Source organism: Corynebacterium striatum ATCC 6940 (genome assembly GCF_000159135.1).
Taxonomy (GTDB): Bacteria; Actinomycetota; Actinomycetes; order Mycobacteriales; family Mycobacteriaceae; genus Corynebacterium; species Corynebacterium striatum.
Genome location: NZ_GG667523.1, coordinates 74,002 through 129,415 on the forward strand (window position 1 = coordinate 74,002; position 55,414 = coordinate 129,415).

Annotated in this window: 53 protein-coding genes, 3 tRNA genes and 2 pseudogenes (1 of these 58 cut by a window edge); 27 read left to right on the top strand and 31 right to left on the bottom strand. The window is 60.7% G+C overall.

The genetic code is table 11. From position 1 onward, the window contains the following. Positions 1-170: 170 nt before the first annotated feature. The 5 genes from HMPREF0308_RS07825 to HMPREF0308_RS07845 all read right to left on the bottom strand — a co-directional run bounded on the left by HMPREF0308_RS07825 (position 171) and on the right by HMPREF0308_RS07845 (position 3,282). Positions 171-243, bottom strand: a tRNA-Arg gene (locus HMPREF0308_RS07825). Positions 244-404: 161 nt separating this feature from the next. Continuing rightward, positions 405-1,979, bottom strand: a complete 1,575-nt coding sequence (locus HMPREF0308_RS07830; RefSeq protein ID WP_005530406.1) for an SLC13 family permease — start codon at positions 1,977-1,979, stop codon at positions 405-407. Positions 1,980-2,174: 195 nt separating this feature from the next. Beyond that, complete coding sequence (locus HMPREF0308_RS14010; protein WP_034657262.1) at positions 2,175-2,504, bottom strand: DUF202 domain-containing protein; 330 nt, start codon at positions 2,502-2,504, stop codon at positions 2,175-2,177. After that, entirely contained in the window at positions 2,505-2,873 is a 369-nt protein-coding gene (locus HMPREF0308_RS14015; protein WP_005530410.1) for a YidH family protein, read from the bottom strand. Between the two features lie 16 nt (positions 2,874-2,889). After that, positions 2,890-3,282 carry an MmcQ/YjbR family DNA-binding protein gene (locus tag HMPREF0308_RS07845; protein WP_005530412.1) on the bottom strand — a complete coding sequence of 131 codons (393 nt, stop codon included), beginning with the start codon at positions 3,280-3,282 and terminating at the stop codon, positions 2,890-2,892. Positions 3,283-3,414: 132 nt separating this feature from the next. On the opposite strand from HMPREF0308_RS07845, the gene HMPREF0308_RS07850 reads away from it, so the two are divergent. From HMPREF0308_RS07850 to HMPREF0308_RS07870, 5 genes are read left to right on the top strand one after another with little or no spacing between them, the layout of a single operon-like run. Next, positions 3,415-4,026, top strand: a complete 612-nt coding sequence (locus HMPREF0308_RS07850) for a DUF4178 domain-containing protein (RefSeq protein WP_005530413.1) — start codon at positions 3,415-3,417, stop codon at positions 4,024-4,026. Positions 4,027-4,032: 6 nt separating this feature from the next. Next, positions 4,033-4,515 (top strand): DUF2617 family protein, encoded by a 483-nt coding sequence (locus tag HMPREF0308_RS07855; protein WP_005530415.1) that lies wholly within the window; start codon positions 4,033-4,035, stop codon positions 4,513-4,515. Next, a complete protein-coding gene (locus tag HMPREF0308_RS07860) occupies positions 4,503-4,901 on the top strand; it encodes a DUF4247 domain-containing protein (RefSeq protein ID WP_080548633.1) in 399 nt (132 codons plus the stop codon). Before HMPREF0308_RS07855 ends, HMPREF0308_RS07860 begins: the two co-directional genes overlap by 13 nt. A 14-nt stretch (positions 4,902-4,915) precedes the next feature. Continuing rightward, complete coding sequence (locus HMPREF0308_RS07865) at positions 4,916-5,314, top strand: DUF350 domain-containing protein (RefSeq protein ID WP_005530419.1); 399 nt, start codon at positions 4,916-4,918, stop codon at positions 5,312-5,314. After that, positions 5,302-6,861 (top strand): polyamine aminopropyltransferase, encoded by a 1,560-nt coding sequence (locus tag HMPREF0308_RS07870; RefSeq protein WP_005530421.1) that lies wholly within the window; start codon positions 5,302-5,304, stop codon positions 6,859-6,861. Before HMPREF0308_RS07865 ends, HMPREF0308_RS07870 begins: the two co-directional genes overlap by 13 nt. A 5-nt stretch (positions 6,862-6,866) precedes the next feature. Here HMPREF0308_RS07870 and HMPREF0308_RS07875 read toward each other — a convergent pair whose 3' ends face one another. Both HMPREF0308_RS07875 and HMPREF0308_RS07880 read right to left on the bottom strand, forming a co-directional pair. Next, positions 6,867-7,565, bottom strand: coding sequence for a potassium channel family protein (locus tag HMPREF0308_RS07875; protein WP_005530423.1), 699 nt, complete (start codon positions 7,563-7,565; stop codon positions 6,867-6,869). After that, positions 7,558-8,859: a TrkH family potassium uptake protein gene (locus HMPREF0308_RS07880; RefSeq protein ID WP_080548642.1), complete on the bottom strand. Its 1,302-nt coding sequence runs from the start codon at positions 8,857-8,859 to the stop codon at positions 7,558-7,560. Before HMPREF0308_RS07880 ends, HMPREF0308_RS07875 begins: the two co-directional genes overlap by 8 nt. A 175-nt stretch (positions 8,860-9,034) precedes the next feature. On the opposite strand from HMPREF0308_RS07880, the gene HMPREF0308_RS07885 reads away from it, so the two are divergent. After that, on the top strand, positions 9,035-10,441 hold the full coding sequence (locus HMPREF0308_RS07885) for an NAD-dependent succinate-semialdehyde dehydrogenase (protein ID WP_005530427.1): 1,407 nt from the start codon (positions 9,035-9,037) through the stop codon (positions 10,439-10,441). A 436-nt stretch (positions 10,442-10,877) separates the two neighbouring features. On the opposite strand, the gene HMPREF0308_RS07890 is transcribed toward HMPREF0308_RS07885, so the two are convergent. Both HMPREF0308_RS07890 and HMPREF0308_RS07895 read right to left on the bottom strand, forming a co-directional pair. Next, positions 10,878-10,969: transfer RNA gene (locus HMPREF0308_RS07890), tRNA-Ser, on the bottom strand. Positions 10,970-11,043: 74 nt separating this feature from the next. After that, a complete protein-coding gene (locus HMPREF0308_RS07895; protein WP_005530432.1) occupies positions 11,044-12,189 on the bottom strand; it encodes a PucR family transcriptional regulator in 1,146 nt (381 codons plus the stop codon). 100 nt (positions 12,190-12,289) lie between these two features. Here HMPREF0308_RS07895 and HMPREF0308_RS07900 point away from each other — a divergent pair, with 100 nt between their 5' ends. Next, complete coding sequence (locus HMPREF0308_RS07900) at positions 12,290-13,963, top strand: alpha-keto acid decarboxylase family protein (RefSeq protein ID WP_005530434.1); 1,674 nt, start codon at positions 12,290-12,292, stop codon at positions 13,961-13,963. A 10-nt stretch (positions 13,964-13,973) separates the two neighbouring features. Next, positions 13,974-15,020, top strand: coding sequence for a histidinol-phosphate transaminase (hisC, locus tag HMPREF0308_RS07905; RefSeq protein ID WP_005530435.1), 1,047 nt, complete (start codon positions 13,974-13,976; stop codon positions 15,018-15,020). A gap of 21 nt (positions 15,021-15,041) precedes the next feature. Here the strand turns inward: hisC and HMPREF0308_RS07910 are convergent, their stop codons facing one another. Then, complete coding sequence (locus tag HMPREF0308_RS07910; protein ID WP_034657333.1) at positions 15,042-15,299, bottom strand: MoaD/ThiS family protein; 258 nt, start codon at positions 15,297-15,299, stop codon at positions 15,042-15,044. A gap of 84 nt (positions 15,300-15,383) precedes the next feature. Here HMPREF0308_RS07910 and HMPREF0308_RS07915 point away from each other — a divergent pair, with 84 nt between their 5' ends. From HMPREF0308_RS07915 to HMPREF0308_RS07930, 4 genes are read left to right on the top strand one after another with little or no spacing between them, the layout of a single operon-like run. Continuing rightward, entirely contained in the window at positions 15,384-16,535 is a 1,152-nt protein-coding gene (locus HMPREF0308_RS07915; protein WP_005530439.1) for a molybdopterin molybdotransferase MoeA, read from the top strand. Further along, on the top strand, positions 16,535-17,005 hold the full coding sequence (locus HMPREF0308_RS07920) for a MogA/MoaB family molybdenum cofactor biosynthesis protein (RefSeq protein WP_005530441.1): 471 nt from the start codon (positions 16,535-16,537) through the stop codon (positions 17,003-17,005). Before HMPREF0308_RS07915 ends, HMPREF0308_RS07920 begins: the two co-directional genes overlap by 1 nt. After that, complete coding sequence (locus tag HMPREF0308_RS07925) at positions 16,995-17,441, top strand: molybdenum cofactor biosynthesis protein MoaE (RefSeq protein ID WP_005530444.1); 447 nt, start codon at positions 16,995-16,997, stop codon at positions 17,439-17,441. The genes HMPREF0308_RS07920 and HMPREF0308_RS07925 overlap by 11 nt, the downstream gene beginning before the upstream one ends. After that, positions 17,438-18,442 (top strand): ThiF family adenylyltransferase, encoded by a 1,005-nt coding sequence (locus tag HMPREF0308_RS07930; protein WP_005530446.1) that lies wholly within the window; start codon positions 17,438-17,440, stop codon positions 18,440-18,442. Before HMPREF0308_RS07925 ends, HMPREF0308_RS07930 begins: the two co-directional genes overlap by 4 nt. A gap of 190 nt (positions 18,443-18,632) precedes the next feature. On the opposite strand, the gene HMPREF0308_RS07935 is transcribed toward HMPREF0308_RS07930, so the two are convergent. Beyond that, positions 18,633-18,717: transfer RNA gene (locus tag HMPREF0308_RS07935), tRNA-Ser, on the bottom strand. A 105-nt stretch (positions 18,718-18,822) separates the two neighbouring features. Here HMPREF0308_RS07935 and HMPREF0308_RS07940 point away from each other — a divergent pair. After that, complete coding sequence (locus HMPREF0308_RS07940) at positions 18,823-19,779, top strand: NAD(P)H-quinone oxidoreductase (protein ID WP_005530448.1); 957 nt, start codon at positions 18,823-18,825, stop codon at positions 19,777-19,779. Between the two features lie 34 nt (positions 19,780-19,813). Here HMPREF0308_RS07940 and HMPREF0308_RS07945 read toward each other — a convergent pair whose 3' ends face one another. Continuing rightward, entirely contained in the window at positions 19,814-21,070 is a 1,257-nt protein-coding gene (locus HMPREF0308_RS07945) for an aminotransferase class V-fold PLP-dependent enzyme (RefSeq protein ID WP_005530450.1), read from the bottom strand. Between the two features lie 240 nt (positions 21,071-21,310). On the opposite strand from HMPREF0308_RS07945, the gene wzm reads away from it, so the two are divergent. Further along, positions 21,311-22,162 carry a galactan export ABC transporter permease subunit Wzm/RfbD gene (gene wzm / locus HMPREF0308_RS07950; RefSeq protein WP_046645839.1) on the top strand — a complete coding sequence of 284 codons (852 nt, stop codon included), beginning with the start codon at positions 21,311-21,313 and terminating at the stop codon, positions 22,160-22,162. Between the two features lie 28 nt (positions 22,163-22,190). After that, complete coding sequence (wzt, locus tag HMPREF0308_RS07955; protein WP_005530455.1) at positions 22,191-22,997, top strand: galactan export ABC transporter ATP-binding subunit Wzt/RfbE; 807 nt, start codon at positions 22,191-22,193, stop codon at positions 22,995-22,997. Here the strand turns inward: wzt and HMPREF0308_RS07960 are convergent. Further along, positions 22,994-23,671: a GNAT family N-acetyltransferase gene (locus HMPREF0308_RS07960; protein WP_005530457.1), complete on the bottom strand. Its 678-nt coding sequence runs from the start codon at positions 23,669-23,671 to the stop codon at positions 22,994-22,996. The genes wzt and HMPREF0308_RS07960 overlap by 4 nt on opposite strands. A 35-nt stretch (positions 23,672-23,706) precedes the next feature. Here HMPREF0308_RS07960 and glfT1 point away from each other — a divergent pair, with 35 nt between their 5' ends. Continuing rightward, positions 23,707-24,621: a galactofuranosyltransferase GlfT1 gene (gene glfT1 / locus HMPREF0308_RS07965; protein WP_005530458.1), complete on the top strand. Its 915-nt coding sequence runs from the start codon at positions 23,707-23,709 to the stop codon at positions 24,619-24,621. A 14-nt stretch (positions 24,622-24,635) separates the two neighbouring features. On the opposite strand, the gene HMPREF0308_RS07970 is transcribed toward glfT1, so the two are convergent. The 4 genes from HMPREF0308_RS07970 to HMPREF0308_RS07985 form a co-directional block, all read right to left on the bottom strand. Then, complete coding sequence (locus HMPREF0308_RS07970; protein ID WP_005530460.1) at positions 24,636-25,097, bottom strand: GtrA family protein; 462 nt, start codon at positions 25,095-25,097, stop codon at positions 24,636-24,638. Beyond that, complete coding sequence (locus HMPREF0308_RS07975; RefSeq protein WP_188311429.1) at positions 25,097-25,564, bottom strand: GtrA family protein; 468 nt, start codon at positions 25,562-25,564, stop codon at positions 25,097-25,099. Before HMPREF0308_RS07975 ends, HMPREF0308_RS07970 begins: the two co-directional genes overlap by 1 nt. 62 nt (positions 25,565-25,626) lie before the next feature. Continuing rightward, positions 25,627-26,550: a plasmid pRiA4b ORF-3 family protein gene (locus HMPREF0308_RS07980; protein WP_005530463.1), complete on the bottom strand. Its 924-nt coding sequence runs from the start codon at positions 26,548-26,550 to the stop codon at positions 25,627-25,629. 17 nt (positions 26,551-26,567) lie between these two features. Beyond that, positions 26,568-27,038: a hypothetical protein gene (locus tag HMPREF0308_RS07985; protein ID WP_050765429.1), complete on the bottom strand. Its 471-nt coding sequence runs from the start codon at positions 27,036-27,038 to the stop codon at positions 26,568-26,570. Positions 27,039-27,072: 34 nt separating this feature from the next. On the opposite strand from HMPREF0308_RS07985, the gene HMPREF0308_RS07990 reads away from it, so the two are divergent. From HMPREF0308_RS07990 to HMPREF0308_RS08010, 5 genes are all read left to right on the top strand, one after another. Continuing rightward, positions 27,073-27,351 (top strand): hypothetical protein, encoded by a 279-nt coding sequence (locus HMPREF0308_RS07990; protein WP_005530468.1) that lies wholly within the window; start codon positions 27,073-27,075, stop codon positions 27,349-27,351. Between the two features lie 224 nt (positions 27,352-27,575). Next, positions 27,576-28,991, top strand: a complete 1,416-nt coding sequence (dprE1, locus tag HMPREF0308_RS07995) for a decaprenylphosphoryl-beta-D-ribose oxidase (RefSeq protein ID WP_005530470.1) — start codon at positions 27,576-27,578, stop codon at positions 28,989-28,991. A 52-nt stretch (positions 28,992-29,043) separates the two neighbouring features. After that, the gene (gene dprE2, locus HMPREF0308_RS08000; RefSeq protein ID WP_005530472.1) at positions 29,044-29,802 is read left to right on the top strand and encodes a decaprenylphospho-beta-D-erythro-pentofuranosid-2-ulose 2-reductase; all 759 of its coding nucleotides are present in this window, start codon (positions 29,044-29,046) and stop codon (positions 29,800-29,802) included. A gap of 38 nt (positions 29,803-29,840) precedes the next feature. After that, the gene (locus HMPREF0308_RS08005; RefSeq protein WP_034657270.1) at positions 29,841-31,811 is read left to right on the top strand and encodes a galactan 5-O-arabinofuranosyltransferase; all 1,971 of its coding nucleotides are present in this window, start codon (positions 29,841-29,843) and stop codon (positions 31,809-31,811) included. A gap of 28 nt (positions 31,812-31,839) precedes the next feature. Next, complete coding sequence (locus HMPREF0308_RS08010) at positions 31,840-35,205, top strand: arabinosyltransferase domain-containing protein (RefSeq protein ID WP_005530476.1); 3,366 nt, start codon at positions 31,840-31,842, stop codon at positions 35,203-35,205. 132 nt (positions 35,206-35,337) lie between these two features. Here HMPREF0308_RS08010 and HMPREF0308_RS08015 read toward each other — a convergent pair whose 3' ends face one another. The 3 genes from HMPREF0308_RS08015 to HMPREF0308_RS08025 form a co-directional block, all read right to left on the bottom strand. After that, entirely contained in the window at positions 35,338-36,627 is a 1,290-nt protein-coding gene (locus HMPREF0308_RS08015; protein WP_034657272.1) for a PepSY-associated TM helix domain-containing protein, read from the bottom strand. Between the two features lie 249 nt (positions 36,628-36,876). Further along, positions 36,877-37,755 carry an alpha/beta hydrolase gene (locus tag HMPREF0308_RS08020; protein WP_005530480.1) on the bottom strand — a complete coding sequence of 293 codons (879 nt, stop codon included), beginning with the start codon at positions 37,753-37,755 and terminating at the stop codon, positions 36,877-36,879. Positions 37,756-37,819: 64 nt separating this feature from the next. After that, entirely contained in the window at positions 37,820-39,760 is a 1,941-nt protein-coding gene (locus HMPREF0308_RS08025; RefSeq protein WP_005530482.1) for a M13 family metallopeptidase, read from the bottom strand. 42 nt (positions 39,761-39,802) lie between these two features. Here HMPREF0308_RS08025 and HMPREF0308_RS13020 point away from each other — a divergent pair, with 42 nt between their 5' ends. Beyond that, positions 39,803-40,378, top strand: coding sequence for a hypothetical protein (locus tag HMPREF0308_RS13020; RefSeq protein WP_049062333.1), 576 nt, complete (start codon positions 39,803-39,805; stop codon positions 40,376-40,378). Continuing rightward, positions 40,375-41,304, top strand: coding sequence for a PrsW family intramembrane metalloprotease (locus tag HMPREF0308_RS08035; RefSeq protein ID WP_005530486.1), 930 nt, complete (start codon positions 40,375-40,377; stop codon positions 41,302-41,304). Before HMPREF0308_RS13020 ends, HMPREF0308_RS08035 begins: the two co-directional genes overlap by 4 nt. Here the strand turns inward: HMPREF0308_RS08035 and HMPREF0308_RS13295 are convergent. From HMPREF0308_RS13295 to betA, 8 genes and pseudogenes are all read right to left on the bottom strand, one after another. Then, complete coding sequence (locus HMPREF0308_RS13295) at positions 41,228-41,515, bottom strand: MGMT family protein (protein ID WP_005530489.1); 288 nt, start codon at positions 41,513-41,515, stop codon at positions 41,228-41,230. The genes HMPREF0308_RS08035 and HMPREF0308_RS13295 overlap by 77 nt on opposite strands. Further along, the gene (locus HMPREF0308_RS08040; protein ID WP_034657274.1) at positions 41,516-42,310 is read right to left on the bottom strand and encodes a VOC family protein; all 795 of its coding nucleotides are present in this window, start codon (positions 42,308-42,310) and stop codon (positions 41,516-41,518) included. Beyond that, entirely contained in the window at positions 42,310-42,597 is a 288-nt protein-coding gene (locus tag HMPREF0308_RS08045) for an RNA-binding S4 domain-containing protein (protein ID WP_005530492.1), read from the bottom strand. Before HMPREF0308_RS08045 ends, HMPREF0308_RS08040 begins: the two co-directional genes overlap by 1 nt. A gap of 10 nt (positions 42,598-42,607) precedes the next feature. After that, entirely contained in the window at positions 42,608-43,555 is a 948-nt protein-coding gene (locus tag HMPREF0308_RS08050; RefSeq protein ID WP_034657275.1) for a CE1 family esterase, read from the bottom strand. Further along, positions 43,555-43,884 (bottom strand): YbjQ family protein, encoded by a 330-nt coding sequence (locus HMPREF0308_RS08055; protein WP_005530494.1) that lies wholly within the window; start codon positions 43,882-43,884, stop codon positions 43,555-43,557. Before HMPREF0308_RS08055 ends, HMPREF0308_RS08050 begins: the two co-directional genes overlap by 1 nt. Before the next feature lie 10 nt (positions 43,885-43,894). Next, positions 43,895-44,248 (bottom strand): DUF2218 domain-containing protein, encoded by a 354-nt coding sequence (locus HMPREF0308_RS08060; protein ID WP_050765430.1) that lies wholly within the window; start codon positions 44,246-44,248, stop codon positions 43,895-43,897. A 25-nt stretch (positions 44,249-44,273) separates the two neighbouring features. Beyond that, a pseudogene (locus HMPREF0308_RS08065) lies at positions 44,274-44,915 on the bottom strand (LysE family translocator); the annotation flags it as partial. 53 nt (positions 44,916-44,968) lie between these two features. Further along, entirely contained in the window at positions 44,969-46,735 is a 1,767-nt protein-coding gene (gene betA, locus HMPREF0308_RS08070) for a choline dehydrogenase (protein WP_005530497.1), read from the bottom strand. Positions 46,736-47,116: 381 nt separating this feature from the next. On the opposite strand from betA, the gene betT reads away from it, so the two are divergent. Both betT and HMPREF0308_RS08080 read left to right on the top strand, forming a co-directional pair. Further along, positions 47,117-49,384: a choline BCCT transporter BetT gene (betT, locus tag HMPREF0308_RS08075; protein ID WP_005530498.1), complete on the top strand. Its 2,268-nt coding sequence runs from the start codon at positions 47,117-47,119 to the stop codon at positions 49,382-49,384. Positions 49,385-49,442: 58 nt separating this feature from the next. Then, positions 49,443-51,020: an aldehyde dehydrogenase family protein gene (locus HMPREF0308_RS08080; protein WP_034657276.1), complete on the top strand. Its 1,578-nt coding sequence runs from the start codon at positions 49,443-49,445 to the stop codon at positions 51,018-51,020. On the opposite strand, the pseudogene HMPREF0308_RS13300 reads toward HMPREF0308_RS08080, so the two are convergent. The 3 genes and pseudogenes from HMPREF0308_RS13300 to HMPREF0308_RS08095 all read right to left on the bottom strand — a co-directional run bounded on the left by HMPREF0308_RS13300 (position 51,021) and on the right by HMPREF0308_RS08095 (position 53,073). Next, positions 51,021-51,727: pseudogene (locus tag HMPREF0308_RS13300) on the bottom strand (SDR family oxidoreductase). Positions 51,728-51,803: 76 nt separating this feature from the next. After that, on the bottom strand, positions 51,804-52,349 hold the full coding sequence (locus tag HMPREF0308_RS08090; RefSeq protein WP_005530502.1) for an NADPH-dependent FMN reductase: 546 nt from the start codon (positions 52,347-52,349) through the stop codon (positions 51,804-51,806). A 40-nt stretch (positions 52,350-52,389) separates the two neighbouring features. After that, positions 52,390-53,073 carry an alpha-ketoglutarate-dependent dioxygenase AlkB family protein gene (locus tag HMPREF0308_RS08095; RefSeq protein WP_005530504.1) on the bottom strand — a complete coding sequence of 228 codons (684 nt, stop codon included), beginning with the start codon at positions 53,071-53,073 and terminating at the stop codon, positions 52,390-52,392. A gap of 50 nt (positions 53,074-53,123) precedes the next feature. Here HMPREF0308_RS08095 and HMPREF0308_RS08100 point away from each other — a divergent pair, with 50 nt between their 5' ends. Further along, positions 53,124-53,768, top strand: a complete 645-nt coding sequence (locus HMPREF0308_RS08100; RefSeq protein ID WP_005530506.1) for a sugar O-acetyltransferase — start codon at positions 53,124-53,126, stop codon at positions 53,766-53,768. Continuing rightward, a protein-coding gene (gene hrpB, locus HMPREF0308_RS08105; protein ID WP_005530507.1) for an ATP-dependent helicase HrpB crosses the window boundary here: on the top strand, positions 53,769-55,414 show its 5' portion. 631 nt of this gene lie beyond the right edge of the window; 1,646 of the gene's 2,277 nt are visible here — the first part of the coding sequence; it begins with the start codon at positions 53,769-53,771; its stop codon lies off the right edge, out of view.

Sequence of the window (55,414 nt, forward strand, 5' to 3'; positions counted from 1 at the left end):
GCCCTTCACTTGGCCTCCACGAGCGCTCTCGTTGGCAACTACGCAGATCCTAGGTGGCGTCCACGGGTGAAAGCCGAGGGCTAAGCAACCGGTAAGTGACCCTAGAAATATAGGCACACCGTGAAACGAAGAAACCCCTAGCCTGTTTAGCAAGCTAGGGTTAAATTTTGTGCGCCCGGAGGGATTCGAACCCCCAACCTTCTGATCCGTAGTCAGATGCTCTATCCGTTGAGCTACGGGCGCAGTCCGTTGACGTTGAGCGTCAAGCGCTCTCTGCAACGTTGATTAACTATAGTGCTGTTGCCCAGAAGCAGCAAATCGCCAGGCCACAATACGTTTTTACGCATTGTTAACCTGGCGTTCGGCACCGGATAGGTGCCTTGCCCGCACGCAGCAGACAGTGTTTACAGCACCAAGCCGAAGACCGGCACGGCCAGCAGGTAGACCGTCAGCGTAATGAGCACACAGCCAATGAGGTTGAGGCCGACGCCACCCTTGATCATGTCGCCAATCTTGACGTAGCCAGAGCCGTACGCAATCGCGTTCGGCGGGGTCGCAACCGGGAGCATGAACGCGCAGGTAGCCGCGAGAGCAACCGGGATGGTCAGCAACAGGATGTTGATTTCCCCGTTGGTAGTCAGGCCAATACCCACGGCCACACCGCCCATAATCGGCAAGAAGGTAGCCGCCGTTGCGGTGTTGGAGGTGATCTCCGTCAGGAAGAGGACGAGCAGGGCGACCGCCGCGATTAGCAGGATGGTCGGCAAGCCGCCCAGGCCCTTGGCCATCTCACCAATCCACAGGGAGAGACCGGAGTTGTTAAACATCGCCGACAAGGACAGGCCACCGCCGAAGAGAAGCAGCACGTCCCATGGCATCTCGTTGGCAGTCTTCCAATCCAGCAAGCGCACGCCGGACTTAGCGTCGGCAGGGATAGCGAATAGCAGCAGGCCAGCCGCGATGCCGACGATAGCGTCGTCGTAGTTGGAGTCCTCGCCCACTAGGAACGGGACGGCAACCCAAGAGATCGCAGCACTCAAGAAGATGATCCCGGTGAGAATCTGGGGCATGGTCCACGGACCGAGAGCCGCGATTTCCTTGTCGATGAGCTCCTTACCACCAGGAATACGGTCCATCTCCGGCTTGAAGATAGTGATCAGCATGAACCAGGCAACGAACAGGAAGATGATAGCCAGCGGCATACCGACAATCATCCACTTGCCGAAGCCCAGCACGATGTCATGAGATTCCTTCATGTAGCCAGCCAGCAGGGCGTTCGGCGGGGTACCAATGAGCGTGCCCAGCGAGCCGATGGAAGCCGAGTAAGCAATACCCAGCATCAGGGCCGTTGCGAACTTCTTCTGGTTCTTCATGCCACCAACCGTCTCAGCAGTCAGCGCCAGCACGGAGGTACCAATCGGCAGCATGACCACTGCGGTAGCAGTATTAGAGACCCACATGGACAAAAAGCCCGTGGCCAGCATGAAGCCCAAAATCAGGCGCTTGGGCGAGGTGCCCACAACCTTCACCACGGCCAGCGCCATACGGCGGTGCAGGTTCCAGCGCTGCAGAGCCAGCGCGATAAGGAAGCCGCCCATAAAAAGAAAGATGGTCGCCGATGCATAAGGCGCACCGACCTCTTTAATCGTGCCCACACCAGCCAGCGGGAAAATAACCAGTGGGAGCAGAGCGGTCGCTGCAAGCGGAATCGCCTCGGTCATCCACCACACACCCATCAGGATGGTCACGGCCGCAACCGCGCGAATTGCCCCGTATGTGTACTCCTCTTCTGGGTCAGCGCCGGAAGACTGCAGAACAGTCTCCACTGCATTGGATGGGAAGAGGAACCACACCAACGCAGCCAGGGCTACGCCAAGGAAAAGGCCAATCACCATGCGGCGCCATTCGCTCTGCTTTACGCCGTGGTCGTCTTCACCTTCTACATGTGCTGTCGATTCGTGTGTATGCGGTGTTGTCATGCAGTTCTCCCTGGATTGTCCTCGGCTTGGGGTGTGCAACGGGGCGTTTCGCAGCGGAAAATAAATACCCACGTTCGCGAAAACCATACAACTTGGACCAACGCAAAACTAGGAAATCGTTTCTATTTACCCCCACTGTTTATGAAAAATCGACTAGCCTACCCCCTCGGGCCCACTAGCCAACGTTGTAACAGTTCAGCTTTGCAAGGAAATGGTGCTACCCCCACCGAGTCCTACAATGGCCAAGAGCGCGAGCAAAGACACGGCCAAGGCAAGGCTAGCGAGAGCCGCGGCGCCGGGAAGTGGAGTGCGGGAGGCGAGGGCGGCGTCGTAAAGCGCGGCGCGTCGATGTACCCGCCAACCCAACCATGCGCACACCAGGCCACCGCCCACGTAGACCGCCAGTTCCGCGTTTGACCAGGGAATTTCACTGCGCAGCACCACCAACGCCACCAACGCGAAAGCCAACAGCGTGCGCTGCCAGGACAGGCGCGTGCGCTCGGGCTGCAATCCGACGTCGTACATCTAAGACATCAACTGACCTGCGAGGATGAGCGCGCCCACCATGATGACGAGCCCCACGAGCAGAGGCATCGCGGCATTCGGCGGCAGGGGCTTTTGTTCACGCATCGCGCTTTCCGACGCCGCCCAATGCGCCCACGCCACCGCCGGCAAGACAATGGCGACCACCAGCATGATCACGGAGATGATACGGGTCAGCGTGCCGTGAATCGGGAGATCGAAAGCCTGCAATGCAACGCCGCCTGCGATGAAAGCAAGCGAGGTACGAATCCATGCCAAGAACGTGCGCTCGTTGGCCATGCTAAAACGCGGATCGGGCTCTGTGCCTTTTTCATAGACAAAGCGTGGGAACCGGCCATTAGATTTATCCATTGCGTTTTATACTTCCTTAACGCACTGCCTCTTGCCACCCGGCAGGGCGCTGCGCCTTAGGCTGCTTTTGCACCACCGCGGCATAGGATTCCTGGACGAGCTCCCGAACTAACTTGGGGTTTATCGAATCCCCGGGATACACGGTGTACCAGTGCCGCTTATTCATGTGATATGCAGGGCCGATGTCGGCATAACCAGCCTGCAAAGCGGTGACATCCTCCGGCGGAGCTTTGAGAATGATGGCTTTCTTTCCACCGAAAGGCTTATTCGCAGGCATTGTGGTGGCCAGCATGAACCACTTTCCGCGCACCCGCCAGGCTCGCCAGCCTTCGACGAAGGGATAGGACTCGGCGTCAATGAGTTCTGCTGCAGCATCGCTCGCAATAGAAATAAGCTCTTTTTCGTTCATACGCCGACCTAAAATCCATCGAATTGAAAACGACAATTCCCCAGCTTAATGCGTAGGACTATCGGACGTCCAAGGTGTGAGCTAGGGTGGCTGCTACAGACCTAAGCTAAGCAAAGAATTAAAGGGCCAGTCATGAACAAGATTTTCTTTCTGCTCGCCGTGGTTTTGTTAATTGCGGCCATCTACATGTTCTTTAAATCGCGCCAAGCCAAGGCGGCTAGCGCGCAGGAGACGGGCGATACCTTCTCCAAGGATTACTTCGCCGAGGCCAAAGGCCAAAACGAGTTCAATCCAGAAAAACTTGGTCCGGGAGCAATCATCCGTTACGGCGCCACCGACTACGTCGTCCGCGGCACCCTGACCTTAAATGAAGGCCCTTATTACTGGTACGAGTACCTGCTCGACGGTGGAGATAACTCCTCCTGGTTGGGAGTCGAGGTCGATGAAGGCCAGCTCAATCTCACCTGGTGGACCTCCCGCAAGGGCGCAGGCGTCACACCAGGTCGCGGCACCGTGGAATTCGAGGGAGTTACATATAGTGAGGACGAGCGTGGACATGCGCGCTACACCTCTACCGGCACCACCGGCCTGCCAGAGTCCGGCGAGATGCGCTACGTAGATTATTCCGCGGGTGAAAAGCTGCTGGGCTTTGAGGGCTGGGCCAACAATGACAGCTGGGAGGTATCCACCGGCCGCACCATGCTGCCGGGTGAGTTCACCGTGTACCCAGCTCCGAAGGCATAGGCCGCAGTGGAGGTTCTAGATTGCCCCAGCGCTGACGTCAGTGCCGCTGACTTAGGGCTACGCTTAAACGGCCCGCGCCCGCAGGCGTTGAGCACGACCATGCTTCACGGTTCCGATGGCCTGCGGCTTGAGCTGGATATCATCGGCGCTTCGCATACTGCCAGCGTTTATCGCGGCGAGACGTTACTCTTCCGCGAGGAGATCTCCTGCCACTGTGAGGGTCCGCTGCCGCAGGCCTACGGTGAGGTGACGGGCTACGAGCTGAAGACGGACGTCGCCAAGCATGGGGCGGATAACTTCGCCGCAGAATTTCAGCGGGTGTCGAGCACGGATTGGCACTCTGCACAATTTCCCGGGCAGGGCGAGTACCACGTCACCGCCCTCAAGGGCACCGCACCCGAAGACTGCGCAGGCTTCGAGTGGGAAACGGTGCATATGTACCCTGCAGAAGAATTAATCGTGAAGACTACAAGTAGGTGGATTCCGTGAACTATGACAAAGGCTGGAAATGGTCACTGGTCTTCGCCGTACTTTTCGCAGTGATTGGCGGTCTGACGTCACCCGGCGTTACTGGCGCTCCCATCAGGTCAGGCGCCTGTCAGGCAAACAATGTTCAGGCAGAGGCCAACCGCCTTGCAGCAGAGCACAAGCCGAAGGCGCGCCAATTCGATCCCGCAACGGGCACGGAGTACCTGCGCTACCGCAAGCAGATTGTCAAGGTCGAGCCCACTGGCCCGCAGAACTGTTCCGTGCGCGTGGAAAATCTCGATCACTTCCACGACGGCACCTATATCTTCTTAGGCCCTGGTTTTAGTCCCTCCTCCCCTTCCCGTTCTTCCGGCGGCTCCTCCGGGTCTTCCGGCGGCGTGAAATAGAAAGGCGTTAGTTCATGCTCGATTCAATCCTGGCCACCTTTGCTTATTTCGGTGTTGCAGCGGTGCTGCTACTCGCCGGCTTCGTAGTTCTGGATCTGCTCACTCCAGGCAAGCTTTACCGCGCTGTCTTCGTTGATCATCACGTCAACGCTGCGGTCATCGCTTCCGCCCAGCAGATTGCCCTGGGAGCGGTGCTTGTTACCTCCATCGTGCACTCTTTTGACCTGCTAGAAACCGCTGTCTACGGCCTAGTCGGCATCGTGCTGCAGGCACTAGCGTTGGTCATTTTGGAGGCGCTTATCCCCGGCCGTTTCCGGGATCTGGTGGAAGATACCAAGCCCCGCGCGGGCGCCTTCTGCGCGGGCGTCATCCTCCTCGTCGTCGGCGTAATTAATGCCGCATGTCTGACCTAAACGCTTCCCCCGCCGCAGATCCGCTGGTCCGCTCGCGCGCCTGGCGGGTAGCTCTGCTTATTTCCGTCTGTATCTGCGCAGCTTCGGGCTTAGTCTACGAGCTGGCCTTGCTGACGCTGTCCACGAGCCTCAATGGCGGCGGCATCGTAGAGACCTCGCTGATCGTGGCAGGCTACGTCGCCTCCTTGGGCGTGGGTGCGTTGATGGCCAAGCCATTCTTGTCGTGTCCGGCGAGTTCTTTCCTCATCGTCGAAACCTTGCTCGGCTTGTGCGGCGGCGTGAGCGCCGTGGTGCTCTACATGGTCTTCGCACTTGTCGGCCAGTCCACCCTCATTTTGGTCGTAGCGACGCTGATCATTGGCATTTTGGTGGGTATGGAAGTGCCACTGCTTATGACGCTGATTCAGCACGGGCGTACCTCGAATGCTGAGGATTCCGGCTCGGTGGTGGCCAACCTCAACTTCGCGGATTACCTCGGCGGCCTGCTGGGCGGTTTGGCATGGCCATTTGTCTTGCTGCCGTGGCTGGGCATGATTCGTGGCACCGCTGCGGCCGGCTTGGTCAACCTCATCGCCGCACTCGTGGTTGCGCTGCTTCTACTGCGCACGGTGCTCGCCGGCAAGCAGCTTCTAATGCATGTCCTCGCGCTGCTGGGCGCTATCGCCTTGCTGCTTACTCTCATCATCCGCAGCGAATCCATAGTGGTAACCGCCCGGCAATCGCTCTACGATGATCCTGTCATTTACGCCCATACCTCGGATTACCAGGACATCGTGGTGACCAAACGCGGCAAGGATTCACGCCTCTATCTCAACGGCGGCCTGCAATATTCCTCCCGCGATGAGTACCGCTACACCGAGTCCCTGGTCTATCCCGTGCTGCCTGCCGAGCCAGCCGGGCGAGTGCTCGTCATCGGCGGCGGCGATGGCTTAGCCGCGCGCGAGCTGCTCAAGATGGACTTTAAGGTCACCCAGGTCGAGCTCGATCCCGAGGTAGTGAACGTGGCCAACACGGTCCTGCGCGAGGACAACGGGGGCGCCATGGAAGATCCCCGCGTGCGGATCCTCAACGAGGATGCGTTTACCTGGTTGCGTTCGGGCGGTGATCACACGCTTTACGACGCCGTCCTCATCGATCTACCCGACCCCGACTCCGCCGCCATGGCCCGTCTTTACTCGGAAGAGTTCTACTCCATGGCGCACAAGATGCTCGCTCCCGGCGGCAAAATGGTCGTGCAAGCAACCAGCGCTTTTAGCACTCCCGATGTGTTCTGGCGTATCGATTCCACACTGCGTTCCGCCGGCTGCCCCACCGTGCCTTATCACGTGCACGTGCCCACCTTTGGTGACTGGGGCTTTGTAGCTTGCGCGGAGGAAATCTCCGTGCCCAACTACGCTCCCCCGCTGCGCTACCTCGATGATGCGACTCTCGAGGCCGCGCAATCATTCGGCTTAGATAACCAGCCGCGCGACCTGCCGGCCTCCACGCTCGATCATCCTTATGTGGTCGATGACCTGCGCCGCGGATACCGCCAGGCAGGGGACTAAGAATACTAAGACCCAGCCCCGGAGAACTTCTCCAAGGCGATGGGGCTGCCGGCAATCACGATGAGATCCGTCGGGTTCAATTGCTGGCCTTTCTCAACAGGCATCCAGTGGCCATAGTCCTTGCGCACTGAGACCAGCTGCACGCGATGTTTTTCCCACGTTTTCTGCGGATCTAGTGGGGTTTGAACCAAGTGCGCGGGCGGAGTGAGCTTGGTAACGCCATAGTCCTCGGCGATTTCGGCGAAATCTTCGAACTTGCCGCCGAGCAAGTGCGCAATGCGGCGGCCGGTGTCGCGTTCTGGGCGGATGACGTGGTGTACGCCCAGCTGCAGCAGGATGCGTGCATGCGCGTCGGAGTCCGCCTTCGCCCAAATGTCCTTTACGCCGAGTTCTACCAGATTGGAGGCGGTCAAAATGGAGTCCTCTAGGTGCGAGCCGATGGCCAGCACCACGCGGTCCACCTCGTCGATGCCCAGCTGGTGCAAGACCTCGGCGTCGGTTGTATCAGCTTGTACTACCTCGGTGAGAACCGGCGAGTAATCGCGCACGAACTTCTCGCAATTGTCAATGCCGAGCACCTCAACGCCATGATCCATAAGTTCACGTGCCAGGGAAAAACCGAAGCGCCCCAAGCCGATGACCACCACTGCGGGGATGTCGATGGATTGCTTTTCGTGGCGCAGCGCGCCGAAGATGTTAGCCAATGAACGGCCTTTCTACTGGGTAGCGATAGTGACGGGTAAGGGTACGTGCGGCCAAAGCGGCCACTAGCGTGGTCGGCCCAACGCGGCCAAGGTACATGATGAAGCACAAAATAATCTGGGAAGGCGCGGTCAGGTTGGCCGTAATACCTGTAGACAAGCCAACGGTGGCGAAAGCCGAGAGCACCTCGAAGGTGATCTGATCGGTGGAGAATTGCGGGTTCAAAACCACGAGGGTTCCAACTCCGAACATCACCACTGCCACACCGGCCACAGTCAGGGCGAGCGCCTGGCGCGTAATCGAATTTGGCAAACGGCGCTTACCGATGGTGGTGTCCTCACGGCCCAGGAACTCCGCCGCCATCGCCGCAACGAGCACGCAGGTGGTGGTCACCTTCACGCCGCCGGCCGTACCGGCGGAGCCGCCGCCTATGAACATCAAGATGTCCGAGGCCATCAAGGTAATGGAATGCGCCTGCCCGTAGTCGATGGCATTAAAGCCCGCGGTACGCGGCGAAGCGCTAATGAAGAAGCTATTGAGCAGCTTGGTGCCAAACGGCATGTCCGCCAGCACGCCGGACCACTCAGCCACCAAGAAAAACGCCATGCCGCCGAAGAGCAAAATGGCAGTTCCCACCAGCGTCATCCGCGCGGTAATGGACATGTGGTGCACACGCGGCGCATGCCCTCGCAGGGCGAGCTTGAACCGGCCGCGGATACGGCGCACTATCTCCGCCAACATGGGATAGCCCAAGCCACCCACGATGAGCGCAAAGGCCACCGGCAGCAGAATCCACGCATCGGTATTAAAACCAATCATATTGTCCGAGTACGTACTAAAACCCGCGTTGTTAAATGCCGAAATCGCGTGGAAGACACCCTCCCACATCGCGCGCAGCACCGGGACGCCATGTGCGAAATGCAGGCGCAGGGCCAAGAGGACAGCAACTGCAGCCTCGCAAACGAGGGTGGCGAGAAAAGTAAACAAGAGGGTACGGCGAATGCCGCCGGCTACGGGGCGGCCCTCGGCGGCCGTCGAGCGCCGCGCTTTCAAGCTGATGCGTCCGGTTAAAAGCATGCCGGACAAGGAAGCAAGCGACATGATTCCCAAGCCGCCGAGCTGGATGAGGGCAATAATTACCACTTGGCCGAAGGGAGTCCAGTACGTGCCGGTGTCTTTAACGATGAGACCGGTCAGAGAGACAGCGGAAGTCGCTGTAAAGAAAGCGTGCAAAGGAGGAGTCCACTGCGTGCCTTCGGTAGAAAAAGGCAGCATCAGCAGGAATGTCCCCAGCATGATGAGCAGTAAAAAGCCCAAAGCTGTCACGCGCGCAGGACCAAAGATGCGGCTTCGGTTCTGCGAAGAACTACGTTTCACAAATAGGGATAATAGACCTCTTCGGGCGATTTACCACTCTTATAAGTGACTAATTTTTCTTGAAGGCTCGGCACATCGCGGGTACACAGGGGACATGAGTACTTTTGCACTTGAGAACCCAAACACCGGCGTCTCCGAGGAGACCTTCGACCGCATCAATGACTCCGACCGTGACGCGATCCTGGACCGCTCCACGGAAGCCTTCAAGAGCTGGTCCCGCACCTCAATCGAGGAGCGTGCAGCCATCCTCTTCCGCACTGCGGAACTCTATGAAGAAAACGCAGACAAGCTAGCCGAGCACATCGGCCGTGAGATGGGTAAGCTCACACGCTGGGCAAAGGGCGAGATTCAAATCGTCGCTGACATCTACCGCTGGTACGCCGAGCACGCCCACGAGCTGCTCGCGCCCGAGTACTTGGCGGCCCAGGGCGCGCAAAAGACTGTTGTTCGAAAGGAGCCGCTCGGCCCGCTGCTGGGCGTTATGCCATGGAACTTCCCGTACTACCAGGTTGCCCGCTTCGCGGCGCCGAACCTTTTGCTGGGTAACACCATCGTGCTCAAGCACGCTTCCATCTGCCCGCTGTCTTCCCAGGCCTGCCAGGATCTCCTGGAAGAGGCGGGTCTGCCGAAGGACGCTTTCATCAACATCTACGCTTCCGGCTCCCAGATGGATGCCTTCGTGGCGGACAAGCGCATCAAGGGCGTTTCCCTCACCGGCTCTGAAGCAGCCGGCGCTGCGGTGGCAAAGACCGCGGGTGAGAACTACAAGAAGTCCGTGCTGGAGCTCGGCGGCAACGACCCATTCATCATCATCGATGACAAGAAGCTCGAGTGGACCCTCGATCAGTTCGTACCAATCCGCATGTACAACACCGGCCAGGCCTGCAACGCCCCAAAGCGCCTGATTGTGTTGGAAGATTTCTACGATCGCACCCTCGACTACCTTGTGGAGAAGATCGGCAACCTCAAGGTCGGCCCATACGACGACGAGAATGCCGACATCGGCCCACTGTCCTCCATCGGTGCCCGCGACGAAATCATCGAGCGCCTCGACAAGGCTGTTGCCGATGGCACCGCCACCGTCCGTGTGGGTGGCAAGAAGGTAGACCGCGACGGCGCCTACATGGAGCCAACGCTGCTTAGCGACGTCGATCCTTCCGCCGAGATCGCCTGCAACGAGATCTTCGGCCCAGTCGCAGTCATCTACAAGGCAAAGGACATCGACGAGGCCATCGCAATTGCCAACAACTCTGACTATGGCCTCTCCAGCTCCGTGTGGGGTTCCGACCTCGACAAAGCCTTCGAGGTGGCGCAGCAGCTTAACGACGGCATGACCTTCGTCAACGAGGCTTCCGTCACCGCTGCCGGCCTCCCGTTCGGCGGCATTAACCGCTCCGGCTACGGCCGCGAGCTCGAGCGCTGGGGCGTGGGTGAGTTCGTCAACGAGCACCTCTACCGCATCAGCGGCCAGGACGACGCGGGCCTCTCCCCGGCGATGTAAGTACTCGAGCCCGCTCTTCCGAAGCCGCACCCCGTCCTGCCAGCTCATCACTGGTGGGGCGGGGTTCGCCTTTTACTGCGGCCACAAATGGTGAGGTCACCCCGTAACCACTGCGGTTCGTGTTAAGCGCTGTGATTATTGTTGGGTGACCTCACCATCTACTCCTCACCGTCTAGACCTCACCACCTAGCGGCAACCACGGTGCAGCACAAGGACGCCTCTAAGAAACGGTGGCACAGCCGTATCGCCGCACGCGCTAACCCGCCTGGTTGACTACCTTCCCCTATCCGATTCCCATGCAGAGAGCTACAACGACAAAGAATCAGCGTTATCGAGCTCCAGGCTCAGCGGCGGCAATAACCGCACAGCCCCACAATGGGGACTTAAGCAAAAAGTCTCGAGACAGCGCGTAAACGATGTCTCGAGACTTCTCAAGTGGCGGAGACGAGAGGATTTGAACCTCCGGACCTGCGCAAGCAAGTCAACTCCTTAGCAGGGAGCCCCATTCGGCCGCTCTGGCACGTCTCCAGCGATTCGCGATGAATCTTCGCTTACTTTACCCGAGCCCCTCCACGCGTGCCAAACAGCCCCCTCACTACCGTCTAACTGCTTAAGTTATAACGACGATTAAGCGCCGCATGCAGCTTCAATGCCATATACAAAGCGGCACAGCGCCAGCCATCTTCGAGGGCAGCCGAGCCCAGAATCTCACGGACGCGGTCTAGGCGATAATGCAAAGTAGCACGGTGAATATAGAGCGCGGCGGCTGTGTCATTGACGTTGCGAGAATGCTCGAAATAGCAAAGCAGACTTTCCCAGTAGCTATTGCGCTTGGCGTCTAAAAGCAGCGCGGCATCGGGGCTCAGCGCGCGCACGGTAGCCGGACTCAGATCCCATCCCAACAGCGCGCGCCAGGCGCCAGCCACAGCCCAGTCCATCGCAGGTTGCCCGGTCAGCCGCGCAACGTCGGCCATGAAACGAGCCCGACGCGCAGTGGGCGCACTGCCCCGCGCACCAATCTGCGTTCCCGCCGTAAGGGCCGCGGAAGCAACCTCCTCAATCAACGTTTTCGTGTCTTGCTCGTCGCGCGGGGATTCCACGATGATGAGCGAATCGTGCAAGTCCAGGGCTAGAAACGGACGCCGCCGCAGCGGACGGGCGAGCTCCATCGACAGCTGGACCAAGTCACCGTCTACGTCGATACGATGAATGAGCACTTCCCCATCACGCGGCAAAAGGTCGCGCTCGCGGGCTATGGCCAGCGCACTTTCATCACCCGCAACGATGTCACGGGCTAAATCACCAAGCTGCTGCGCACGAGTGGCCAGATAAGCATCGCGCTCGTCTACCAACTTGGTCAGCGTGCTCAGTTGCGGAGAAACGGTGGCAAGAGCGGCGTCGGAAAGCGCGTGCTCATCAATGATCCACACGTGCCCTACCAGTTCAGGGCCGTGGCGCAACGGAATAACCACGCGCGGGAGCATGTCATATTCCGCATTCGCCGGCAGGCGCACCGGGGCAGAAGATTCCTGAATGCCATAACTGAGCATCCACGGGATCGGCTCCGGCGGCGGGGTGCGCTCCAGAATCGAAGCCACGCGGTGACTATCCACGGCGCCCAACTGCGCGCTTGCCGCAATCACGTTGATAGAGGGAGTGGTTACCTCCACCGAGCATTGCAACTGCCGCGCGATGTCATCGGCTAGCTCTTGAATCCGTGCCAGGTTCGGCACCGTCGGTTTCGACATATGTCAAAGATACTTCTCTATGTTGACTAATGACAACAAAAATGTGACCTACGATAATCGGAAAAGCACGTTTTATCGCTAACAAAAGAAAGGGCTCGCAATGCAGACCACCGTCGGCGAATTTATCCTCGACCGCCTCAAGGCCATCGGCATCTCCGAGATCATCGGAGTTCCCGGCGACTTCAACTTGAGCTTCCTCGAGCAGATCGACGAGGCCGAGGGCATCCGCTTCGTTGGCGCCTGCAACGAGCTCAATGCGGCCTACGCCGCTGATGGTTACGCCCGCCAGCGCGGCGTCGGCTGTCTGCTCACCACCTACGGCGTGGGCGAGCTCTCCGCGCTAAACGGCATCGCCGGCGCCCGCGCTGAGCACGTCCCACTCGTTTCCATCGCCGGCGCTCCGCCGCAGTACGCCACCGAGTTCCGCTGGAACCTGCACCACACGCTTGCCGACGGCGACTTTGCCAACATGCTCGATGCCATCGCACCGTTTACCGAGGTAGCCACCCGCGTTTCCCCGATGAACGTGGTCGAGGAATTCGACCGGGCCCTGCACACCTGCCTGCGTGAGAAGCGCCCAGTGCACATCCAGATCCCTTCCGACATCACCCACTTGACCATCGAGGTCCCGGATACGCCTTTCTCCACCGAGCTGGCTTCCTCCGACAAGGAGCGCCTCGAGGCTGCGGCCGATCGCGTGCTGGAGCGCCTCGCTGCCGCTAAGGACCCGATCATCCTCATCGATCAGGACACTAACCGCCACGGCTTCGCCGACAAGTTCCGCGCCATCATCGACAAGGCCCAGCTGCCCTACTCGCAGCTTTCCTCCGGCAAGGCCATCCTCTCCGAGCGCGACCCGCTGTTCATCGGCACTTACAACGGCGCGGCTTCTGCCCCGGGCGTGCAGGAGCGCATTGAGAACTCCGACTTCCTGGTCACCACCAACCCTCGCTTCATCGAGGTCAACTCCGGTTCCTTCACCCACGATCTCGACAACGCGCACGTGTTCAACTTCGGCGATCAGCACCTCAACGCCGACGGCGAGTTCTTCGTAGGAATTAACACGCTGGAGCTTCTCGACGTCCTGCTCGAGCGCATCCCTGCCAAGAAGCCGATCGGCGGCGAGAAGTTCGTTCCGGAGACCTTCGAGGTGGAAGCCGACGCCGCCCTGACGCAGGCTCGCATCTGGCAGCAGATGCTGGGATTCATCCAGGAAGACGACGTTGTTATCGCTGAAGCGGGCACCTCCAACATTGGCCTGGGCCCGCAACGCATGCCTGAAGGCGTGCAGTACATCAACTCCACCATCTGGGGCTCCATCGGCTTTACCCTACCGGCAGTACTCGGCTCCCAGCTGGCCAACCCAGAGCGCCGCCACGTGCTCTTCATCGGTGACGGTTCCTTCCAGCTGACCGCCCAAGAGCTGTCCACCATCCTGCGCCAGGAGCTCAAGCCCATCATCGTTCTGGTCAACAACGATGGCTACACCATTGAGCGCTTCATCCTCGGCATGGAGCAGGAGTACAACGAGATCCAGAACTGGAACTACAACGAACTGCCGAAGGTCTTCAAGGCGGACACCACCATGGAGTCCTACTCCGCCAAGACCGAGGGGGAACTCAAGGACGCTCTGGAAGACATCGCCGCTCACCCAGAACGCGGGGCATTCCTCGAGGTGCACCTCGACCCATTCGATGCGCCGAAGGGCCTGCAGGCTTTCGGCCCGCTAACCGCAGACTTCGATTTCGGCCCCCGCGGCCCGCGCAACGCTTAAGGTAGTACCCATGATTCGCCCAGACCTTTCTTCGCTGCCCGTCTATGTTCCGGGTGCACGCAACGAAACCGCACTAAAGCTCTCCTCCAACGAGGCCACTCAGCCGCCACTCCCCGAGGCCCTCAAGGCCATGGAAGCCGCAGCTGCCGACGCCAACCGTTACCCAGACATGGGCGCCATCGAGCTGCGCAGCGCCCTTGCTGAGCACCTCGGCGTGACCTTGGAGCAGGTTGCTGTGGGCACCGGTTCCTCGGCTATCTGCCAGCAGCTGGTGCAGATTACGTGCCTGCCTGGCGATGAGGTGGTCTTCCCATGGCGCTCCTTCGAGGCCTACCCGATCTTTGCGCAGGTAGTGGGCGCTACTCCGGTGGCGGTTCCGCTCAACGCTGAGCACCGCGTGGACCTGCCCGCCATGGCACAGGCAGTCACGGACAAGACCAAGGTCATCTTCGTGTGCAACCCAAACAACCCCACAGGTTCCATCATCACCAAGAAGGAATTCGACGAGTTCCTCGCCGCAGTGCCGGAAGACATCATCGTGGCCCTCGACGAGGCCTACATCGAGTACAACCGCAACGACTCCGTGCCGCTGGCCACCGAATACATCAAAACGCACGCCAACGTCGTCGGCCTGCGCACGTTCTCCAAGGCTTATGGCCTGGCAGGTGTGCGCGTGGGCTACGCCTTCGGCTCCCAGGAGATCATCGAGGCCCTCAACAAGGTAGCCATCCCGTTCTCCGTGAACGCCGTGGCTCAGGCTGGTGCCGTGTACTCCCTGGCAGCGCAGGATTCGCTACAGGAGCGCACCGACGAGGCAGTGCGCGAGCGCGACCGCCTCACCGAGCGCTTCGCCGAGTTCGGCGTCCCAGCTTCTGAGGCGAACCACATCTGGTTCCCTGCTTCAAACATCGAGCAGCTGGGCACCCCGCAGGAGGTCGCGGCCAAGCTCGCAGAGCAGGGTGTCCTCGTGCGCGCGTTCCCGGAGGGCATCCGCATCTCCATCACCACCGCCGAGGAGACCGAGGTTCTGCTGAAGGCCTGGGAGGCTGCCTTCTAAAACGAAGCAGGCCTTTAGGCTCTAGCCGCCAGCAAACGGCGGCAACACATCGACGCGCGTCGCGCCCTCTAGGGTGGCGGCGCGCTCGGCGTTTTTGCCATCGACCAGGAAGGTACAGCGCTCGAGGACCTCGCCCAGGCCCATTCCAGCTTCGGTGGTCCCGGTGTGCGTGGTGGCCAGTTCGTTGAGGAGCTCGCCGAGAGTCGCGGGGGCGTCGACAAGCTCATGGCTCACGCCGGCCGCAGCGCGTGCGGCAGCGAAATAGTGAATTTCAACCATGTCTGCCACTATGCCAGTTTTTGCATTAAAAGTGCCGTTAAAATTGGAGAGGTTAACCAGACACATAAGGAGAGGCACGCCAGCATGCGCAGTTACGAAGAACACCTAGCAGCTATCCGTGGAGCACTACCTGCACCGACGGTGGTGACCCGCTCCCTGCTGGAAGTTGACGGTCTCATCCTCGCCCGCACCATCACCGCAGCTTATGACATGCCGCGCTTCGACAACTCGCAGATGGATGGCTACGCCATTACCTCCACCACCGGCGGCACCTTCACCGTCGGCGCCACCGTGGCAGCCGGTGCTGTGCCAGGTTCCGCCCGCGATGGCATCGCAACTCCCATCATGACCGGCGCGAAGGTGCCCGAGGGAACCGTCACCATCGTGCCTGTCGAGCAGTGCGAGCCGCCGCAGTTCCCGCGCGAGGGCGAAACCGTGACCATCCCCGCAGCCCCTGAGGGCCAGTTCATTCGCCTTGCAGGTTCCGACATCGCCGCGGGCAAGGTCCTCGTCGAGGAAGGCACCCGCCTGACCCCGGCCGCCATCGGCACGCTGGCCTCCCAGGGCATCACCGAGGTCGAGGTCTACGCGCCTGCCCGCATCGTCGTGTGCACCGGCGGCGCGGAAATCGGCGGCCAGGGCGCGGCCAGCATCCCGGACGCAAACGCCCCGATGATCGCCGCGTTGTGCCGCGAGTACGGCATTGAGGTTGTGGCCTTTGTCCGCACCAACGACGACCCAGGCATCCTGCGCTCCGATCTCGAAGGCGTGGTTCGCGTCTACCAGCCCGATGCCATCGTCACCTCTGGCGGTGTGTCCCACGGCAAGTTCGAGGTGGTGCGCCAGGTCTTCGAGGAGGATGGCTGGTTCGGTCACGTGGCTCAGCAGCCTGGCGGCCCGCAGGGATTGGCCAAGCTTGGCGACGTCCCCGTCATTTGCCTGCCCGGCAACCCCGTGTCCACGTTGGTCAGCTTCCGCGTCTACCTCGGCCCGGCGTTGGGTCGCTCCCGCGCGGCACACACCGCGCAGGTCACCGTTCCTGTCACCGGCTTGAAGGGCCGCGATCAGTTCCGCCGCGGCATCGTGGACTACGAGAATGGCATCGCCACCGCGGAACTCTTCAGTGGCACCGGGTCGCACCTGTTGTCCCAGGCCATGAGCGCCAACGCCCTCATCCGCATCCCGGCCGGCGCACAGCTGCAGCCGGGCGATGTCGTTGAGGTGATCCCGTTCTAATGGCCCGCCGCGCAGTAGTAATTGTGGCCTCCACCCGCGCAGCCGCGGGCATCTACGAGGACCGTTCCGGCCCCATCGCGGTGGAATTCCTGCGCCGCATGGGTTTCGATACGCCCAACGCACTCATCGTCCCCGATGCGGAGATCGACGAAGCCTTGAACACGGTCTTCGCGGAGGGCCCCTCGGTGATTCTTACTTCCGGCGGCACGGGCATTTCGCCTGACGACGCCACTGTCGAGGCCGTCTCCGCGCACCTAACCAAGGAGCTGCCAGGGATTGCGCACGCGTTTTACGCGGCGTCGGCAAGCGTGCCCACTGCTGCGCTCTCGCGTACAGTCGCTGGCGTCAACGCCCGTACCTTTGCCATGGCTTTGCCTGGCTCAACGGGCGGCGTGAAGGATGGCTGCAAGGTGTTGAAGCCCTTGTTGCCGCACATCATCGACCAGTTGGAAGGAAAGCATGAGCACTGATCCTTCGTATGTCAGCGCCGATACCGGAAAGGTTCTCGGGGCTTTCATGACCGCGGAACCGATCGAATACCCAGAGGTGGCCACCGCCGCGATGGGTGCGGTGGTTACTTTCGAGGGAATCGTGCGCAATCACGACGGCGGCCGCGGCGGCGTGGAGCTGCTTACGTATACGGCACATCCTTCGGCCGATGCGGAGATCGCGCGCGTGGCAGATGAGGTCATCGCCGCGCACCCCAAGGCCCGTTTGTGGTGTGCGCATCGCACGGGTGACCTGCACGTTGGCGACGCCGCCTTCGTGGTCATCGCCGCCGCGGCACACCGCAACGACGCATTCGCTGCTGCTGCGGAATGCGCCGACCGCGTGAAAGCGGAGGTTCCCATCTGGAAGGAACAGCGCCACGCGGACGGTTTTAGCAATTGGGTGGGATTGGAATGAGCATTCGTTACGCGCGCCAGGAAGCACTATGGGGTGAGGAAGGCCAGGCCAAGCTGGCTAATGCCACGGTGGCGGTGATTGGTGCCGGCGGGCTTGGCTCGCCTGCCCTGCTCTACCTCGCGGGTGCGGGCGTGGGACGCATCCTGCTTTTCGACGACGACGTGGTCTCCCTTTCCAACCTGCAGCGCCAAGTCATCCACGGTATGGACGACATTGGTGGCCCGAAGACCGTCTCCGCGGCGGAGACCCTCCACGCGCTTAACCCTGATGTGCGGGTCATTCAGCACCCGCGCCTGGAATCGGCGACGGCCCTGAAACAACTAGCTGAGGCCGACATCCTCCTTGACGGCACCGACAACTTTGAGGCCCGCTACCTGTGCTCGTGGGCCTGCCACGAGCTGGGTATTCCGCACGTCTGGGCCTCGATTTTGGGATTCGATGCGCAGCTTTCCGTCTTCTGGTCTGGGCACGGTCCGGTCTACGAGGACGTCTTTCCCACGGCACCTGCCCCTGGCTCTGTGCCGTCGTGCTCCCAAGCCGGCGTGCTGGGCCCAGTCGTGGGCACGGTGGGTTCTGCCATGACCTTGGAGGCGCTCAAGCATCTCACCGGCACGGGTTCCCTGCTCATGGGCAAGATCGGCTACTACGATGCGCTTTCCGGCACGTGGGAGTACATCCCCGTCGTATCCGGCGGCGCGGCGCCTTCGCAGCCTGCCGACGCCCCCGAGGTCCGAGAGATCCCTTCCGGTTACCGCATCATCGATGTGCGCACCGCTAAAGAGCGCGCTGAGCATTCCATTCCCGGCTCCGAGCACTTCCTTTTGGACCGCATCCTGGCGGGTGAGAACCCGCAGCTCGGCCATTACGAGCCTGCCGTCATCTACTGCGCCGGCGGCATCCGCTCCGCCCAGGCAGTCGCGGCCCTGCGCGAGCGCGGCTACACGCAGGCCTTCTCCCTGCGCGGCGGCATCAACGCCTGGCTCGAGCAGAATACCGCGTAGGCAGCCCGTATTAAGGAAACCGAAGACAGTCCACGGCGTATGTACCTCTGTGTGTATTTAGCGTGTCTAAATCACCAGGTGTCTGGCCGCTATTTACATATAGCGGTACATGAAACCACGCGTGGCGATGCGAAGCGCGAAAAAGTCTCGAGACACCATCCACAGGAACGATGTCTCGAGACTTACACGGCGGAGACGGCGGGATTTGAACCCGCGGTGGTTTGACCCACGCTGGTTTTCAAGACCAGTGCATTCGGCCGCTCTGCCACGTCTCCTTGTCTTGCGACTCACTTAGCCTACTAAACCCACCAAGCGAGTTCACATTCCCCCACCCAGTTCTCCACCCAAGCAGGGTCTGCTTTTCGTTAAGCTGGGCGAGCATGAAAGCTATCGTGCAAACCAACCCTGAGGATCCGGGCGCGCTGGAGCTAGGCGTCGTCGAAAAGCCACTGCTCCATCCCGGGGAGGTGCTCGTCAAAGTCCACGCTGCCGGCGTTAACCGAGCAGACCTGCTGCAGGCCCGCGGCCACTACCCGCCGCCACCTGGCGCATCGGAGACGATCGGCCTTGAGGTCGCCGGTGAGATCGTCGATGCCAACGGCACCGAGTGGACCGAAGGCACCCAGATTGGAGCACTTCTCGCGGGCGGCGGTTACGCCGAGTACGTTGCGGTTCCCGTCGGCCAGCTCCTGCCGATTCCCAAAGGCTTCTCACTCACCGACACCGCATCCGTCATCGAGGTCGCGTGCACCGTGTGGTCCAACCTTGCCATGGAGGCAGGGCTGCGCGAAGGCCAGACCATCCTCATCCACGGCGGCGCGGGCGGCATCGGCCTGTTCGCAATCCAGGTGGCTAAGGCTCTGGGCGCCACGGTCGCCGTTACTGCGGGCTCACAGGAGAAGCTCGATACCTGCAAGAGCTATGGCGCGGACGTCCTCATTAATTACAAGGAGCAGGACTTCGCCGAGGAGCTCAAGAACCAGTGTGACGTTATTCTCGACATCATCGGCGCGAAGTACCTCAAGCAGAACCTCAAGGCACTAGCCACCGACGGTCACTTGGTCACCATCGGCCTCCAGGGTGGTACAAAAGAGGAGCTCAACATGGGTATCCTTCTGGCCAAGCGCCTCACCCTCCAAGGCACCACTCTGCGTTCGCGCTCACTTGAGGACAAGGCCGCCATCGTCGCGGACACCGTCAAGCACGTCTGGCCCTGGCTCGAGGACGGCACGGTCAAACATCATCTCCACGGCACTTTTGCGCTTGCCGACGCCGCCGCTGCCCACCGCGCGCTCAACTCCGGCGAGGTCACGGGCAAATTGGTCCTCGAGGTGTAGACCGGCCCCGCATCCGCAAGACGGTTCCGCAGCACTAAGCCAGCGAAGCCACCACGCGGGTGAGCTGCTCGACGTCATGATGCGTGTTGAATGGGCCCAGTGCCACGGTAACGGCACCGCCAATTTCGTCGGCACCCATTTCAGTCAGCAGCGGAGTGCGGGAAGCCAGCGTGGTTACCAAGCCGTTGTCAATGAGGCGACGGTGCACAGTCTCCGCGGGAACGCCCTGCACGGCGAAGGTCAGGCGCGGCAGCCTATCATCTGAAGCACCCGCTGCCGCCTCGCCCGTCACGCCTAGGATGTGCACGGCAGGCAAGGTGCCTAGGTACGTATATAGATCCGCGGTGAGCTCGCTTAAGTAATCACTCAACGCGTCCATCGACTTATGCACGCGCACGCGGCGGGAGCCGGCTTCGCCACCCGCCAGCGCAGCAAGGTGATCCACCAAGGGCCCAACGCCGCCGGCCAGGCCAGTGGACACGGGAGTCTCAAGTTTTTCAGCAGTGTGTGAAGTCTTGGCCGGACTATACGATTCAACCCTGCGGAACATCGCTTCATCACGGAATACCAAGGCCGCGATCTGCGGGCCACCGAGCAGGCCTATATCGATACCAAGGATGTCTGCCCCAAGCTCGTCGAACTCGAGAGGTCGATAGGGGGCGAGCGCGGAGACATCGACAAGCGTCCATGCACGCGAGCGCGAGCGGATCGCTTCGAGGATCTCAGCAGTAGGTGTCACAGTGCCCAACAACTCATGGGCGGCGGAGAAGGAAACGAGACGGGTGGAGCCGTCGACAAGCTCGGCATACTGGAACGCCGGAAGCTCACCTGTGCCGAGGTCCGGCTGTGCCCAACGCACGTCCGCATCAACTTCCGCCAGCGCGGTGTAGAGCGCAGGCGGATCGAGCTTGGACAAAACGACAGAAGAATTGTGCCGCAGCATGGGGCGCAGGCTACGCGCCAGCGTCTGGTACAGCGCCGACAGCGAAGGGCCTAAGACAACGCGGCCAGCCTTCGAGCCCACGAGATCCGCGATCGCCATGCGGGCCGCGCCGTAATTACGCGCGCCCTCAAGCTGCCCCGGCGTGCGGTTCGCGGAGTGCGCACCAGTGGAATCTTCCTGCGGGGCCACCGCCGCCGACATGCGGAAGGAACGAGCAACGCCTGCGGCCACTCGCTCAGAAATCTGGGGCGCAGCGTTTGCGTTGAGGTAGGTCCATCCGTCCGATAGGCCAGTGTAAAGACCTCGCACGCTGGCAACGTCATACCTCGATGGCAAGCCTAATGGCATGTATATAACCTTCCTCCGTGCCTTTCATTGGTTCCCAAACGCAACGATTTTCGGGGCCGCTGTGGGGCGATCGACACCCTACTCTATACGTGTTTCCCTCCGGATTCCTAAAACAGGATAACCGCTGGTCTCAAGCATTTTCCCAGTACAAACGGCGTGTAGATACCCGTTTAGCCTGGATGCACGCTAGGGTGTTTTGACGTGCAAGACAACAATCAATTGCGCGCCGACATCGCCCGCATGACCTCCACCCCGGAGTCAAGCGAGGTGCCGGCGTCCCAGTCCATGACCCTGCGGACTGCTTTTGCCGACCTTATTCAAGGCGCCAAGCAGCGCGAACTGTGGTTCATGCTGGGTATTCAGGACATCAAGCAACGCTACCGCCGCTCCGTTCTCGGCCCCTTCTGGATCACCATCGCCACTGGTGTGATGGCTGCTGCTTTGGGCCTTTTGTACTCAATGCTGTTCCAGATCCCCGTCGCGGAGTTCCTCCCCCACGTCACCGTGGGTCTTATTATGTGGAACTTCATCTCGGGTGCCATCAAGGAGGGCTCAACCGTCTTCATTGATAATGAGGGACTGATTAAACAGCTGCCGGCTCCGTTGTCGGTCCACGTCTATCGCCTGGTCTGGCGGCAGACGCTCTTCTTGGGCCACAACCTAATCATTTGGTTGCTGCTCATCATCATCTTCCCCCGCCACTTGGGTTGGGAGTTCTTCCTGTTCATCCCGGCGCTGGCGCTGTTGCTGGTCAACGGCGTGTGGGTGGCCATGTTCTTCGGCATCGTGGCAACGCGCTTCCGCGACGTCGCACCGCTGCTTGAGGCACTGACGCAGCTGTTGTTCTACGTCACGCCGATTGTGTGGATGACCAACACCTTGAAGGATCAGGGCGGTGCTGTAGCCAGCCGTGCACGCATTGCGGAAATTAACCCGCTGTATCACTACATGGAGATCGTCCGTGCTCCTATGATCGGTGAACCTGTCGCCGGCTATCACTGGCTCATTGTCATTGCCTGCACGCTTGTGGGCATCTTCGTTGCCGGCTTAGCCATGCGCCAGTGGCGCTTCCGCGTGAGCTACTGGGTGTAGCGCAAGCTGCACGAAAGGATCTTCAACAATGGTTTCTATCGATACTTATAACGCTTGCGTGGACTTTCCCATCTTTGATGCCAAGTCCCGCTCCTTAAAGAAGGCTGTACTTTCCTCAGCTGGCGGTGCGATTGGCAAGAACAGCGACAACACGGTGGTGGTTGAGGCCCTCAAGGACATCAACCTTCACCTCCGCGAAGGTGACCGCGTTGGACTGGTGGGCCACAACGGCGCCGGCAAGTCCACGCTGCTGCGTCTGCTCTCGGGCATCTACGAGCCCACCCGCGGCTCCGCCGACGTCCGCGGACGCGTGGCCCCTGTCTTTGACTTAGGCGTAGGCATGGACCCGGAGGTCTCCGGCTACGACAACATCATCATCCGCGGCCTGTTCTTGGGCCAGACCATCAAGCAGATGAAAAACAAGATGGATGAGATCGCCGAGTTCTCTGAACTGGGTGACTACCTCGCCATGCCGCTGCGCACCTACTCCACCGGTATGCGCGTGCGCCTAGCCTTGGGCGTGGTGACTTCGATTGAGCCAGAGATCCTCCTGCTCGATGAGGGCATCGGCGCTGTCGACGCCGTCTTCATGGCCAAGGCTCGTGTGCGCCTCCAGGAGCTGGTCAAGCGCTCCGGCATCCTGGTCTTTGCTTCGCACTCCAACGACTTCCTGGCGCAGCTGTGTAACACGGCATTGTGGATTGACCACGGCACCATCCGCTGTGCCGGCGAGGTCTCCGAAGTAGTCAGCGAATACGAAGGCCCCGAGGTAGGCGAATACGTCAAGGAACTACGCCAACGCTTCGAAAAGGAAGAAGGCACGGGCAAGGCTTAAGCCGTGCTTGGCGACGCCCCGAGCAGCTCCCTCAATGCGCCGGTTATTCCGTCCACCGTGACGGTGTAGCCGGCATTGTTGTACCTATCCCGAGCAAGGCGTGCGCGCCGGATGGGCAGCTCGGTCTTTTCTGGGCCACAGGGCAAGGTGGCGGCTAGGCCGGCGTCGTAAAGCTCATAGCCCAGCTTCATCGACACCCTCTCAGAGGCATGATTGCCCTGCACCCACCCAGTGCTCAGGGCCTGTGCACCCAGTTCACCAAAGCAAAATCCCGCTACTGCATGATGCACCAGCGTGCCTAAGCCTTTGCCCTGGTGGCGATGATAAATCCAGGAACCCGTGGACACCTCCTTGTGAACTGCAAACTCACTACCGCGCATATCAACCACGCCGATGATTTCCTGGTCCATGCACACTACAAAATCGAGAGACCATTCCGCGGGAGACATCCTTGCTCGGTGCTCCCACCGCATGCGCGCTGAGGCATAAGGATCGCCGTCGAAGAGCCAGCCGAACGCGTGCTGCGGGATTTCGGCCCCATAGATCTCCTCCGGAGTGACCCCATTAATTGCAGCAATGTCTGTATCGCGCATGACACGCATCGAAATGCTCTGCTTGCCATCGCTGGCGTGAATGCGCACCGCAAAAGGCGGCCACATCTTTTCTAACTCCATGTCCAAAGCCTATACGCCTCCGCAAGGGTGGCAGAATGGAACGCATGACTGCCACCTTGAGCACTGCCGGTTCCACGGCCGCCGTAATTGTCACCCACCAGCGCGTTGAACTGCTGCGCGCCTCGTTGGAGCAGGTAGCACGCCAAACCCACCCTGTGCAGTGGATCATCGTTGTGGATAACGGTGCCGAAGACGCCGTCAAGGACCTCGTTGAGTCCATCGCCGGGGAGCGCGGCGTATATATCCCCTCCCAGACCAACCTGGGCGGTGCAGGCGGCTTCGCCCTCGGTTTCCTCACCGCTCTGTCCCTCGGTGCCGATGCTGTATGGTGCGCCGACGATGACGGACGCCCAGCAGACAAGAACGTCCTTGCCGAGCTCTACCGCGTCGCTGAAACCAACTCCCTGCACGAGGTCTCCCCTGCAGTATGCAACATCAACGAGCCCGCACGCCTGGCATTCCCACTGCGCCAGGGACTCGTGTGGCGCCGCTACATGAGCGAGCTCGAGGGCGACTTCCTGCCCGGCATCGCCTCCCTCTTCAACGGCGCACTCATCTCCGCTGAGGCCATGCAAATCATCGGCGTCCCCGACTACCGCCTCTTCATCCGCGGCGACGAGGTGGAGTACCACCGCCGCCTCGTAAATTCCGGTCTCCAGTTCGGCACCGCGCTGACTACCAGCTACCTGCACCCAGATGGCTCCGACGAGTTCAAGCCGATCCTGGGCGGCAAGATGCATACCCAGTACCCCGCCGGTGAGTTCAAGCGCTACTTCACCTACCGCAACCGCGGCTACCTGCTGTGGCAGCGCGGCATGCGCAAACTTCTCCCCCAGGAGTTTGCACGTTTTGGCTGGTTCTTCCTCGTGCAAAGGCGCGATCCCAAGGGCTTCCTCGAGTGGCTCAACCTGCACAACAAGGGCCGCAAAGAAGACTTCCACCGCCCTTAAGCGCTCTGCTGGGCTTAATTGTCCACCACAAAGGACTTCCGCGTGCTGCGGAAGATGACCCAACGCTGCACAAAGAAATTAATCAGCGTGGCAGTACCCTGCGCGATCACAAAGGCCACGACCAAGGCCCAGGAGGAGGGCCACTCAAGGTCGTGGTCAAAGAAGGGGAACGCCCAGCGGTAGAGAATGATGTTGACCGCATAGGTCAGTGCATAAGTGGCCACCACTGCGGCCAAGCGCCGCTTCGAGGCCTTCGCATCAAAAGTCCAACGGCGATTTAACAAATACGCCGTCAAGGTGCCGAAGATGAAGCCGACGGTGCGGGCGGCGACGTCGCCAAGCAAGTCCAAGCCGATCTGGAAAATCCATGTCAGACCAGCATCAATCACCGCTGCAATCATACCCGTGATTGCGAACTTGAAGCCTTGGGCTTGCAGGGAATTTGAGTGCGAGAGCCGCTGCGCCGCGTTACTCATCAATCACCCTTAAAAATGAAGATGCGCTGGATGGCAAAGTTGGTCACGGTGGCCACGCCCTGCGCGATGACGAACGCAATGGTGTCCTTAACGGCGCCCTCAAATCCCATGGAGATAAGCGGTGCATTGAGTGCCCAATAGAGGAAGTTCTGCACAGCGAAGGTGGAGGCGTACAGCGCCGCGACAGCGCCGGCGGTGCGGCCGGAGACCTGTGCGCCGAACGTCCAGCGGGCATTCGCGATGTAGGCCGCGATGGTACCAAAGACCCAACCTATAGCCTTAGCCGCGGACCTGTGCAGACCCAGCGAGGTCAGCAACAAAGTCAGGCCATAATCAATAGCCGCGGTGAACACGCCCACGGAGACAAAGCGAAAAAGCTGCGTCTGCAACGAGGAGCGTCGGACCTCAACATCGGCGACGTTAGTGTCAACGTCTCCCCCGACGTTTCCCTCAACGTTGCCGTCAATGTTGCCGTCAATGTTGCCCCGACTATGGGCATTAGGATTTTTATCAATCACGGCTAAATAGCCTACCTGCGCAGCAATGCACGGTAAATGTCGAGCCGATCCACAGGCGCCAAAGCGTCGGCACCGTAAGCGCCCATGGCAGCCAGTTCCTCCAAAGAAGCAGCACATAATTCGCGGATTTCTTCACCGCTTAGGCTCGCCCCATCATCCGCTACCCATCCAAGAGCTTCCATGGTTGCCTCGGCCACAGAATTGGTGAGCTCGCGCCCGCCCATGCAGGAAAGACCAAGCGTCATCGACCAGAAAGCATCCTGTCCTTCTGAGGTGACCTCGCGGGGCAAGGAGTCCAAACCGGCGCGGACAGCATCGGCATTGTCAGTACTTTCGGGGCTCTCTGGGCGCTCTAGTTCAAGGGCCTGGAGCAGGGGTACGAAGTCGAAGAGTTTAGTTCTCTCAATGATCGCGCGCACTGGCGGAACCACGATATTGAGGACCTCATCGATGGTTTCCTGCCCTGTTAGCTCAGCATTAATTGCGGTGAGATCAAAAGGCACCAGGAAGGAGCCAGAACCGCCCACGCATAGGGCCTCCGGGGTGCCAGTATCACGTGGGTAGATCTCCGCGACCACCAGGCTAAAGTCCCACAGGCCCCACACGTAGTCAACCTGGTCTCCCTCTTTCCAGAGGAATTCAGAGACCTGATGCTCAGGGTCAATGCGACAGCCACGGGCGTCGCGATGCTCATAAAAGTGCCACGGTGAATCCTCATCGGGAAGCCCGAAGCTGACTTCTAGGACACGGTGGAGCTCCGCGAAGGTAAAAGCGTCTGAGAAACCGATCTGTCGGTGTGCTTCTGCTTCTGCCCGTACGTTAGAGACTTGGCAGATGACGGTGAGAGGCTCACGCTTGAGGGTCACTAGAGAGTCTTCACGCTTGGCGCGTGCTTGACTCAAATCTGTGACCTTGAGGCTCATGGGCCCCACCATACGCAAAACTTGCGAGGCTACGCAGCGAGCTTTTCGATATCGCGAGCTTCGAGCTCACTCACGAGGAATACGAAAGCAGCAGCAATTGCGCCCCATGCAGTCCATGGTTTGGAAAGACCTCGCTTGCGCAGGCGCTTGACCACTGCCTGGGAAACCTTGACGTTAATAAAACCGCCCAGCACAAAAAGAAGGATGACCGCAGCGAAGACAGCCCACTGCTTGAGGTCAGAATCGTTTTGCTCAGCTTGTGGTTCTTCATCCTCGCGCTGGGCATTCGTGATGGCGACGAGGGCTCCGAAGCCGATGAAGGAGAACACGTAGGTGATGCTAAGGGCCGTTTTGTTCTTAATCCAATCCGGGAAAGAGAGCATCAGACCTGCTGCTGCGGACTGCGTGATGCGGCCGGCGAGAGTGTCATCAAGTGCGTAGTTGTCAACGCGGGTGTCAGCTTGGACGTTAGATTCATGCTGCGAATGTGGCTGATTCATGGGCATAACTTTATGCGGAACTATGCTAAAACGCATGTACTCATCGAAGAAAGAGCATCTGACTCCCGCCCAGCGCGCGGCGCAGGATGAACGCCAAGAAGATGACAAGCGCAACGGACACTTCCTCGCCACGGAACACACGAATCTTCCGCTCGATGGATTCATGACTCGCCTGATGGCGGAAGAGCTCCCCATCTTGGACTCCACCTCACGCCGCCGGGTTTATGAAATTCTGCGCGGATACGAGGGACCAGAAATCACCTCACAAGAGCAGTTACCTGAAGAAATCCGCGACATCATGGATCTGTATTAACGAACGCTAGTGGCCAATGGCATTGGCGGCTTTGGGATTTTCATGACGGCGTGCCATTGCAGCCAACTCCACACTGAATAGCGACGTTAAACGGCCAAAACCCACATATTCGGAAATGTTTTGTGTCTGAGTATGTTCCAAATATCACTAACGCCACAAACGTCACGTGCCTGGATAGGTGGGTAGGCTGGGTACGACATATCACGTCGAGTAAAGAGTAAGAGATGGAACTACATACCACCGAAAAGTCCCTGCACGGCTGGGGCCGCACCGCACCGACGACTGCCCACGTACTGTCAACCGAGGACGTCGAGGTCATCAAGAAGGCCGTCGCGCAGGTTGCTGAAGACAACTCCGACAAGCCATCGCACCTCCGCCGTGGCGTCATCGCCCGCGGCATGGGTCGTTCCTACGGTGACCCCGCCCAAAACAGTGGCGGTCTGGTCATCGACATGCAGCCGCTCAACAAGATCCACTCCATCGACCCGGAGTCCGCAATCGTTGACGTCGACGGCGGCGTCACCCTTGACCAGTTGATGAAGGCGGCCCTGCCGTATGGCTTGTGGGTTCCGGTCCTGCCGGGCACCCGCCAGGTCACCATCGGCGGCGCAATCGGCCCTGACATCCACGGCAAGAACCACCACTCCGCTGGTTCCTTTGGCAACCACGTAGTTTCCATGGAGCTGCTCGTGGCTGACGGCCGCGTCCTCCACTTGGAACCTAGCGGTTCCAAGGATGATCCAGACGGAGACCTCTTCTGGGCCACCGTGGGCGGCATGGGCCTGACCGGCATCATCCTGCGTGCCAAGATCCGCATGACCAAGACGGAGACTGCCTACTTCATCGCGGACACTGACCGCACTGAGAACCTTGAGGAAACAGTTGCGTTCCACTCCGATGGATCGGAGCACAACTACACCTACTCCTCTGCTTGGTTCGACGTCATCTCCCCTGAGCCAAAGCTGGGCCGTTCCACCATCTCCCGTGGTTCCCTGGCTACCCTGGCACAGCTCGAGGAGCTCGCACCGAAGCTGGCCAAGGATCCGCTGAAGTTCAACGCGCCGCAGCTGATGACCGTTCCGGACATCTTCCCGAACTTCACCATGAACAAGCTCTCCCTGATGGCGATCGGCGAGGCTTACTACCTCATGGGCGCGCCGGCTCGTAACAAGATCAAGAACCTGACGCAGTTCTACCAGCCGCTGGATCTCATCGGCGAGTGGAACCGTGGCTACGGCTCCAACGGCTTCCTGCAGTACCAGTTCGTGGTTCCGACCGAGGCAGTTGAGCCTTTCAAGGAAATCATCCGCGACATGCAGCGCTCCGGCCACTACTCCGCGCTCAACGTGTTCAAGCTCTTCGGCCCGGGCAACAAGGCTCCGCTGTCCTACCCAATGCCGGGTTGGAACGTCTGCGTGGACTTCCCAATCAAGCCGGGGCTCGGTGCTTTCCTCGATGATCTGGACAAGCGCGTCATGGAATTCGGCGGCCGCCTCTACCTGGCCAAGGAGTCTCGCACCTCTGCGGAGAACTTCCACAAGATGTACCCAGGCATGGAGGGCTGGCTTGCCACCCGCAACGAGATTGACCCAACCGGCGTCTTCGCATCCGATATGTCCCGCCGTCTTGAGCTCCACTAAGAGTTTCCCAACCTTCGTTCAAGACCAGCAGAAAAATTAAGGAACAACCCACATGCTTAATGCAGTAGGCCAAGCACAACATATCCTTCTTCTTGGCGGCACTTCCGAGATCGGCCTCGGCATCGTCGAGGAATTCCTCGACCGTGGCCCAGCCAAGGTCACCCTCGCGGCACGCGCTGATTCCCCGCGCATCGACGACGCAAAGGCCACGTTGACCTCCCGCGGCGCTGACGTTGAGGTCATCAACTTTGACGCGACTGACTTCGATTCCCACCCGGACGTCGTCAAGCAGGCATGGGAGCGCGGCGACGTCGACGTCGCCATCATCGCCTTCGGTACCCTTGGTGACCAGGAAGAACTCTGGCAGAACCAGGCCAAGGCCGTGGCTTCCGCACAGACCAACTTCACCGCACCAGTGTCCTTGGGCGTCCTTCTGGGCCAGAAGTTCAAGGAGCAGGGCCACGGCACCATCGTGGCACTGTCCTCCGTGGCCGGTATGCGCGTACGCCGCTCCAACTTTGTCTACGGTGCCTCGAAGGCTGGCGTGGACGGCTTCTTCATCAACCTCGGTGAGGCCCTGCGCGGCTCCGGCGCCAAGGTGCTCGTGGTCCGTCCGGGCCAGGTTCGCACCAAGATGTCCGCTGCAGCCGGCGAGGCTCCGCTGACTGTCGACGTCCCGGATGTAGCTAAGGCCACTGTCAAGGCGATCCTCAACGGCACCCAGTCGATCTACGTCCACCCGCTGTTCGAGTACGTTTCTTTGGCGTTCAAGTTCATCCCGCAGGCCATCTTCCGAAAGCTGCCTTTCTAAATTCCTGCAATTCCCTCGAGTATGGGAAACTAGTGTGCATGACTAGCCCAGCAACAATGCAACCCGTGCGCACCGACATTGCCCGTACTACGGACTACAACGTCGACGAACTTTCTAGAAAGTCGACGCTGCTGGGCACAGCGGCGTCTGCCCTTGGAGGGGCAGTCGTCGCACTTATTGGTTTTTATGCTTTCAAGACCATCTCCTTGCCAGCATTCAGCACCTCCATGGTCACCCGCGCGCTCAGCACAGTGGGTACCGTGCTCACCCTCGGCGTCGTGGGCTTCCTCTGCGTGTGGTGGATTTATGACACCTACCAAGAAAAGGTCTCCCGCCCCACCTGGCGCGTATGGCTAACCCACGCAGCCTGCTATATCTCCCCTGCTCTGCTTGTTCTTTCTGCAATCGGCCTGCCGCTTTCTGCCTCCAAGCTGTGGCTCGACGGCGTCCAAGTAGACCAGGTCTTCCGTACCCAATTCCTCACGCGTTCTACGGACCAAATGGGCTACGCCGACATGAACTACGAGGGGCTTCCCACCTTTTACCCAATGGGCTGGTTCTGGCTGGGTGGCCGCCTGGCCAACCTGCTCAACATGCCTGGTTGGGAGGTCTTCCAACCGTGGGCGCTAGTCTCCCTCGCGGTATGCGGCTGCATCCTAGTTCCGATCTGGCAGCGTCTTGTTGGTTCCTTGCCAGTGGCAACCGCAATCGCTTTGGCCACCGCAGCGATCACTCTCACGGTCAACGCTGAAGAGCCTTATTCCGCCGTCATCGCCATGGGCGTTCCAGCCGTCGCGGTTCTTTCTTCCCACGCGTTCAAGGGTTCTTGGTTCTCCACGGTGGGGATCATGCTTTACCTGGGCGTCTCCGCATGTTTCTACACGTTGTTCACTGGTGCGGTCGCACTGACCATTGTTTCCCTCATCGCCGTGGTCACCGCCATTTATGACCGCCAGCTGCGCCCTATCCTGCATCTGGTGGTCATCGGTGTGGGCTCTATGGCCATCGCAGCCATTGCATGGGGCCCATACCTCATAGCCGCGATGACCTCTAAGGCACCTCTGGAATCCACCGCCCAGCATTACCTGCCGGAAGAAGGCACCCAGATCCCGGTGCCATTCCTCTCCTTGAGCATCATTGGCCTGCTGTGCCTGATTGGCTTGGTGTACATGACGATGCGCCTGGAAGACTCCGCCATTCGCGCGCTGGGCATCGCCACCATAGGCGCATACCTCTGGGTCGTCTTGTCCATGGTCGTCACACTTGTCGGTACTACCCTGCTGGGCTTCCGCCTAGAGAGCATCATCGTCATCCTCTTTGCCACCGCAGGTATTCTTGGCTTGGCCGAAATCCGCCGCATGGGAATCCCCAACATTTACCCGGCGCGCTTCAGCGATAGCACGAACAAGCGCATCACCGCGGCCTTCGCCATCATCGTTGCGCTAGGCGGCGTCTACTACGCCCAGCAGATCCCAGAGAAAAACGAGTCGGCGCTGGATCATGCCTACACCGACACCGACGGTAACGGCGAGCGCGCCGACCGCTTCGCAAGCGACTCTTCGATGAACTACATCAAGATCCGCGAATACATCGACTCTCATGGCTACGTACCGAACCAGACCGTGGTGATGACCGATGAGAAGCTCTTCATGGCCTACAATCCTTACCTCGGTTTTAATGCCTTCACCAGCAACTACGCCAACCCGCTTGGTGAATTCAGCTCGCGTAATGAGCAGATTGAAGCCTGGGGCCGCGACTCTTGGAACCAGACCCCGCAGCAATTCATCAAGTCCCTCGACTCCGCGCGCTGGCGTGGGCCAGATGTTGTCATCTTCCGCGGCAGCATCGAGGAACCAGGCGACGGCTACAAGATCCACCTGGCTGAAGACATCTATCCGAACCAGCCGAATGTGCGTTACCGCGCGGTCTTCTTTAACCCTGACGTATTCAAAAAGGGCTGGGACACCGAGCAGGTTGGCCCGTTTGTGGTGGCGGTGCGTTCTCATTAAATAGGAGGCGTGCCGTAAACTGATCGCCGTGTCAGTTAGCCTCACCAATATCGAAAAATCCCGCTTAGCCTTTTCGGACGCCCCGCGTTCGCTCCGGCTAACCGCTATCATCGCCGGCCTGATTGGCTTTATCTGTTTTGTGGCTACTCCGCTGCTGCCGGTCAATCAGACCCAGTCTTCCTTCGACTGGCCGCAGAACAACTCGCTGCAGTCAATCAACGCGCCACTCATCTCCGTGGCTCCGGAGGATATTAAAGCGGACATCCCGCTCAGCGCCGTCGACAAGCTGCGCGAGGGCCAGGATCTGCTCTACGGAACCGTGCCGCCTGAGTCCACCAAGGCCTCGAACCGCGGCATGTTCGTGCGCGTGGGTGAGCAGGGTCTTTCCGTGGTTTCCCTCGACGAGGTCCTACTTGCCCTGAGCCCGAAGGAAGTTGCGGCGCTGCCTGACGACGCCGTCCTCAAGATCGACGCCTCTGGTGACGGCACCACCGTCTCCGTGGGTAAGCACAAAAAGACTACTGAGGACGATGTTCGCCCGCAGGTCACCGGCGTCTATACCGAGCTCGAAGAGAGCGATGCTTCCGCGTTGGTGGCCGATGGCCTCAACATCCACGTGGACATCAACTCGCGCTTTACTTCCTCGCCTTCGCTAATCAAGCAGATCGCCATGTGGCTGGGCATCGCGATGACCATCGTGAGCCTGTTCTGTTTGTGGCGAATTGACCGCCTGGATGGCCGCAAGCTCTCCTTCATGCCGGAAACCTGGAAGCAGATCCGTCCGCTCGACGGCGTCGTCGCCGCCATCCTCGCCTTCTGGCACATCTTTGGCTCAAACACCTCTGACGACGGCTTCATCCTGACCATGGGTCGTGTCTCGGGCCACGCCTCTTACATGGCTAACTACTACCGCTGGTACGGCGTACCTGAAGCCCCTTTCGGCTCCCCTTATTACGACCTCGTGGCCTTCTTGTCGGAGATTTCCAGCACGTCAATGTTCGTGCGTCTGCCTGCGCTCATCTCCGCATTCATCGTCTGGTTCATTCTCTCGCGCGAGATTCTGCCGCGCTTCGGCGACCTAGTCAACGGCCGCCGCGTGGCGCACTGGACCGCGGCGTTTATGTTCCTAGCCTTCTGGCTGCCATACAACAACGGCACCCGCCCGGAGCCCATCGTGGCACTAGGCGTGATGGTGACCTGGGCTTCCTTCGAGCGCTCTATTGCCACCCGCCGCCTACTGCCAGCAGCCGTGGGCACCATCGCCGCGACCTTGACCCTGGGTGCGGGCCCCACGGGCCTGTTCGCCGTCGGTGTCTTCTTGATCTCCTTGCCGAAGCTCTTCGCCTTCATGGCCGAGCGCGCCCCGCACGTGGGCTGGCTCGCCATGATTGCGCCTTTCCTCGCTTCCGGCACGGCCATCATGGTCGCAGCCTTTGGTGATCAGACGCTGGCTTCGGTCATGGAGTCCACGCGCGTGCGCTCTGAGGTGGGCCCATCGCTGCCGTGGTACTCGGAGTACGTCCGCTACACCACGCTCTTCCAGCAGTCAGTGGACGGCTCGATGACCCGCCGCTTCGCGATGTTCACCATGCTCTTCTGCTTAGCGCTCATCATCTACGCCTTCATCAAGAACCGCCGCGTGGTCGGCGCCGAGGTAGGCCCTACCCAGCGCCTGCTGCTCATCGTGGCTTTGAGCACCTTCTTCCTGATGTTCACGCCGACCAAGTGGACGCACCACTTCGGCATCTACGCGGGCGTTGCAGGCGTCATCGCTGCGCTGGGCTCGGTGGTTCTCTCGCAGATCGCGATGCGCTCCCCGCGTGCGCGTACCTTTGCGCTGGCCTCCGTCATCTTCTTGCTCGCCATCTCCATGGCTGGCTGGAATGCATGGTGGTACGTCTCCTCCTTCGGCATCCCGTGGTGGGACCGTACTGTGCAGTACAAGGCCATTGAGGCCAACACTGTGCTGCTGTTTATTGGCTTGGTGGTCCTTGCCGTCGGCGTGGTCCAAGCCATGATCCACAGCTACCGCAAGAGCAAGGCCGAGGAAGAAGGCCGCGTCGAGGAGTTCACCGCCCAAGCCGCAGCGAAGGTATCGCGCTGGGCCGGCATCATGTCTGCACCGCTGGCGCTGGCCTGCGCGCTCATTGTGGCCTTTTCGTGCGCATCCTTCGCCAAGGCTTATGCCTCACAGGGAGATGCTTACTCAGTGGGCAAGGGCAACCTCGCGTCCTTGAAGGGCAACGTGTGCTCTCTTGCCGACGCCACCTTGGTCGAGACCAACACCAACGACGCCTTCCTCACCCCGGTCAAGGGCGAGTTCAAGGATTCGTTGGAGGACCCAGACGAGGATTCCATCGGCTTCGCCCCGAACAACATCCCTGAGTCCATCGAGCCGGAGAACCTGAACTCGGCGTCGGTTGGCGCAATTGCGAACACCGCCACGAACCAGGCGGAAAATGCTGACTCTGCCGACGCCGCGACGGAGGAGCAAAACAGCGAGAAGTCCGCGAACGAGCAGTCCGGCGGCGTCCGTGAGACCAAGGGCGTCAACGGCTCGACCCGCCACCTGCCGTTCAACCTGGACTACAACAAGGTACCGGTGCTGGGCTCGTATGACGAGAGCCAGCGCTCCACGGCAACGGTAACCACCCAGTGGTACAACCTGCCGAAGGCCACGGAGAACACCCCGATCCTCGCGGTGTCCGCGGCGGGCAACATCTACCACCACGACGTCAACGGCATCGAGCAGGACGGCATGGAGCTCAAGCTCGAGTACGCCACTTACAAGGACGGCAAGGTCTCCAACAAGGGCGAGGCTGAGCTTTCCGACGTCGGTGCAACCCCGAAGTGGCGCAACTTGCGCATCCCGCTGGCTGACCTGCCGGAAGACGCTAACGTCGTTCGCTTGGTGGCTAAGGACGACTCCACTGATGAGGACGACTGGTTGGCATTCACGCCACCGCGTGTGCCGGAGCTGGCCACCATCAACTCACAGTTCTCTTCTGAGACGCCGGCGTTGCTGGACTGGTCCGTTGCCCTTCAGTTCCCGTGCCAGCGCACGTTCGACCACTATGCGGGCGTGACGGAGATTCCGGAATACCGCATCCTGCCGGATGCTGCGGCGCAGACGTCCTTGACTGACTTCCAGTCCTTCTCGGGCGGTGGCGCGATGGCCACGGCTGAGGCAGTCAACTACTCCTACGAGATTCCGAGCTACCTCAACAATGATTGGGCTCGAGACTGGGGCGCAATCGAAAAGTACGAGCTGCGCACCAACTCTAAGGGCGAGGCACCTGTCGAGGCGCAGATCGACCATGAGGTGATTTCTCGCTCCGGCCTGTGGAAGCAATCCGAGATGAAGATTCGCCCGGAGGGCTCTGAGAAGAAATAAGGCTGGGTGCGAAAGCACCCAGCGCGTAATAGCACCCAGCGCGTAATAGTACCCAGCGGGTATTAGCACCCAGCGAGTACGAGAGAGGGAGGACCAGGTGGTCCTCCCTCTCCTTTCTTTATGGCAATCGTTCTAGACAGGTTGCTTGATGCTTTCCCCTTCTTGGGTTTCGCGTGGCTTGGCCTGTTTCGCCTTCTTAGCGCGCTGCACTGCCCAATCCACGAGGAAGAACAGCACCAGGGATGTGCCGAAGAGCGGAGCGATGATGGAATATAGCACCGCGCCCACGACCAGCGCTGGCGAGAGCTTCAGGTGCTGGAGCGCGCGCTTCGGGCGACTAAACCACATCCACAGGCCCATGACGCTGACCGCCAACAGGCCCAGCGCGAGAAGCGCGAGCGCAACCTGGTTGTAGATTCCGAACAAGGTGCCCATGTGCAGCTGGATGAGCCATGGGACCGCCTTGGCCATGAGCGGCCAGTCCTTAAAGTCCACGCGGTCCACCACTTCGCCAGTGTGCGGGTCGACAGCGATGGCATCGTAGCTCAGCTTGTAATCTTGGCGTGCCTCAGTGACGGTCCACGCCGGCTTCTCCGCGGAAGGCGGCGTCATGTCGAGAATTCCGGTCAACCCTGCCGAACGCGCGGCCGCCAACGCGTCTGCGGCGCCCATCACGTTCATGTCCCCCGTCATGTCCATATGGTGATGATGCTCGGCATGCGGGTCCGCGGCGGCGGTTGCTGCGGGCTTGGGCTGCATCCAGTCCATCTTCTCGCGCAGGGTAGAGATGTTTTCACCAGCAACCAAGGACCAGGTCAGGCCAGTGATGGTGAGGAACACGAAGCCGGGCAGCAGCCACGCGCCGATCTTGGAGTGCAGGGTGAGCATCTTGCCAGCTTTCCGACGCCGCTTGAACCACAGGTAGATGCCCATGATCGCCAGTGCGCCCAGCCATGAGGCGGCGAGCTCGGAGTAGATGCGGCCGGCGTCGCCAAGCCAGAGGCGGCGGTGCCCCTCGGAGAGCCAGCTGCGCAACGGCAACGCGCGGGAGGAGCCATACTGCACGAGGTCACCCTTGATTTCGAGCGTGGCGGGGTCCACGAACACTGCGTGGGCGTAGCTGGAGGATTTCAGTGCGTCATCCGCAAAGAGCACGCGGGTGGTTTTGCCCTCTTCAAAGGCTTGGACCTTGCTGACTTGGAGGTCTGGATGCACCTTCTGGGCTGCTGCGATCTGCTCGTCGAGGCTGTGTGCTTCACCGCTTCCTGACGCCACGATCTCATTCTTGTACACCACCGACTCGATGCTGGGGGCCAAGGCGTAGAAGAACCCGCTCAGCGCCGCAACGATGAGGAACGGCGCTATGAGGACACCGGCTGTCTTATGTAAGCGCGACATTGCGCCATGATTGGAAATACTCATGGGTGAATAGTCGCGACATTATTAGCAATAGTTCCCGATAAAGTTTTCTTGTGATCCTTTCGAATCACGGGAACTTTTGCCGGCAGTGGTCAGGTTGACCTCAATTCAGTTTGGTTTCCCTGGTTGGGTCCCCCTCTAATGGTCCCTTTACGAGTAGCGAAGCCATGCGGGATGCCCCATTGGGTAGCTTTACCCCCCAAGGGGATCCAACCAATGGGACCAAACCGCTAAACGCTAAAACCAGGCGGCCTAGACGGAGCGCAGGAAGTCCGCGGTGTCCATGATGCGCTGGCGGGCCACTGCTGGGGTGGAGATGCGGTGGGTCGAGACGTAGTCGGCGGTCTCAGCGCCAGGGATGGTGACTCGCTCGGCGATTTCGTCTTGCACCGCAGTCTGGACGAGTGTGCGCGGATACTCGGTGGGCAGCTCATAGCCGGCGCGGATCTCATCGGGCAAGTTTCCAAGTGCCGCGAAGTCGGGGAACGTGAGCAGCAGTGCATCGGCGGGCGCGAGTGCAGCCAAGGCGCCGCCCGAGGAGTAGCCCCACACGGTCACGGAAGCCGCACCTTGTTCGCGGGCATAAGCGATGGCCTTGTTGACGGATTCCACCATGTCAGCCACGGTGTGTTCAGGCGCGAGCGGGTAGTCCACGTCGATGATGGTGGTGCCCGACAACTGCGCTGCGGCGGCGACTTCGGGGCGCCACTGCATCTCCAGCGCGTTGCCGTCACCGCGCCACCAGCCGCCGGAGTGGAGGGAGACTGCCCACTTGCCATTCGGCGCAGTGGGCTCGAAGATGGCGCCGACCTCAGTGTCACGCTGAGTGATGCCGTCGGTGAACTTGGTGCCAGGCAGCGAGTGGTCCACTGCGGTGCCCAAGACCATCATGGAAGCCTGCGTGATGCGATCCGGCAGCAGTGCGCAGTAGCGATCCGCATCCGGCGAACCGCCACCAGCCCACGGCGGGCGGAAGTCCGGCAACGGGTAGTGGACCTGCAGGTAGGAATAGAGCTGGTCGAGCTGCTCTTCCTCGCTCAGCTGACGGTCTTGGCCGCCAATCTCCCAAGCTTGGTCCGATTGACCTGCTTGGTCGGCTTGGGTTTCCGGGTTCTCCTGCTTGTCAGTCATGAGACCGAGGTTACCGCTACCATGGCGGCCATGACGAAGGTAGTCATCCAAGAATGGGCACGCATCACCAGATTGTGACGCGGTCTTCCGGGACCAGGTAAAACGGCGAATCCGTGTCTACGTCAAAAGCCTCGTAGAACTCCGCAATGTTCGCTGCAATGAGGTTGCAGCGGAACTCTGCTGGGGAGTGTGGGTCGATGGCCAAATACTGCGTGGCCATCTCCGGGCGGATGGCCGTGCGCCACACGCGGGCCCAGGCCAGGAAGAGGCGCTGGAGCCCGGAGTACTCGGCGTCGTAAAGCGCAGGCTCCGCGTCCTCCACCTCGAAGGACGCAACCTGACCGTTGATGTCGAGGCCGTGGTCCGCGCAGTAATTCTTGTAAGCCACCACGGCGATGCCCAGTCCACCCAGGTCACCGATGTTCTCACCCAGAGTGAAGTTGCCGTTGACGCCTGCCACGCCCTCAACGCCTTCCAACACGGACGGGATACGGCCGTCGAACTGACCCACCAGCTTGGCGGTGAGCTGCTCAAATGCGGCGCGGTCCTCGTCGGTCCACCAGGAGTTGAGGTTGCCCTGGCCGTCGTACTGCGAGCCCTGGTCATCGAAGCCGTGGCCAATCTCGTGGCCGATGACTGCGCCGATTGCGCCGAAGTTCTCGGATACGTCGCCGCCCTCAGCGGAAGGGACAAAGAAAGGCGGGCGCAGGATGGCGGCCGGGAAGGTGATGTCGTTGACCACCGGGTTGTAGAAAGCGTTGACCGTCTGCGGGGTGGAGAACCACTCGTCGCGGTCCGCTGGCTTGCCAATCTTGCGCAGCTCGAAGTCGTGCGCCCACGCGTTGCCCGCGCGGACGTTGGCCACGAGGTCCTTGCCCTCAGAGCTGAAGCTCAGATCGGAGTAGTCACGCCACTTGTCTGGGTAACCAATCTTGGCCTTGAACTGGGAGAGCTTCTCCAAGGCACGCTCGCGGGTAGCGGGAGTCATCCACTCCAGCTGCGAGATGCGCTCGCGGTAAGCGGCCGTGAGGTAGTCCACCAAGGTGTCCATCTCCGCCTTGGAGGCTGGCGGGAAGTGCTGGTCCACAAAGACCTTGCCAATCTCCTGGCCCACCAGGGACTCCGCCAGGCCCACGGCGCGCTTCCAGCGGTCACGCTGAGTGGTAGCACCTGAAAGGCGAGTGCCGTAGAACTCGAAGTTCTTCTTGCCCACTTCTTCCGGCAGGTAAGGCGCGCGGGACAGCAGGATGTGCCAGGTGCCCCACAGCTGCCAGTCCGCCATGCGGTCTGCGGTGAAGAGCTCCTCGAAGTGCTCAAGGTAGGAAGGCATCATGTTGACCACGCGGCTCTCGGACAGGCCGCTGCCTGTGAGGATGGCGCGCACGAGCGCAGGCAGCTCGCTAAGTTCCATTGGGTTGTAGGTCTTCACGGCATCGCGGGTGGACACGACGTCCCAATGGCCCGCGGCCAGCTCGGTCTCTAGCGCCACGATGCGCTTTGCAGCCACCTCCGCGCCTAGACCAAAGAGGCGGGCCGGGTCGAGGAAACCCAACATCTGCGCCACGTGCTGCTCGTAGGCAGCCAGCGTCTCTGCGTGTGCCTCCTCGCGGTAATAAGCCTCGTCGGGCAGGCCCAGGCCAGACTGGATAATGTAGGCCACCGCTTCCTCGGAACCGGAGTCCTTTGCCACCCAGAAGGTCACGGGCGCACCGACACCTTCGCGCTCCAGCTCACCCAGGTGCTGTGCCAGCTCTCGCGGGTCGGCTGCGGTGAGGCGGTCGAGGTCGGCGTCGATAGGCGCCATGCCTGCACCATTTACGCCCTCGGTATCAAGATGCGATGCGTAGAGTGCGCCTGGGCGCCCCGTGTCATTTTTAACAATCTCGTGGACGAGTTCTTCCGCCTCGTCACGCAGGTTGTGGAAGGTGCCGTCAACGCCGCGGTCGTCGGGGATGACGTGGGAGTTCAGCCAAGGTCCATTGACAAATTGGTAGAGATCTTTCATGCCAGCCACTCTAGGCGAATCAATCCGGTTAAGGTGTGGACTATGCCAACTTATCGGTTCCCACCAGCACGACTCCGCGGATATTTTCTCGCGGTCGTTAGCTTCGTGCTGATAATGCTCGTCATCCCCACGCTTATCGCAGCAACGGTGACCCCGCCCGAGCCGAAGACCGAGGAGGTGGTGCTTGATTCTGCGGCAACAAGTTTCAGCGAGGATGAAAACTGGACCATTGAGGTCCCGGGTCTGCGTTGCACGCCTAATTCGGAGACCATGGCGAACCAGGCCTGGGACTGCGGTGCGACGCTCGTGCAGGTGGTCAGCACTGAGGGCCTCGACGGTGTCGACGAGGAGGTGGCGATGCGTCGCGCCGTCCGCGGCTATGCTTACGGCGAAGTTTCCACAGCAAAGATCCACAGGGAGGGCGACGCACTCGCGCTTTACGACGCCCCCGCCGACGCAATCGTCCTCTCCCGCAACGGGGAGGGCGACTTTACTGACTTTGACTACATCGTGGTGCTCACCGGCGGCGATTTCACCCACGCCGCGGAACTTATCTGGCAGGCCTTTGGACACCGCGAGCTGCCGGTGAAAGCGGAGACGGGAGTAGTGGCATCATGAGCAAACTCTTCCGCAACTCGCTGTGGGTACTACTGTCTCTGGGCATAGTGAGCATCATGGTTAACCTAATCAGCTACCTGCTGATTGCTCCTGCTTTGGTGGTACCCAGCGTGCTCATCGGCGGCGCCTACGTGGCCCTCGTCCTCTTTTTGCTTCGCCTAAGCCCCATGTTCCCGGCGCGCGGATGGGTCTGGGCGGCGCTCCTGTGGGGTGGCGGCACCGCGGTGGGCATGGTTTTGCTCTCCTCTACTCCGCTGATGACGCTGGCGTCATCCTTTGGGTGGCAGGCCGCCACGATGTCGTGGGCGGGTGCCTACCCGGAGGAGATTTCCAAGGCCGCCGGAGTCTTCTTCATTCTTTTGTCATTCCGGCAGATCAACCGGCCGTGGCACGGCTGGGTCGTGGGCGCCACAGTGGGCTTAGGCTTTGAGACCCTCGAGAACGTGTTGTACAGCGTCGTCGGCGGCACGATGCACCCGCTTTCTGACTGGACCGGAATGTTTCAGATGTGGGGCGTGCGCCTCATCGCGGGTCCGGCGCTGCACATCTTGTTCACCGCGCTGGCGGGTTGGGGAATAGGCTGGGCGCTGTTCAGCGCGAACAAGACAGTGTGGTGGCGCCTGGGCTCCATCTTTGGCTTCCTTTTGCTAGCCTTTGGCCTGCACTTTTGCTGGAACTACCTGCCGGAAAACACCACGCTGATACCGGTTCAATACGTGCTGGTGGGGCTGGTGCTCTACCCACTGAACATCTACCTGGTCTATCGCGGCAACAAGTTCGCGCGGGAGGACACCACTTACAGCGTGATGCATGCTGGCACCACAGCCAGCAAGAGGAAGAACCAAGCTCTCAACCGATCAGCCCTTCCAAGTCTCGGGCATCTAAACCATGGCGGCGCATGTTTACGCGGCCGTCTTTATGAGTAATTCCTTCGGCTTCCCAGCGTGGGATTGAGAGCTCAGGCGCGTGCGAGGTGCCGTCGGCGCGCACCACGCGCCACCACGGCACGGACTCGGCCTTCTTCATGACCCAGCCGACGTAGCGAGCACCCACGCCCGCTACCTTGCCCACTTCCCCGTAGGTAGAGACGTTGCCCGCGGGGATGCGCTTGACGACGTCAACTACCTGCTGCTTCATCTAAAGCTCGAGGTTGAGAACGTCGTCCGACTCGCGCGGCTCCTCCTCGGGAGCGTCCTCGACTTCGGCCAAGGTGACGGTAGCGCCGGTGGAATCGGCCAACAGGCACAGGCGGCCAAAGGGAGAATCCCACGGCTCGCGGATGACCTCGCCGCCTAGCTCCACGGCCTTGGCAGCAGCGGCCTCTAGGTCGCGCACGCCCAGGTAGGTCTGCCAGAAGCTTGGCACCTGCGGCGGGAACTGGCCTTCGGCGTTCCAGAAGCCGGCGAAAGGAGCGCCGTCTTCTTCCGCGGTGGCGTAGGAGTCGTTGCCGCGCACTTCCCAGTTGAACAGGTCGCCGTAGAAGTCGCGGACCTCAGCGAAGCTCGTAGTGGCGGTCAGCTCGTGCCACACCGGGGTTCCGGGCTCGCCGCCCGCGATGAATTGGTCTGCGCCAGCCGGTTGGATGAGGCCGAACATGCCACCGGCGACGTCGACAAGCAGCGCCATGTGGCCCAGCTGCACCTGCGTTGCCGGCACCAGCACGCGGCCGCCAAGCTGCTCGGCACGGGCGCAGTCGCCGTCGATGTCCTTGCTGAGGAAGTAGGTCACCCACGTATCCGGCATGGTGGCCTGCTCAGGCTGCGGAATGAAACCAGCAATCGGCAGGCCCTGGATACGGCCGATGCGGTATTCGGTCTCGGACTCGATCTCCCAGCCCAGCACCTGCTCGTAGAAGTTCACGGACTTGCGTGGCTCGGAGGTGGTCAGGTCGATCCAGTAGGGCATGCCTACTTCAGCTTCGAAAGCGGGCATTACATGTTCCTCCACTTCTCGGGATCGAAGTCGTCGTCTGCGGTGGCTTCGTCAAAGTAGTCATCATCATCGTCATCTGCGGCGGCCACGCGGGCAGAAGTGCCAGCGATGCTCACCTCGTCGCCGGGGTGCAGGGTGGCGCCGCGCTGGGTCACCACTTCCCCATTGACCTGGACCTCGCCTTGCGCGATGAGCTCTTTGGCTTCACCGCCGGTAGCCACGAGGGAGGCCAGCTTGATGAACTGGCCGAGCTTAATGGAATCGCCCTTGATTGAGACTTCTAGCATGCGGCATAGCTTACCGAGAAGGCACCCTGCCGGGATACTCGACCTTGAAAAAGTCCAGGATGGAGTTGGTTGCCCAGTCGTGCGGCACGAGTCCGCTGCGGTCGGTGACGCCGCCGTTCCAGGTGTGCGTGCCGCCCTTAATTTTGTAATTCACGGTGGGCATCGCGCAGGAACCCCACGTAAAGCGGGTGACGTCGTCCTGCTTATCCTCCGCAGGGAAGGGATCGCAGTGGTTGTGTTCGGCTACCTTGGCGTTGGAATCCTCGGCGCCCTTGTAGTGGCCGCCGTGCGCCTCGCCGCCGCGGTAGTTGATCACCACGTCCGCGGTGCCGTGTACCGCCAGGTAGGCAGTGGGATCGCCCTGGCAATCCTCGTCCACGCCCTCGTAGTTCGCCGCGGAGACCGTGGCGGCGCCGTCGAGGGAGCGGTTGCAGGCCAAGGCGCGCACGAAACCGCCGCCGTTGGAAAAGCCCGCGGCAAAGACGCGGCCATCGGTGTTGTAGTTCTGGTTTGCCCAGGCGAGCGCGGCGTCGACAAACGCAAGGTCCTCGTCCAAGGACGTCTGCGCATAAGGAGCGGGCGCCCAAGCCTGTGCCTTGCCTGCCGGGAACAGCGTGATGGCGTTGGCTTCGTAGAGCTCAGTGTCCTGGAAGATGGTGGACGGATCGCTGTTGTAGCCGTGGAAGACCATCACCACCGGCGCAGGTTTGGTCGGGTCGTAGTTGTCCGGCACGTGCGCCATGAAGGAGCGCCCCGTAGGCAGCTCGATGGTGCGGTAGTGGCCGGTTTCGGTGGATCCGCTGGCAGGCAGGGGCGCGCTTTCCGACGCCGTGACCATATGCGTCGGCACGCTATGCGGGCCGCTGCCCGGCTCATCCGTGGTGGAGCACCCGGTGGCAAAACCTATAGTGGCAGCCCCGGCAAGAATGCACAGGGCTGCCTTTAATGGGTGACGCACTATGAGATCGGGCGAATCTTGACTGCGGTGCCGGTGGCGGTGACCATAAGCATGTCGTTGGCCTGGCCCATAGGCGAGTAGTCAAAGCTGATGCCCACGACGGCGTCGGCGCCCAGCTCCTGGCCGCGGTTCCACAGCTCGTTAAGCGCTGCCTCGCGGGCCTTTACTGCCTCTTCCTCATAGCCGGCGGAGCGGCCGCCAGTGAAGCTGCGGAAGGAGGCACCCAAGTCCTTGAGGAAGTTAATACCGGTCACCGTCTCACCCGCAATGACGCGAATGTACTCGGTGATTTCGTGACCATCGACGTTGTTGGTGGTGGTGAAAATCATGAGCCCTAGACTACCTGCGTTCTGGGGGAAGATCAGCGACGCTGAAGTGTAAGCCCGGTGTCCCGTCGGCGCGGGTGAACTCGACCTGCAAGTCGTCCTTCTTACCAAAGGCCACGAGGTGGCGGGCCACAACGTGTTCGACGGACTCGATGCTTTCTGGGTCTGCCTCGACGTTGAGGAGGGGGATGTTGGGCTCAACAGAAAGGTCAAGGGTGCCGCGGGTGTTTTCGCGCTCGAAGACGCAGCGGCCGGTTTCGGTTTCTGGATCCCAGTGGGCGTCAATCTTGGCAGAGAAGTGCGATGCCAGCTGCTTGCCGTAGCGTGCCGGGCGATCGGTTGAAACGCGTGCGGTGGAATTGCTCATGCCGGACACTATACGCGATTTAGGATTACCTAAACAGAGCGAGAATTCCCTCATAAATCATCACGCAGCCCAAGGCGCCGAAGATGAGGCCCGAGCCGATATCGAGATGGGCCGAATACTTCGTGAGGAAACGCGCCGCCGCGCGGACGATGAGCGCAAAGGTAGAAAACCACGCAACGGAGACCACAGTCAGGATGATGGCGATGAACACGGTCCATTCAAGCCCCATGTCAGGGCGAATGAACTGGGCAAAGACGGCACCGAAGAAGACGAGCGCCTTCGGGTTGGAAAGGTTAGTGAGCAGGCCCAGCTTGTAGGCGCGGCCAGCGGTGATGTCCTCGACGTCGCCAGTGCTCACCGCCTGCTTGATGTGCTCCTCATCGAAGCTTCCCGCGCTTTGTGTCGCGCTTTCTGCGGCGTTTTCTGCCGCATTTTCCGCCGAGTCCTGTGAAGTACTGCGGGCAGAGTTAAGGGCAGAGCGCCGTTGCGTCAGGCCCGAGCGAATGGAGCCATAGGCCATCCAGAGAAGGAAGCCGCCGCCCACCAGCTGCAGCAAGCCGAGCAGACTAGGGCGAGCGGCGATAAGAGCAGATAGCCCTGCCAGGGAGGCGGTGAGCCAGACGACGATGCCGGTGCAGATGCCCAGCGCACACATGATTCCGGCACGCGTGGACCGCGGGGCAACGCGGCTAAAGTCATCCGGCCCTTCTCTTGGCTCTTCTAGTAGGCACCCTTAATGGCCTGCTTGTGATCGCGCACTGCCTCGCCCTCAGCGTACAGCGGCATATCCTCGCCAGCCTTGTACCACGTTACGTCGTTCAGCGGTGCCAAAGGCTTCTTTCCAGCAATCAGATCGGCGGCCTTCTCGCCCACCATCATTGTCGGCGAGTAGATGTTGCCGTTGGTCACGGACGGGAAGACGCCGGCATCGGCGATGTAGAGGCCCTCAATGCCCCAGACCTGCATGGTTTCTGGGTCCACAACCGCCATTGGGTCATCCTTGGAGCCCATCTTGGTGGTGCACGACGGGTGCAATGCGGTCTCACCGTCGTTGCGTACCCATTCGAGGATCTCCTCGTCGGTCTGCACGTCAGGGCCCGGGCTGAACTCGCGGGCGCCCACCTCAGCCATGGCTTCGGTGTCCAGCAGAGAACGCGCAACGCGCACTGCCTCGACCCACTCGCGGCGATCCTGGTCGGTCTTCAGGTAGTTGAAGAGGATCTCCGGCTTTTCGTGGATGTCTGCGCTCTTGATGCGGACGTGGCCCTTGGTATCGGAAAACATCGGGCCAACGTGCCACTGGAAACCGTGCTTGACGTCGGCCTTCTGGCCGTCGTAGCGCACTGCCATCGGCAGGAAGTGGAACATCAGGTTCGGGTATTCCTCGTTCTCGTTGGAACGAACGAATCCGCCGCCCTCGAAGTGGGAGGTCGCAACCGGGCCCTTCTTGGTGAGAATCCACTGCAGGCCCATGAATGGCCAGCGCCACTTGTCCAGGTAAGGCTGGGAGGAATCGGTGGACTTGGTGGTCTCATACTGGATGTAGACCTCGAGGTGATCCTGCAGGTTCTCGCCGACGCCTGGCAGGTGCTTGACGACGTCGATTCCGTGCTTGCGCAGCAACTCCTCGTCACCGACACCAGAGACCTGCAGCAGCTGCGGGGTGTTGATGGCGCCAGCGGAAAGAACGATCTTGTCAGCGAATACGCGGTGGACGCCGCCCTTCCACTCGTATTCCACGCCGATGGCCTTCTGGCCTTCAAAGAGGACCTTGGTGGTAAACGCGCGGGTACGCACCTCGAGGTTCTCGCGGTCCAGGTTCGGGTGCAGGTAAGCGCGCGCTGCGGACCAGCGCTTGCCGTGCTTGATGTTGCGGTCGAAAGGCGCGAAGCCTTCCTGGCGGTAACCGTTGACGTCGTTGGTCAGGTTGTAGCCGGCTTCCTGGACGGACTTAAACAGAGCCTGGAACAGCGGGCTGGTGGCGGGGCCGCGGGAGAGGTACAGCGGGCCGTCATGGCCGCGGCGCGGATCGTTGTCCTCGGCTGCGGCGGCGTTCTCCATGCGGTTGAAGTAAGGCAGGCAGTGGGCAAAGTCCCAGTTCTCCATGCCGGGGTTCTTGGCCCACTTCTCATAATCCATCGGGTTGCCGCGCTGGTAGATCATGCCGTTGACGGAAGAGGAGCCGCCGAGCAGCTTGCCGCGCGCGTGGTAGATGCGGCGGTTATTCATCTCTGGCTCCGGCTCGGATTCGTACTGCCAGTCGTAGTTCTTTGCGCCAATGGGGAATGAGAATGCGGAAGGCATGTGGACGAATAGGTCCCACAACGAATCGTTTCGGCCTGCTTCGAGAACCAGCACACGGGTGCCGGGGTCCTCACTTAGGCGAGCGGCGATGACAGAGCCTGCGGAACCGCCGCCTACGACGACAACGTCCGAGACCTCATCGGTGACCTTCTTCGATACCTTCTTGAGATTCTTCTTTCCCATGCAACGCTCCTTTTCCGTGCTTTCTGGCTTTCTTGGTCTTTCAGCGATCTTGCTTGACACTTTGTGACCGAATTCATACGGTCACACTCTCCTACGGAGTAAAGCTTTTTGAATTTTATGCATACGAACGAAATGTTATGCGTCGGGCCAAAATGGCCACCCAAACCACTGTACACGTCTTTGTGAATGTTTGCGCAGTATGGGGTATATTTGGGTTGTTCCGCCCTCAAGTCACGGGCGAAACAATGCAATCAAATCGCGCATAGAAAACGAGGGAGTAATTCACATCACACACCCCTCTTCGCCCCAGTGAGACTGAATTTTATTCACGTCTTAATGTCGGAATTTTCATCCATAAACGACTGCAACGAGGAGTAGTAAATGGCAAACTTTGACCCCCACGACCCGGAGGCGTCCCCGACGCCCCGCCGGTCCCCCCAGACAGGTGGGTCGGAGGCCGCCGCGTCACCGTTAAAAACAACAGAAACCAAGAGACCTCGCCGCCCCCTGAAGAAGTCGAACTATCAGGTCCGCGCACTCGTCGGCAGCTTCAAGGCAGAAACCGGCCCGGAAGTCGGCTCTGGTGAAGTTCCGGTGCCAAAGCCCAACTGGCCAGTGTTCATCATTTCCAGTGCGCTCATCATCGCCATGGCTCTCTACGCAGGGCTTGGCCGCGAGTCCGCAGCAAACACCTTGGCCAACGTCACCGCATGGATCGGTACCAACTTGGGCTGGTTCTACGTCCTGACGGCCACCATCGCCGTGGTCTTTGTCCTCTATATTGCGTTCTCCAACGTGGGCGATATCCGCTTGGGACCTGACCATTCGCGCCCGAAGTTCAACACCTTCTCGTGGGCATCGATGCTCTTCGCCGCAGGTATCGGCGTGGACCTCATGTTCTTCGCCGTGGCTGAGCCGGTGACCATGTACGTGGCCCCACCCGTCGGCGAAGGCGAGACCATGGAGGCCGCCAAAGAGGCCGTGGTGTGGGCGATGTTCCACTACGGCATTACCGGCTGGGCACTATATGCCCTGATGGGCATGGCCTTTGGCTACTTTGCCTATCGCCTCAACATGCCGCTGGCTATTCGCTCAGCACTCTACCCGCTCATCGGCAAACGTGTGCACGGCCCGGTTGGTGACGCCGTCGATATCGCCGCGATGCTGGGCACCGTCTTTGGTGTCACGGCGTCGCTTGGCATCGGCGTCGTACAGCTGTCCTATGGTTTCCACCTCATCTTCGGATTCGAGCAAGGCCTGGGCCTGCAGTCAGCACTCATCATTATCGCCGTTGTCATCGCCACGCTGTCTGCTGTTTCCGGCGTGGACAAGGGCATTCGCTTCCTCTCGGAGCTCAACGTCTACCTGGCCATCGCGCTCATGATTTACATCGTGGTCTTCGGCAAGACCGCGTACCTCTTCGACGCGATTACCACCAACGTGGGCGACTACATCTCGAAGTTCCCTTCGTGGACCATGGAGACTTTCGCTTTTGCTGACGACCAAGCCTCCACCGGCGAATGGATGCAGGCATGGACCTTGTTCTTCTGGGCATGGTGGATTGCCTGGGCCACCTTCGTGGGCCTGTTCCTGGCCCGCATCTCCCGCGGCCGCACCCTGCGCCAGTTCATCTTCGGCGTGCTCACTTTCCCGTTCCTGTTCATCCTCATGTGGATGTCTTTCTTCGGCAACACCGCGCTCGACATGGTGCGTTCTGGCGAATACCCCGACTTTGCGGAAGCCGCCGTTAATACCCCTGAGCAGGGCTTCTACGACATGCTTGCGGAGTTCCCAGCATCCGGAGTCGTAATCTTCCTGACCACCTTCATCGGTCTTCTGCTCTACATCACCTCAGCTGACTCCGGTGCGCTGGTGATGTCGAACTTCACCTCGAAGATTACGGATAGCCGCCAGGATGGCCCGCGCTGGATGCGCATCTTCTGGTCCGTCACCGTGGGTGCTCTGACACTGGCCCTGCTGCAGATTGACGGCATTGCCACCGTCCAATCCGCCACCGTGGTCATGGGCCTGCCCTTCGCAGTAGTCATCTACCTCGTGATGTTCTCCCTGTGGAAGTCCTTGCGCCTGGAAAGCGTCCAGCGTGAGGCTCGCCAGACCGCGCTGCATGGCGCAATCTCGGGCCGCACCGAACTGGCACCAGAAAACGGTGACCGCTGGAAGAGCCGTCTAGACCGCGTCAACTCCTACCCCACCAAGCAGGAAATGGATTCCTACCTGCGTGAGACCGCTACCTTCGCCCTCGAGAAGGTTGCCGTGCAGATGCGTGCACGCGGGTACGACGCAGTCCTCCTCACCAGTGAGCTTCCCGACGTCGAGCTGCCGCAGCTGGACTTGCAGGTCACCCTTGAGCACGAACGAAAGTTCCGCTACCAGCTCTTCCCAATCACCGCTGAAAGCCCTGACTTCACCCCAGGCGATGACGACGAGTACTACCGCCTTGAGGTCTACGACCTCACCGGTTCCCTGGGCTACGACGTCTACGGCTACTCGGAGAACCAGCTCATCAACAACGTGCTGGATCTCTATGAACGCCACCTAGCGTTCCTGTACATGCAGCAGACCCAGCCGGGCGACTCTGACGTCTCCGATGGTGCTGAACCCGAGCCCACATGGCAGGAAGACAGCTAAGCTGGCGGACCCCGTTCATTTATAGAACTCAAATTCATCTTTAGAAAGGTTGCTTTTCTTGAGCACTCAGAACACTTTGTTCGACCCAACCACTACCGAGTACCTCAAAGGCGTCCATACGGGCGATGGCCCGAAGTCTCTGTTTATCAATGGCCAGTGGGAGGCGGCCGCCGACGCTGCCACACGCACCATCATCTGCCCAGCCGACGGCAGCACGGTCGGTGTGGTCTCCGAGGCTTCAGATGCAGACACCATCCGCGCCATTGAGGCCGCACGCGCCGCCTTTGAGTCGGGTGTGTGGAGTAATACCCCAGCTATTGAGCGCGGCAAGCTGCTGATGAGGGTCGCCGACTTCATCCGTGAGAACAAGGAGCTTTTTGCTTCCGCTGAGTCCGCCGATACAGGCAAGCGTTACGAGGAGTCCCTCGGCGACATGGACGATATTTCCAACGCCTTCGATTACTTCGGCACCCTGGCCTCGCACGAGGCCGGCCGCGTGGTGGATCCGGGCGACCAGAACCTGCGTTCCCGTATCGATGCGGAACCAGTCGGCGTGTGTGGCCTCATCACTCCGTGGAACTACCCACTCCTACAGGTCTCTTGGAAGGTTGCCCCGGCTCTTGCGGCAGGCAACTCCTTCGTGCTCAAGCAGGCTGAGCTCACCCCGCACACCGCAATGCTGCTGATGGTTGGCCTGAAGCAGGCAGGGCTTCCCGACGGCGTAGGCAACCTGATCACCGGCGCTGGCGCTAACTGCGGAAACCCACTGTCCCAGCACCCTGAGGTAGACATGGTCTCCTTCACCGGCGGCCTGGCCACCGGCAAGATCATCGCCAAGAACGCTGCGGAGACCGTCAAGCGCACCGCACTGGAGCTCGGCGGCAAGAACCCGAACGTCATCTTCGCCGATGCCGACTTCGACGTCGCCGTGGACAACGCCCTCAACGGCGCATTCTTCCACTCGGGGCAGGTCTGCTCTGCGGGCTCGCGCATCATCGTGGAAGAGTCCCTGCACGACAAGTTCATCGAGGCCCTGGTCAAGCGCACCAACAACATCAAGATTGGTGGCCCGACCGACTCCAAGGCAGAAACCGGCCCGCTGATCTCTGAGGAGCACCGTGAGAAGGTCGCTGCTTACGTGGATAAAGCACGCGAGCAAGGTGCCAAGATTCTGACTGGCGGCCGCGCTGCTACCAGCGAGGACACCACTGGCCAGCACGGCACTGGTGAGACCGACCTGGGCAAGGGCGTCTACTACCTGCCCACGATCATCGATGGCGCCACCAAGGAGATGGACTGCGTCCACGACGAGGCCTTCGGCCCAGTGGTAACGGTGGAGACCTTCACCACTGAGGAAGAAGCCATCGCTACCGCGAACGACACCGAGTACGGCCTGGCAGGCGCCGTATTTACTAGCGATGCCGGCAAGGCTGAGCGCATGGCCCGCGCAATGCGCCACGGCACCATCTGGATCAACGACTTCCACCCCTACCTTCCGCAGGCAGAGTGGGGCGGATACAAGCAGTCCGGCAACGGCCGCGAGCTTGGCCCAACCGGCCTTGCCGAATATCAGGAGCACAAGCACGTGTACCAGAACCTGGCACCGGCGGCGTGGGACCAGTTTGGTCTGCAGTAACTAACTCTGCGTGCGCGGCTTAATGGTCATCGTGTCAATGTTGACGTGCGCTGGCAGCGATGCCACCCAGCGCACGGCCTCCGCGATATCCTCGGCCACGAGGTTAAGCTCGCCGGCGTAGACCGCGGCGGCGCGCTCAGCGTCGCCGCTGAAACGATTGAGCGAGAACTCCTCAGTGGCCACGCGGCCAGGATCAAGCTCGGTGACGCGGACATTGTGGTTCTCAATGCGCAGCACGCGGGAGATAACGCGCACGCCATGCTTGGCGGAGTTATAGCCGGAGCCCTCTCGTATGGTGCCCAGCCAGCAATGGAGCCCATGTTGATGATGAGCCCGGAGTCGGAGGCCTCCAGCTTGGGCATCAACGCCTGAATCATGCGCACCGTGCCAAGCACGTTAACGTCATACATCCACTGCCAGTCTTCGATCTTTGTCTCTACCAGTGGCTCCAAGCCCTTGGCGCCGCCCGCGTTGTTGACCAACAGGTCCACGCGGTCCAAGTGGGAGACAAACTCCGCGACGGACTCATCATTGGTTACGTCCAGCGGATAAGCTTCAGCCCCGATTTCTGAAGCAAGCTCTTCGAGGCGTTCCACGCGGCGCGCGCCGATGACTACATGCCAGCCATCGGCAGCGAGCGCTCTTGCCGACGCCGCGCCAATACCCGAAGAAGCACCAGTTACAACAGCAATCTTTTGTTCCGTCATATCCCCCGATGCTAAACCACCCAATTGCACACGCCCAGCAGGGCTAGCCACAAAACAGTGGAGGCCTCAAGGAAACTTAAGCCTTGACGGCATCCTCGATCTCGCCCAAGAGGTTGTCAACGAGGCCGTTCTTGAAGTCAGCCGGTGCGAATGCGCCATCGTTCATGTCGGTGATGAGGGAGACCTCAATCTGGGTGCGCAGCTGCTCCATGGAGAAGTTAGCCACTGCCAGGCGCCATGCCTCAACAGCACGGACGCCGCCGGAGAAGCCGTAGCCCACGAACGCGATTGCCTTGCCAACCCACTCGGAGCCGAGGGAGTCGAAAGCGTTCTTAAACGGGCCCGGTACGGAGTGGTTGTACTCCGGGGTGACGAAGATGAAGCCGTCGCATGCGTCGATGGCGTCGGACCAAGCCTGGACGTTAGCGTCGTCGTAGTTCTTGTTCGCGGCCATCGGAACCACGGAGGTGGTCAGGATTGGAACGTTGAAAGCCTTGAGGTCAACTACCTCGTACTCAACGCCGGTATTGCGGCCCTTTGCCAGGTCAGCAACCCAGTTAGCGATTGCTTCGCCTGCGCGATCGTCGCGGGTGGAACCAAGAACGATGCCAATCTTTGCCATGTGGAGAATCCCCTTCTCAAAAGTTGTTGATTAGTCAACATTAAAGTGTAGCACGGGCGTCAATTTGGCGAATGGTGATGTTGATTCGCCCCTCCTTCAACCCACATCCTTCCGGCAGCGTTGCGTCGTTGACCCGCACAACCCCGTGGTAGGCAAGTCGCTTCGGGCCGCCGAATACAATTAAATCCCCGGAGCTGAGCGTCACGTCATCCCACGGCTTATTGCGATTTTCCGTATTGCCCATGCGAAACAGCGCCTCATCCCCGATGGATAAGGAGATGACCGGCGCAAGGGACTCCTCAAAGTCATCGACATGCATGCCCATCCCTGAGCCCGGCGGATAATAGTTCACCAAGGCCATCTCCGGATAGAAGGTCTCCACCCACGGTTCCAGCTCCGGGGAGACCTCTGCCGCCGCGCGCAGTGCTGGGCGCGCTATCTCCTGGAGGGAAACGAGCATCGGCGGCACCCGAGTCCCCTCAATGTTGCCCACGTAACGGTAGGTTTCGTAATGCCAGTACCTGCCCAGATGCAGCTGGTGCACGCTCATCTTTCCGGATTTTAGTTGTGGCTGATACATCGCCATGGGAGTGCCAGCGTAGCGCCGTGCCACCTCACGGGTTTCCTCGACGAGGGCACGTTGCTTAGCGACGTCCACCCATCCAGGCACGTGCGCTACCCCAGGGGCAATGCGGGTGGCGGGCCGAGAGACATCGAAAAGCATGAGCCCAAGGCTACATGTCGCATGCATTCTCGTGACTAGACTTGGGCCCCATGAACAGCCCCAAGAACTTAGAGCAATACGGCACCTGGGAGAAGATGTCTGGTGGGCAGTGGCACCTGCCAGGTCAGACGGAGGAAGTGCGCACTCAGCACGCGCGGACGTTCCGTTTGATCAAGCAGTTCAACGACTTGGGCAATACCGACCCAGACAAGGCGGAAGAGATCCTGCGCGAGCTGCTCCCCGATGAATCACACGTTCCCGGCTGGTTCGGTCCGGCGCACGTGGAATTCGGTTCTAACCTCATCGTGGGCGAACACGTTTTTATTAACTTCAATGCCACCATCTTGGCGCAGGCCAAGGTCACGCTCGCCGATCACGTGATGATTGGGCCAAACTGCTCCCTTATCACTGTGGGCCATCCGGTCAACGATCACGAGATGCGCGAGGGCGGCTGGGAGATCGCCAAGCCCATCACCGTGGGTCGCAACACCTGGTTCGGCGCCAACGTCACGGTCATGCCCGGCGTGACCATTGGCGAGGACTGCGTCATCGGCGCAAACACCTTGGTCACCCGTGACATTCCGGATAAGTCGCTCGTACTCGGCTCCCCGGGCCGCGTGGTGCGCAAGCTTGACGGCGAGAATCTGGAGCGCCAGGACCTGGAAGGCCCAGTAGAGGGCTTCGGGCTGCTCTAAATGTTTGATCTCGCACGCATCGGCGCTGGCCTGCCCGTCGCCGAGACCATCGGCACGCTGCCTTCTTCCGGCAACGTCGTGGTCCAGGCGCCGCCAGGCACCGGTAAGACCACGCTCGTACCGCCGGCGCTCGCGAACCAAGCTGCGGAACAAGACACGAGCGGGAAGATCCTGGTCACCGCACCTCGCCGCGTGGCCGTGCGCGCTGCCGCGAACCGGCTGCAGCACCTGTCCGGCCAACAAATTGGTTACGCCGTGCGCGGCGATTCCCGCCACGGCCGCGACGTCGAGTTCGTCACCCCAGGCGTGCTGCTGCGCCGCCTGCTGCGCGACCCCGAGCTCAGCGGTGTTTCCGCCGTAGCCATCGACGAGGTCCATGAACGTCAATGCGACACCGACCTCGTCCTTGGCATGTGCCTGGAACTGGCGCAGCTACGCGACGACTTCCGCGTCATCGCGATGTCCGCCACCGTCGACGCCCAGCGCTTCTCCGAACTCATGGACGCCCCGGTTCACGTCACTGAGGCAGTGACGTACCCGCTCGACATCCGCTACTCCCCGGCCGCGGGCCGCGCTGCCGGCGAGCGGGATTTCTACGCCCACGTTGCCCGCCAAGCCACGGGCCATTCCGGTTCTGTGCTGGTCTTCGTGCCCGGTGTACGCGAGGTTAACCTCGTGTGCGAGCAACTGCCCGGCGCGTATCCGCTGCACGGACAACAGACCACGGCTGAGCAGGACGCCGCCCTGTACACCGACGCCGACCGTATCGTGGTGGCCACCTCCATCGCGGAGTCCTCGCTGACGGTCCCGGGCGTGCGCACCGTGGTCGATGCCGGGCTCTCGCGTACCCCGCGCCGCGATGCCCAGCGCGGCATGTCTGGCTTGGTCACGGTTTCTACCTCGAAGTCGAGCGCCGATCAGCGCGCCGGTCGCGCCGGGCGTGAGGCCCCTGGCACCGTGATTCGCTGCTACTCGCAGGACGATTACCAGCACTTCTCCCCGCACATCACTCCGGAGATCCTCAGCGCCGATCTCACTCAGGCGGCGCTGTTCCTGGAGTGCTGGGGCGCGGGTGAGGACTTTCCGCTCCTTGATCAGCCACCAGCCCGCGCGCTTGCCGACGCCCACCGAACACTGCGCTCGATCGGTGCCACCGGGGACGTCGCCAAGCAGCTCGCTCTTCTGCCCACCGACCCGCGCCTTGGCGCCGCGTTGCTCAAGTACGGCGCCGGCGCTGCGCATACCGTCGCCGCGCTCAGCGATTCCCCGCGTGGGGACATCACGCGCATCACTCCTCCCAAACGCGAGGTCGAGCGCCTAGCGCGCCTCGTGCCCGACAAAGGTCCAGCCGATCCTGGCGCGGTCGTGGCCGCGGCCTTCCCGGAGCGCGTCGCGCGCCGCGCCACCTCCGCGAAGGAAGCAGAGTACCTCCTGGCCAGCGGTACTCGTGCGCGCATGCTCGAGGACAACGGGGCTGCGTGGCTGGCCGTGGCGGACGTGTCCTTGTCCAATGCCGGCAACGCCATCATCCGCGCTGCCGCTCGAATCGATGAGCAAGCTGCGCTCTGTGCCATCGGTACTACCGAGGAGATCACGGCGACGCTCGAAGGCGGCAAGGTGCGCGGGCGCAAGGTCCTGCGCGCCGG

What these genes read in the sequence shown, in the direction of transcription:
- HMPREF0308_RS07830 (WP_005530406.1), bottom strand. Translation starts at nt 1,979, where the DNA reads ATGACAACACCGCATACACACGAATCGACAGCACATGTAGAAGGTGAA.
- HMPREF0308_RS14010 (WP_034657262.1), bottom strand. Translation starts at nt 2,504, where the DNA reads ATGTACGACGTCGGATTGCAGCCCGAGCGCACGCGCCTGTCCTGGCAG.
- HMPREF0308_RS14015 (WP_005530410.1), bottom strand. Translation starts at nt 2,873, where the DNA reads ATGGATAAATCTAATGGCCGGTTCCCACGCTTTGTCTATGAAAAAGGC.
- HMPREF0308_RS07845 (WP_005530412.1), bottom strand. Translation starts at nt 3,282, where the DNA reads ATGAACGAAAAAGAGCTTATTTCTATTGCGAGCGATGCTGCAGCAGAA.
- HMPREF0308_RS07850 (WP_005530413.1), top strand. Translation starts at nt 3,415, where the DNA reads ATGAACAAGATTTTCTTTCTGCTCGCCGTGGTTTTGTTAATTGCGGCC.
- HMPREF0308_RS07865 (WP_005530419.1), top strand. Translation starts at nt 4,916, where the DNA reads ATGCTCGATTCAATCCTGGCCACCTTTGCTTATTTCGGTGTTGCAGCG.
- HMPREF0308_RS07870 (WP_005530421.1), top strand. Translation starts at nt 5,302, where the DNA reads ATGTCTGACCTAAACGCTTCCCCCGCCGCAGATCCGCTGGTCCGCTCG.
- HMPREF0308_RS07880 (WP_080548642.1), bottom strand. Translation starts at nt 8,859, where the DNA reads ATGCTGGGGACATTCCTGCTGATGCTGCCTTTTTCTACCGAAGGCACG.
- HMPREF0308_RS07885 (WP_005530427.1), top strand. Translation starts at nt 9,035, where the DNA reads ATGAGTACTTTTGCACTTGAGAACCCAAACACCGGCGTCTCCGAGGAG.
- HMPREF0308_RS07895 (WP_005530432.1), bottom strand. Translation starts at nt 12,189, where the DNA reads ATGTCGAAACCGACGGTGCCGAACCTGGCACGGATTCAAGAGCTAGCC.
- HMPREF0308_RS07900 (WP_005530434.1), top strand. Translation starts at nt 12,290, where the DNA reads ATGCAGACCACCGTCGGCGAATTTATCCTCGACCGCCTCAAGGCCATC.
- hisC (WP_005530435.1), top strand. Translation starts at nt 13,974, where the DNA reads ATGATTCGCCCAGACCTTTCTTCGCTGCCCGTCTATGTTCCGGGTGCA.
- HMPREF0308_RS07910 (WP_034657333.1), bottom strand. Translation starts at nt 15,299, where the DNA reads ATGGTTGAAATTCACTATTTCGCTGCCGCACGCGCTGCGGCCGGCGTG.
- HMPREF0308_RS07915 (WP_005530439.1), top strand. Translation starts at nt 15,384, where the DNA reads ATGCGCAGTTACGAAGAACACCTAGCAGCTATCCGTGGAGCACTACCT.
- HMPREF0308_RS07920 (WP_005530441.1), top strand. Translation starts at nt 16,535, where the DNA reads ATGGCCCGCCGCGCAGTAGTAATTGTGGCCTCCACCCGCGCAGCCGCG.
- HMPREF0308_RS07925 (WP_005530444.1), top strand. Translation starts at nt 16,995, where the DNA reads ATGAGCACTGATCCTTCGTATGTCAGCGCCGATACCGGAAAGGTTCTC.
- HMPREF0308_RS07930 (WP_005530446.1), top strand. Translation starts at nt 17,438, where the DNA reads ATGAGCATTCGTTACGCGCGCCAGGAAGCACTATGGGGTGAGGAAGGC.
- HMPREF0308_RS07940 (WP_005530448.1), top strand. Translation starts at nt 18,823, where the DNA reads ATGAAAGCTATCGTGCAAACCAACCCTGAGGATCCGGGCGCGCTGGAG.
- HMPREF0308_RS07945 (WP_005530450.1), bottom strand. Translation starts at nt 21,070, where the DNA reads ATGCCATTAGGCTTGCCATCGAGGTATGACGTTGCCAGCGTGCGAGGT.
- wzm (WP_046645839.1), top strand. Translation starts at nt 21,311, where the DNA reads ATGACCTCCACCCCGGAGTCAAGCGAGGTGCCGGCGTCCCAGTCCATG.
- wzt (WP_005530455.1), top strand. Translation starts at nt 22,191, where the DNA reads ATGGTTTCTATCGATACTTATAACGCTTGCGTGGACTTTCCCATCTTT.
- HMPREF0308_RS07960 (WP_005530457.1), bottom strand. Translation starts at nt 23,671, where the DNA reads ATGGAGTTAGAAAAGATGTGGCCGCCTTTTGCGGTGCGCATTCACGCC.
- glfT1 (WP_005530458.1), top strand. Translation starts at nt 23,707, where the DNA reads ATGGAACGCATGACTGCCACCTTGAGCACTGCCGGTTCCACGGCCGCC.
- HMPREF0308_RS07970 (WP_005530460.1), bottom strand. Translation starts at nt 25,097, where the DNA reads ATGAGTAACGCGGCGCAGCGGCTCTCGCACTCAAATTCCCTGCAAGCC.
- HMPREF0308_RS07980 (WP_005530463.1), bottom strand. Translation starts at nt 26,550, where the DNA reads ATGGTGGGGCCCATGAGCCTCAAGGTCACAGATTTGAGTCAAGCACGC.
- HMPREF0308_RS07985 (WP_050765429.1), bottom strand. Translation starts at nt 27,038, where the DNA reads ATGAATCAGCCACATTCGCAGCATGAATCTAACGTCCAAGCTGACACC.
- HMPREF0308_RS07990 (WP_005530468.1), top strand. Translation starts at nt 27,073, where the DNA reads ATGTACTCATCGAAGAAAGAGCATCTGACTCCCGCCCAGCGCGCGGCG.
- dprE1 (WP_005530470.1), top strand. Translation starts at nt 27,576, where the DNA reads ATGGAACTACATACCACCGAAAAGTCCCTGCACGGCTGGGGCCGCACC.
- dprE2 (WP_005530472.1), top strand. Translation starts at nt 29,044, where the DNA reads ATGCTTAATGCAGTAGGCCAAGCACAACATATCCTTCTTCTTGGCGGC.
- HMPREF0308_RS08005 (WP_034657270.1), top strand. Translation starts at nt 29,841, where the DNA reads ATGACTAGCCCAGCAACAATGCAACCCGTGCGCACCGACATTGCCCGT.
- HMPREF0308_RS08015 (WP_034657272.1), bottom strand. Translation starts at nt 36,627, where the DNA reads ATGAGTATTTCCAATCATGGCGCAATGTCGCGCTTACATAAGACAGCC.
- HMPREF0308_RS08020 (WP_005530480.1), bottom strand. Translation starts at nt 37,755, where the DNA reads ATGACTGACAAGCAGGAGAACCCGGAAACCCAAGCCGACCAAGCAGGT.
- HMPREF0308_RS08025 (WP_005530482.1), bottom strand. Translation starts at nt 39,760, where the DNA reads ATGAAAGATCTCTACCAATTTGTCAATGGACCTTGGCTGAACTCCCAC.
- HMPREF0308_RS13020 (WP_049062333.1), top strand. Translation starts at nt 39,803, where the DNA reads ATGCCAACTTATCGGTTCCCACCAGCACGACTCCGCGGATATTTTCTC.
- HMPREF0308_RS08035 (WP_005530486.1), top strand. Translation starts at nt 40,375, where the DNA reads ATGAGCAAACTCTTCCGCAACTCGCTGTGGGTACTACTGTCTCTGGGC.
- HMPREF0308_RS13295 (WP_005530489.1), bottom strand. Translation starts at nt 41,515, where the DNA reads ATGAAGCAGCAGGTAGTTGACGTCGTCAAGCGCATCCCCGCGGGCAAC.
- HMPREF0308_RS08040 (WP_034657274.1), bottom strand. Translation starts at nt 42,310, where the DNA reads ATGCCCGCTTTCGAAGCTGAAGTAGGCATGCCCTACTGGATCGACCTG.
- HMPREF0308_RS08045 (WP_005530492.1), bottom strand. Translation starts at nt 42,597, where the DNA reads ATGCTAGAAGTCTCAATCAAGGGCGATTCCATTAAGCTCGGCCAGTTC.
- HMPREF0308_RS08055 (WP_005530494.1), bottom strand. Translation starts at nt 43,884, where the DNA reads ATGATTTTCACCACCACCAACAACGTCGATGGTCACGAAATCACCGAG.
- HMPREF0308_RS08060 (WP_050765430.1), bottom strand. Translation starts at nt 44,248, where the DNA reads ATGAGCAATTCCACCGCACGCGTTTCAACCGATCGCCCGGCACGCTAC.
- betA (WP_005530497.1), bottom strand. Translation starts at nt 46,735, where the DNA reads ATGGGAAAGAAGAATCTCAAGAAGGTATCGAAGAAGGTCACCGATGAG.
- betT (WP_005530498.1), top strand. Translation starts at nt 47,117, where the DNA reads ATGGCAAACTTTGACCCCCACGACCCGGAGGCGTCCCCGACGCCCCGC.
- HMPREF0308_RS08090 (WP_005530502.1), bottom strand. Translation starts at nt 52,349, where the DNA reads ATGGCAAAGATTGGCATCGTTCTTGGTTCCACCCGCGACGATCGCGCA.
- HMPREF0308_RS08095 (WP_005530504.1), bottom strand. Translation starts at nt 53,073, where the DNA reads ATGCTTTTCGATGTCTCTCGGCCCGCCACCCGCATTGCCCCTGGGGTA.
- HMPREF0308_RS08100 (WP_005530506.1), top strand. Translation starts at nt 53,124, where the DNA reads ATGAACAGCCCCAAGAACTTAGAGCAATACGGCACCTGGGAGAAGATG.